At 69.1% G+C, this 56233-nt stretch carries 56 protein-coding genes (2 of these 56 only partly in view); 16 read left to right on the top strand and 40 right to left on the bottom strand.

The window, feature by feature from the left end:
• Positions 1 to 496, bottom strand: partial view of a long-chain fatty acid--CoA ligase gene (locus AB0N03_RS09345; protein WP_364367854.1) — the start only. 1019 nt of this gene lie to the left of the window's left edge; only the first 496 of its 1515 coding nucleotides appear in the window; the start codon lies at positions 494 to 496; the stop codon falls past the left edge of the window.
• 215 nt (positions 497 to 711) lie between these two features.
• On the opposite strand from AB0N03_RS09345, the gene AB0N03_RS09340 reads away from it, so the two are divergent.
• Entirely contained in the window at positions 712 to 1407 is a 696-nt protein-coding gene (locus AB0N03_RS09340) for a TetR/AcrR family transcriptional regulator (RefSeq protein WP_364367851.1), read from the top strand.
• Between the two features lies 1 nt (position 1408).
• Here AB0N03_RS09340 and AB0N03_RS09335 read toward each other — a convergent pair whose 3' ends face one another.
• Complete coding sequence (locus AB0N03_RS09335) at positions 1409 to 3349, bottom strand: dehydrogenase E1 component subunit alpha/beta (RefSeq protein WP_364367848.1); 1941 nt, start codon at positions 3347 to 3349, stop codon at positions 1409 to 1411.
• A gap of 86 nt (positions 3350 to 3435) precedes the next feature.
• Here AB0N03_RS09335 and AB0N03_RS09330 point away from each other — a divergent pair, with 86 nt between their 5' ends.
• Complete coding sequence (locus AB0N03_RS09330; protein WP_364367845.1) at positions 3436 to 4494, top strand: 2,3-butanediol dehydrogenase; 1059 nt, start codon at positions 3436 to 3438, stop codon at positions 4492 to 4494.
• Complete coding sequence (locus AB0N03_RS09325; protein ID WP_364367842.1) at positions 4494 to 5651, top strand: acyl-CoA dehydrogenase family protein; 1158 nt, start codon at positions 4494 to 4496, stop codon at positions 5649 to 5651. The genes AB0N03_RS09330 and AB0N03_RS09325 overlap by 1 nt, the downstream gene beginning before the upstream one ends.
• Before the next feature lie 25 nt (positions 5652 to 5676).
• On the opposite strand, the gene AB0N03_RS09320 is transcribed toward AB0N03_RS09325, so the two are convergent.
• Genes AB0N03_RS09320 through AB0N03_RS09300 form a run of 5 tightly spaced genes read right to left on the bottom strand, consistent with a single transcriptional unit; the run spans position 5677 to position 9888 of the window.
• Complete coding sequence (locus tag AB0N03_RS09320) at positions 5677 to 6885, bottom strand: cytochrome P450 (protein WP_364367839.1); 1209 nt, start codon at positions 6883 to 6885, stop codon at positions 5677 to 5679.
• A 30-nt stretch (positions 6886 to 6915) separates the two neighbouring features.
• Positions 6916 to 8100, bottom strand: a complete 1185-nt coding sequence (locus AB0N03_RS09315; protein ID WP_364367836.1) for an FAD-dependent oxidoreductase — start codon at positions 8098 to 8100, stop codon at positions 6916 to 6918.
• Positions 8097 to 8297 carry a ferredoxin gene (locus AB0N03_RS09310; RefSeq protein WP_364367833.1) on the bottom strand — a complete coding sequence of 67 codons (201 nt, stop codon included), beginning with the start codon at positions 8295 to 8297 and terminating at the stop codon, positions 8097 to 8099. The genes AB0N03_RS09315 and AB0N03_RS09310 overlap by 4 nt, the downstream gene beginning before the upstream one ends.
• A gap of 17 nt (positions 8298 to 8314) precedes the next feature.
• Positions 8315 to 9331, bottom strand: coding sequence for a zinc-binding dehydrogenase (locus tag AB0N03_RS09305; protein ID WP_364367830.1), 1017 nt, complete (start codon positions 9329 to 9331; stop codon positions 8315 to 8317).
• Positions 9332 to 9366: 35 nt separating this feature from the next.
• Positions 9367 to 9888 carry a hypothetical protein gene (locus AB0N03_RS09300; RefSeq protein ID WP_364367827.1) on the bottom strand — a complete coding sequence of 174 codons (522 nt, stop codon included), beginning with the start codon at positions 9886 to 9888 and terminating at the stop codon, positions 9367 to 9369.
• A gap of 108 nt (positions 9889 to 9996) precedes the next feature.
• On the opposite strand from AB0N03_RS09300, the gene AB0N03_RS09295 reads away from it, so the two are divergent.
• Positions 9997 to 11154: a histidine kinase gene (locus AB0N03_RS09295; RefSeq protein WP_364367825.1), complete on the top strand. Its 1158-nt coding sequence runs from the start codon at positions 9997 to 9999 to the stop codon at positions 11152 to 11154.
• Positions 11151 to 11816, top strand: a complete 666-nt coding sequence (locus AB0N03_RS09290) for a response regulator transcription factor (protein WP_364367822.1) — start codon at positions 11151 to 11153, stop codon at positions 11814 to 11816. Before AB0N03_RS09295 ends, AB0N03_RS09290 begins: the two co-directional genes overlap by 4 nt.
• 90 nt (positions 11817 to 11906) lie before the next feature.
• Here AB0N03_RS09290 and AB0N03_RS09285 read toward each other — a convergent pair whose 3' ends face one another.
• From AB0N03_RS09285 to AB0N03_RS09235, 11 genes are all read right to left on the bottom strand, one after another.
• On the bottom strand, positions 11907 to 13220 hold the full coding sequence (locus tag AB0N03_RS09285) for a HupE/UreJ family protein (protein WP_364367819.1): 1314 nt from the start codon (positions 13218 to 13220) through the stop codon (positions 11907 to 11909).
• 1 nt (position 13221) lies between these two features.
• The gene (locus tag AB0N03_RS09280) at positions 13222 to 14202 is read right to left on the bottom strand and encodes a DUF3500 domain-containing protein (RefSeq protein WP_364367816.1); all 981 of its coding nucleotides are present in this window, start codon (positions 14200 to 14202) and stop codon (positions 13222 to 13224) included.
• Between the two features lie 312 nt (positions 14203 to 14514).
• The gene (locus AB0N03_RS09275; RefSeq protein ID WP_364367813.1) at positions 14515 to 14736 is read right to left on the bottom strand and encodes a beta-propeller fold lactonase family protein; all 222 of its coding nucleotides are present in this window, start codon (positions 14734 to 14736) and stop codon (positions 14515 to 14517) included.
• Positions 14736 to 16007: an MFS transporter gene (locus AB0N03_RS09270; RefSeq protein WP_364367811.1), complete on the bottom strand. Its 1272-nt coding sequence runs from the start codon at positions 16005 to 16007 to the stop codon at positions 14736 to 14738. Before AB0N03_RS09270 ends, AB0N03_RS09275 begins: the two co-directional genes overlap by 1 nt.
• Entirely contained in the window at positions 16004 to 17590 is a 1587-nt protein-coding gene (locus AB0N03_RS09265; protein ID WP_364367808.1) for a carboxylesterase family protein, read from the bottom strand. The genes AB0N03_RS09270 and AB0N03_RS09265 overlap by 4 nt, the downstream gene beginning before the upstream one ends.
• A 99-nt stretch (positions 17591 to 17689) precedes the next feature.
• The gene (locus AB0N03_RS09260; protein ID WP_364367805.1) at positions 17690 to 19234 is read right to left on the bottom strand and encodes a carboxylesterase family protein; all 1545 of its coding nucleotides are present in this window, start codon (positions 19232 to 19234) and stop codon (positions 17690 to 17692) included.
• Between the two features lie 219 nt (positions 19235 to 19453).
• The gene (locus AB0N03_RS09255; RefSeq protein WP_364367802.1) at positions 19454 to 21091 is read right to left on the bottom strand and encodes a thiamine pyrophosphate-binding protein; all 1638 of its coding nucleotides are present in this window, start codon (positions 21089 to 21091) and stop codon (positions 19454 to 19456) included.
• Positions 21088 to 21837, bottom strand: a complete 750-nt coding sequence (locus tag AB0N03_RS09250) for an SDR family oxidoreductase (protein WP_364367799.1) — start codon at positions 21835 to 21837, stop codon at positions 21088 to 21090. The genes AB0N03_RS09255 and AB0N03_RS09250 overlap by 4 nt, the downstream gene beginning before the upstream one ends.
• A gap of 14 nt (positions 21838 to 21851) precedes the next feature.
• Positions 21852 to 23024 carry an ABC transporter ATP-binding protein gene (locus AB0N03_RS09245; RefSeq protein ID WP_364367796.1) on the bottom strand — a complete coding sequence of 391 codons (1173 nt, stop codon included), beginning with the start codon at positions 23022 to 23024 and terminating at the stop codon, positions 21852 to 21854.
• Entirely contained in the window at positions 23021 to 24766 is a 1746-nt protein-coding gene (locus AB0N03_RS09240) for an iron ABC transporter permease (protein WP_364367793.1), read from the bottom strand. Before AB0N03_RS09240 ends, AB0N03_RS09245 begins: the two co-directional genes overlap by 4 nt.
• A complete protein-coding gene (locus AB0N03_RS09235; protein ID WP_364367790.1) occupies positions 24763 to 25887 on the bottom strand; it encodes an extracellular solute-binding protein in 1125 nt (374 codons plus the stop codon). Before AB0N03_RS09235 ends, AB0N03_RS09240 begins: the two co-directional genes overlap by 4 nt.
• 264 nt (positions 25888 to 26151) lie before the next feature.
• Here AB0N03_RS09235 and AB0N03_RS09230 point away from each other — a divergent pair, with 264 nt between their 5' ends.
• Together AB0N03_RS09230 and AB0N03_RS09225 are read left to right on the top strand one after the other, a co-directional pair.
• Positions 26152 to 27525, top strand: coding sequence for a CapA family protein (locus AB0N03_RS09230; protein ID WP_364367787.1), 1374 nt, complete (start codon positions 26152 to 26154; stop codon positions 27523 to 27525).
• 105 nt (positions 27526 to 27630) lie between these two features.
• Complete coding sequence (locus AB0N03_RS09225) at positions 27631 to 28638, top strand: LysR family transcriptional regulator (RefSeq protein ID WP_364367784.1); 1008 nt, start codon at positions 27631 to 27633, stop codon at positions 28636 to 28638.
• Between the two features lie 169 nt (positions 28639 to 28807).
• On the opposite strand, the gene AB0N03_RS09220 is transcribed toward AB0N03_RS09225, so the two are convergent.
• The 17 genes from AB0N03_RS09220 to AB0N03_RS09140 form a co-directional block, all read right to left on the bottom strand.
• Positions 28808 to 30472, bottom strand: coding sequence for a carboxylesterase family protein (locus tag AB0N03_RS09220; RefSeq protein ID WP_364367781.1), 1665 nt, complete (start codon positions 30470 to 30472; stop codon positions 28808 to 28810).
• 34 nt (positions 30473 to 30506) lie between these two features.
• Complete coding sequence (locus AB0N03_RS09215; RefSeq protein WP_364367778.1) at positions 30507 to 32084, bottom strand: carboxylesterase family protein; 1578 nt, start codon at positions 32082 to 32084, stop codon at positions 30507 to 30509.
• 282 nt (positions 32085 to 32366) lie between these two features.
• Entirely contained in the window at positions 32367 to 33512 is a 1146-nt protein-coding gene (locus tag AB0N03_RS09210) for an ROK family protein (RefSeq protein WP_364367775.1), read from the bottom strand.
• A gap of 173 nt (positions 33513 to 33685) precedes the next feature.
• Positions 33686 to 34231 (bottom strand): hypothetical protein, encoded by a 546-nt coding sequence (locus AB0N03_RS09205; protein WP_364367772.1) that lies wholly within the window; start codon positions 34229 to 34231, stop codon positions 33686 to 33688.
• 134 nt (positions 34232 to 34365) lie between these two features.
• The gene (locus tag AB0N03_RS09200) at positions 34366 to 35433 is read right to left on the bottom strand and encodes a site-specific integrase (protein ID WP_364367769.1); all 1068 of its coding nucleotides are present in this window, start codon (positions 35431 to 35433) and stop codon (positions 34366 to 34368) included.
• The gene (locus AB0N03_RS09195) at positions 35433 to 35912 is read right to left on the bottom strand and encodes a hypothetical protein (protein ID WP_364367766.1); all 480 of its coding nucleotides are present in this window, start codon (positions 35910 to 35912) and stop codon (positions 35433 to 35435) included. The genes AB0N03_RS09200 and AB0N03_RS09195 overlap by 1 nt, the downstream gene beginning before the upstream one ends.
• A 145-nt stretch (positions 35913 to 36057) precedes the next feature.
• Positions 36058 to 38544 carry a BTAD domain-containing putative transcriptional regulator gene (locus AB0N03_RS09190; protein WP_364367763.1) on the bottom strand — a complete coding sequence of 829 codons (2487 nt, stop codon included), beginning with the start codon at positions 38542 to 38544 and terminating at the stop codon, positions 36058 to 36060.
• A gap of 17 nt (positions 38545 to 38561) precedes the next feature.
• Positions 38562 to 38966 carry a pilus assembly protein TadG-related protein gene (locus AB0N03_RS09185; RefSeq protein WP_364367760.1) on the bottom strand — a complete coding sequence of 135 codons (405 nt, stop codon included), beginning with the start codon at positions 38964 to 38966 and terminating at the stop codon, positions 38562 to 38564.
• On the bottom strand, positions 38963 to 39385 hold the full coding sequence (locus AB0N03_RS09180; RefSeq protein ID WP_364367757.1) for a hypothetical protein: 423 nt from the start codon (positions 39383 to 39385) through the stop codon (positions 38963 to 38965). Before AB0N03_RS09180 ends, AB0N03_RS09185 begins: the two co-directional genes overlap by 4 nt.
• On the bottom strand, positions 39382 to 39750 hold the full coding sequence (locus AB0N03_RS09175; protein ID WP_364367754.1) for a hypothetical protein: 369 nt from the start codon (positions 39748 to 39750) through the stop codon (positions 39382 to 39384). The genes AB0N03_RS09180 and AB0N03_RS09175 overlap by 4 nt, the downstream gene beginning before the upstream one ends.
• Entirely contained in the window at positions 39750 to 39947 is a 198-nt protein-coding gene (locus AB0N03_RS09170) for a hypothetical protein (protein ID WP_364367751.1), read from the bottom strand. Before AB0N03_RS09170 ends, AB0N03_RS09175 begins: the two co-directional genes overlap by 1 nt.
• 13 nt (positions 39948 to 39960) lie before the next feature.
• On the bottom strand, positions 39961 to 42228 hold the full coding sequence (locus tag AB0N03_RS09165; protein WP_364367748.1) for a CpaF/VirB11 family protein: 2268 nt from the start codon (positions 42226 to 42228) through the stop codon (positions 39961 to 39963).
• Entirely contained in the window at positions 42218 to 42979 is a 762-nt protein-coding gene (locus tag AB0N03_RS09160; RefSeq protein WP_364368115.1) for a hypothetical protein, read from the bottom strand. The genes AB0N03_RS09165 and AB0N03_RS09160 overlap by 11 nt, the downstream gene beginning before the upstream one ends.
• Positions 42980 to 42984: 5 nt before the next feature.
• Positions 42985 to 43548 carry a flagellar biosynthesis protein FlgA gene (locus tag AB0N03_RS09155; protein ID WP_364367745.1) on the bottom strand — a complete coding sequence of 188 codons (564 nt, stop codon included), beginning with the start codon at positions 43546 to 43548 and terminating at the stop codon, positions 42985 to 42987.
• An 86-nt stretch (positions 43549 to 43634) separates the two neighbouring features.
• A complete protein-coding gene (locus AB0N03_RS09150; RefSeq protein ID WP_364367742.1) occupies positions 43635 to 44522 on the bottom strand; it encodes a hypothetical protein in 888 nt (295 codons plus the stop codon).
• Positions 44516 to 45091: a hypothetical protein gene (locus AB0N03_RS09145; protein ID WP_364367739.1), complete on the bottom strand. Its 576-nt coding sequence runs from the start codon at positions 45089 to 45091 to the stop codon at positions 44516 to 44518. Before AB0N03_RS09145 ends, AB0N03_RS09150 begins: the two co-directional genes overlap by 7 nt.
• Before the next feature lie 41 nt (positions 45092 to 45132).
• On the bottom strand, positions 45133 to 45468 hold the full coding sequence (locus AB0N03_RS09140) for a DUF6355 family natural product biosynthesis protein (RefSeq protein WP_364367736.1): 336 nt from the start codon (positions 45466 to 45468) through the stop codon (positions 45133 to 45135).
• 389 nt (positions 45469 to 45857) lie between these two features.
• Here AB0N03_RS09140 and AB0N03_RS09135 point away from each other — a divergent pair, with 389 nt between their 5' ends.
• Together AB0N03_RS09135 and AB0N03_RS09130 are read left to right on the top strand one after the other, a co-directional pair.
• A complete protein-coding gene (locus AB0N03_RS09135; protein ID WP_364367733.1) occupies positions 45858 to 48107 on the top strand; it encodes a tetratricopeptide repeat protein in 2250 nt (749 codons plus the stop codon).
• A complete protein-coding gene (locus AB0N03_RS09130) occupies positions 48104 to 49441 on the top strand; it encodes an FAD-binding protein (protein ID WP_364367731.1) in 1338 nt (445 codons plus the stop codon). Before AB0N03_RS09135 ends, AB0N03_RS09130 begins: the two co-directional genes overlap by 4 nt.
• 75 nt (positions 49442 to 49516) lie before the next feature.
• Here the strand turns inward: AB0N03_RS09130 and AB0N03_RS09125 are convergent, their stop codons facing one another.
• The 3 genes from AB0N03_RS09125 to AB0N03_RS09115 form a co-directional block, all read right to left on the bottom strand.
• Positions 49517 to 49699: a hypothetical protein gene (locus AB0N03_RS09125; protein ID WP_364367728.1), complete on the bottom strand. Its 183-nt coding sequence runs from the start codon at positions 49697 to 49699 to the stop codon at positions 49517 to 49519.
• Positions 49700 to 49828: 129 nt separating this feature from the next.
• On the bottom strand, positions 49829 to 50014 hold the full coding sequence (locus AB0N03_RS09120; RefSeq protein WP_364367725.1) for a DUF397 domain-containing protein: 186 nt from the start codon (positions 50012 to 50014) through the stop codon (positions 49829 to 49831).
• Between the two features lie 21 nt (positions 50015 to 50035).
• Positions 50036 to 50902 carry a helix-turn-helix transcriptional regulator gene (locus AB0N03_RS09115; protein ID WP_364367722.1) on the bottom strand — a complete coding sequence of 289 codons (867 nt, stop codon included), beginning with the start codon at positions 50900 to 50902 and terminating at the stop codon, positions 50036 to 50038.
• 253 nt (positions 50903 to 51155) lie between these two features.
• On the opposite strand from AB0N03_RS09115, the gene AB0N03_RS09110 reads away from it, so the two are divergent.
• The 5 genes from AB0N03_RS09110 to AB0N03_RS09090 all read left to right on the top strand — a co-directional run bounded on the left by AB0N03_RS09110 (position 51156) and on the right by AB0N03_RS09090 (position 53656).
• A complete protein-coding gene (locus AB0N03_RS09110) occupies positions 51156 to 51488 on the top strand; it encodes a hypothetical protein (protein ID WP_364367719.1) in 333 nt (110 codons plus the stop codon).
• Positions 51485 to 52027, top strand: a complete 543-nt coding sequence (locus tag AB0N03_RS09105; protein WP_364367717.1) for a helix-turn-helix domain-containing protein — start codon at positions 51485 to 51487, stop codon at positions 52025 to 52027. Before AB0N03_RS09110 ends, AB0N03_RS09105 begins: the two co-directional genes overlap by 4 nt.
• A gap of 198 nt (positions 52028 to 52225) precedes the next feature.
• Positions 52226 to 52588, top strand: coding sequence for a hypothetical protein (locus AB0N03_RS09100; RefSeq protein ID WP_364367714.1), 363 nt, complete (start codon positions 52226 to 52228; stop codon positions 52586 to 52588).
• Between the two features lie 7 nt (positions 52589 to 52595).
• Positions 52596 to 53348, top strand: a complete 753-nt coding sequence (locus AB0N03_RS09095; protein WP_364367711.1) for a Scr1 family TA system antitoxin-like transcriptional regulator — start codon at positions 52596 to 52598, stop codon at positions 53346 to 53348.
• Between the two features lie 5 nt (positions 53349 to 53353).
• Positions 53354 to 53656 (top strand): hypothetical protein, encoded by a 303-nt coding sequence (locus tag AB0N03_RS09090; protein WP_364367708.1) that lies wholly within the window; start codon positions 53354 to 53356, stop codon positions 53654 to 53656.
• Here the strand turns inward: AB0N03_RS09090 and AB0N03_RS09085 are convergent.
• Positions 53598 to 54719, bottom strand: coding sequence for a helix-turn-helix domain-containing protein (locus AB0N03_RS09085; RefSeq protein WP_364367705.1), 1122 nt, complete (start codon positions 54717 to 54719; stop codon positions 53598 to 53600). The genes AB0N03_RS09090 and AB0N03_RS09085 overlap by 59 nt on opposite strands.
• 131 nt (positions 54720 to 54850) lie before the next feature.
• Complete coding sequence (locus AB0N03_RS09080) at positions 54851 to 55267, bottom strand: NUDIX hydrolase (RefSeq protein ID WP_364367702.1); 417 nt, start codon at positions 55265 to 55267, stop codon at positions 54851 to 54853.
• Positions 55268 to 55441: 174 nt separating this feature from the next.
• Between AB0N03_RS09080 and AB0N03_RS09075 the strand changes: the two genes are divergently transcribed.
• Positions 55442 to 56200: a TauD/TfdA family dioxygenase gene (locus AB0N03_RS09075; protein ID WP_364367699.1), complete on the top strand. Its 759-nt coding sequence runs from the start codon at positions 55442 to 55444 to the stop codon at positions 56198 to 56200.
• Positions 56197 to 56233: the beginning of a hypothetical protein gene (locus AB0N03_RS09070; protein WP_364367696.1), read on the top strand. It continues 287 nt past the right edge of the window; only the first 37 of its 324 coding nucleotides appear in the window; the start codon lies at positions 56197 to 56199; its stop codon lies beyond the right edge, outside the window. The genes AB0N03_RS09075 and AB0N03_RS09070 overlap by 4 nt, the downstream gene beginning before the upstream one ends.

Here is a 56233-nt window from a genome sequence, read left to right as displayed (position 1 = left end):
TCGTGCCGGAGGTGTACATCAGCCGCTGCAGGTGATCCGGCCCGACCGGCTCGACCGGCACGTGCTCGCCGCGGTGGCGCGTCAGGATGTCCTCATAGGACAGCCAGCCGGACCGCCGCGGCCCGAGCAGGATGCGGTGGCGCGGCCCCTCCCCCGGGACCGCGTCGGCGAACTCGGGTTCGGTGAACAACGCGACCGCCTCGGAATGACCGAGGATGAACTTCCACTCGACGGGCGAGAGCCGGTAGTTCAGCGGCAGGAAAGCGGCGCCGATCCGGTTCAGCGCGAAGATCATCTCGAGGAACTCGAGGTGGTTGTAGAGCAGCAGAGCGACGATGTCTCCGCGGCCGATGCCCAGCTCACGCAGCCCGGCGGCCAGCGCGCCGACGCGGGCGTGGAACTCACGGTTGGTCAACCGCCGTTCGCCCTGGGAGAGCACCACCTTGTCCGGCTGACGGCTCGCGTTGTGATCGACCACGCTGGCGAAGTTGTACATCGGCCCTCCTCGGTGAGCGGCGTCGCGCGCACCGTCGCCGAGTGCCGTTCCCGAGTTTCGTGTACCGGTTGGTCTAGGAAACGGTGCCGCAAGCACTGTAAAGCCGTCCGCGCAGGCTGACAAGCCCCGGACCGCGACTCGGCCGAGGGTGGGATTGATCCCTTTTCCCGGGTGAACACGGCACCGCGCGCGAGGTGCGCATAAGCTCCTGAGCCATGCCAAGACCACCGGGGCACGGGCCGGGCTACGAGATCAAACGCCAGGAGATCATCGACCAGGCCGCGGCGCTGTTCGCCAAGCAGGGCTACGCGGCCACCGGCATCGCCGAGATCGGGCAGGTCGCCGGGCTGGCCAAGGGCGCGCTGTACTACTACATCGGCTCGAAGGAGAACCTGCTCGTCGAGATCCAGGACCGGGTGCTGCGCCCGCTGCTGACCTCGGCGCGCCGGATCGCGGCCTTGGACGAGGACCCCGTGCTGCGGCTGCGGCTGCTGTCGCAGGCACTGCTGGAGAACATCCTGGCCCGGCTGGACCACGTGTGGGTGTACGAGCACGACTACCGCAACCTGCGCGGCACGAACCGCGCGCGGCTGCTGCGCCAGCGCCGCGAGTTCGAAAAGATCGTCCAGGATCTGCTGACCACCGCGATGGACGACGGTTCGTTCCGCAAACTGGACCCGCGCCTGGCCATGCTCCAGTTCCTGAACATGCACAACCACACCTACCAGTGGGTCAAGCCGGGCGGCGAGTGGGACGCGGAAACCCTGGCCCGGGAGTACTGCACCACCCTCATCGTGGGTTTCCGCAGCTCCGGCTACCAGGTCGACGACCTCGAAGACCGCGTTCGCGAGTTTCTCGCCCAACGGCAGACACCCGCGGCAGAGCTTCCCCCTTCTCCCCCGGACGAGTGATTCACGAGCGCACCGACCGGCGGACCGCCGCGGCGATCCGCTCCTGATCGGGTAGCCACGCCCGCTCGAGCGACGGCGCGTAGGGCGCCGGGGTCGCGGCCGCGCCCACCCGGATCACCGGGGCGTCGAGGGTCCAGAAGCCCTCCTGCGCGGCGACGGCGGCCAGCTCGGCCCCCACCCCGAACTGCTCGACCGCCTGGTGCGCGACAACTAGCCGGCCGGTCTTGGCCAGCGAACGCAGCACCGTCTCGGTGTCGAGCGGCGCGATCGTCCGCAGGTCGATCACCTCGACGCTGATCCCCTCGCCCGCCAGCTGCTCGGCGACCGCGGCACAGTCGTGCACGAGCTTCGAATACGACACCAGCGTGACGTCGGTGCCCTCCCGGCGGATCGCCGCCCGCCCGAGCGGGATCAGGTGGCCCGGGTCCGGCCGCGGCCCCTTGCGTCCATAGAGCAGGCGGTTCTCGACGAAGACCACGGGGTTGGGGTCCCGGATCGCCGCGCGCAGCAGGCCGTAGGTGTCGGCCGGGGTCGAGGGCATCACCACGGTCAGCCCGGGGATGTGGGCGAGCAGGGCCTCCAGGCTCTGCGAGTGCTGGCTGCCCGACGACTTGCCCGCGCCGAACTGCGTGCGCACGACCAGCGGGAGGCTCACCGCGCCCCCGGTCATGAACCGCAGCTTGGCGGCCTGGTTCATCAGCTGGTCCAGGCACACGCCGATGAAGTCGAAGTACATCAGCTCCACCACCGGGCGCAGCCCGGCCATCGCGGCGCCGACCCCCACCCCGACCACCGCGCTCTCGGAGATCGGGGTGTCCCGCACCCGGCCCGGGTACTTCGCGGCGAGGCCGCGCGTCAAGCCGAAGACGTTGCCGCCGGCCCCGACGTCGATGCCGGCCAGGAACACCCCGTCGTCGGCGGCCAGCTCGTGGTCGAGGGCCTCGTGGATCGCGTCCATCGTCCGGAAGACCTCGCCGGCCGCGTCCGGCGGTTCCGGCACCGGTTCGCGGGGCACGCCGACGTAGTGGTGCAGCGTCTCCGGGGCCGGCTCGGCGGCCGCCCGCGCCTCGGCGACGGCCTGCTCGATCACCGCGTCGACCTCGCGGTCGATCTCGGCGACCCGGTCGGCGTCGAGGCGCTCCACCAGCCGGATCAGGGGATCCCGGGTCTTCCACTCGGCCAGCTCGGCCGGGTCGCGGTAGCTTTCCGGGTCGCCTTCGTAGTGTCCGTGCCAGCGGTAGGTCTCTGCCTCCAGGAGGACCGGGCCACCGCCGGAGCGAAGCTTCGCCACCAGGTCGGTCACGGTCTCGGCGACGGCGACGACGTCGTTGCCGTCGACGTGCGCGTAGTCCACGCCGTAGCCGCGGGCGCGGTCGGCCAGCGTCGCGCGGTGCTGGTCGGCCGCCGGGGAGAACTCGGCGTAGTGGTTGTTCTCGCAGCAGAAGACCACCGGCAGCTGCCACACCGCGGCGAGGTTGACGGCCTCGTGGAACATGCCCTGCGCGACCGCGCCGTCCCCGAAGAACGCCAGCACGACCCCGCCCCGGTCCCGCAATTGCGCGGCCGTGGCCGCGCCCACGGCGATCGGCAGGCCCGCGGCCACGATCCCGTTGGCGCCGAAGATGCCCTTGCGCGGATCGGCGATGTGCATGGAGCCGCCGCGCCCCTGACAGGTCCCGGTCTCCCGGCCCATCAGCTCGGCGAACATGCCCGTGACGTCGAGGCCCTTGGCGATGCAGTGGCCGTGCCCGCGATGGGTCGAGGTCACGACGTCGCGCTCGTCCAGCGGCCAGCACGCGCCGACCGCGGAGGCCTCCTGTCCGATGGACAAGTGCAGGAAGCCGGGAATCTCGTTGGTGCGGTACAGCCGGGACGCGCGGTCCTCGAACTGCCGGATCAGCCGCATCCTCCGGTACATCTCACAGAGCGCTTCGGCGGTCATCGCGTTCCTACCCCTGCCTTCCTCTTGACATTCGGCGAGGAACCACGATTCTTGTACCGACTGGTCGAAAAAACAAGGTGGTCGGCATGCGAGCCCTGCGGTGGCACGGAAGAGGAGATCTGCGGCTGGACGACGTGCCGCGACCGGGACAGCCCGGACCGCGCGAAGCCGTCGTCGAAGTCGCCTACAGCGGCGTTTGCGGCACAGACCTGCACGAATACCTGCACGGCCCGAACCTCATCCGGACCGGTCCGCACCCCTTGACCGGACACGCCCCGCCCGTCACCCTCGGACACGAGTTCAGCGGCCGGGTGACCGCGTTGGGCAGCCCGGTGCCCGGGATCGACGTCGGCACGCGGGTGGTCGTCGACCCGTGCCTGCGCTGCGGAACCTGCCGCTGGTGTCGGCACGGCGAGTATCACATCTGCGCGAAGGGCGGTTCGGTCGGTCTCGCCTCCGACGGGGCCTTCGCCCCGTTCGTCACCGTGCCACTGGAGGGACTCGTCAAGGTCCCGGACGGAGTTTCCGACGAGATCGCCGCGCTGGCCGAGCCGCTCGCTGTCGGGCTGCACGCGGTCCGCCGGGCGGCGATCCAGCCGGGCGACAATGTGCTCGTCCTCGGCGCCGGCCCCATCGGCGTCGCCGTCCTGATGGCGGTGAAGCTGGCCGGCGCCGCGGGCATCTACGTCAGCGAGCCGGTGCCCGAACGCGCCGAGCGCGCCGCCGCCCTCGGCGCGACGGAGGTCTTCGACCCCACGGCGGCCGACGTGCGGCGCGAAGTATTCCTGCGCACCGGCCGGATCGGCCCGGACGTCGTGGTCGAGGCCACCGGCCGGCCGGAGCTCGTCGAACTCGCCGTCACCACGGTCCGCCGCGGCGGCCGGGTCGTCCTCGCCGGGATCAGCGGCGGCTCGGCGTCCCTGCCGATCACGCAGATCGTCCCGTTCGAGCGGACCGTGCTCGGCTCGCTCGGCTACAACTTCGACATCCCCCGGGTCCTGGACCTGATCGCCGACGCCCGCTTCGACCCGGCTCCGTTGCTCACCGGCGTGTACCCGCTGTCGAAGGGCCTCGACGCGTTCGCGGAACTCGACGGCGACCGCGGCCGGCACCTGAAGATCCTGCTGAACCCGAAGGAGCACTGATGGATTTCGACCTGCCCGAGGAGACCCTCGCGGTGCAGCGCCTCTGCCGGGACTTCGCCGCGAAAGAGATCGCGCCGTACGCCGCGGACTGGTCCGAGCGCGCGTACTTCCCCGCCGAGGTGTTCCGCAAGCTCGGCGGGCTGGGCCTGATGGGCATGCTCGTCGACGAGGCCTACGGCGGCGCGAACGCCGGGTTCGTGTCCTACGTGGCCGCGATGGAGGCGCTCGGGGCGGCCGACCAGTCCGTGGCCTCCGCCTGGAACGCGCATTCGACGATCGCGTCGCTGCCGCTGGCCACCTTCGGCACCGAAGACCAGAAGCAGAAGTGGCTCGCCCCGCTGGCGGCGGGCCAGAACATCGGCGCGTTCGGGCTCACCGAACCGACGGCGGGCTCGGACGCCGCCGGGATCCGCACCCAGGCGCGTCGCGACGGCGACAGCTGGGTGCTGAACGGCACCAAGATGTTCATCAGCAACGCCGGCACGGAGATGAGTCTCGGCGTCACCGTCCTCGCGGTGACCGGTGACGGCGAAGGCGGCAAGAAGCGGTACGGCACGTTCTTCGTCCCCGACGGCACCCCCGGCTACGAGAAGGGACAGCCGCTGCGCAAGCTCGGCTGGCACGCGATGGACACGCGCGAGCTCGTGTTCACCGACTGCCGGGTCCCCGACGACCACCTCATCGGCGAAGAGGGCAACGGGCTGCGCCAGTTCCTCGAAGTGCTCGACGCGGGCCGGATCAGCGTCGCCGCGCTGGCATTGTCGCTCGCGCAGGCCGCGCTCGACCTCGCCATCCGGCACGCCGGCGACCGGCACCAGTTCGGCCGCCCGCTCAGCCGGTTCCAGGCGGTCGGGCACAAGCTCGCCGACATGGCCACCGAGATCGAAGCCGCCCGCGGACTCGTCTACCGCGCCGCCTGGCTCGGTGACCAGGGGCGGCCCTTCGGCAAGGAGGCGGCCATGGCCAAGCTGTACGCCTCGGAGGTGGCCAACCGCGCGGCCAGCGCGAGTGTCCAGATCCACGGCGGCTACGGCTACATCCGCGAGTCGGCCATCTCGCGCTTCTACGCCGACGCCAAGATCCTCGAGATCGGCGAGGGCACCAACGAGGTGCAGCGCAACGTCATCGCCAAGGCACTGACCGCGGGCGGGCGCTGACCGCGTCCGCCCGCGGGTGGCGACGTCACCAGGTGACCGGCAGTTCGAGGACGCCGTAGGCGAGGTAGTCGTCCTTGAACCGGAGGCTGTCGACGCCGGTCGCCGGTGCGAGGGTGGGAATGCGCTTGTAGAGCGTGCTGTAGACGACCTGGAGCTCGACCCGGGCCAACTGCTGCCCGACGCACTGGTGGATGCCGAACCCGAAGGCGTGGTGCTGCCGGGCCTGGCGGTGCAGGTCGAGCCGCTCGGGGTCGGGGAAGACGTCGCCGTCCCAGTTGGCCACCGGCAGCGGCACGATGATGCCCTCGCCCGCCCGGATGGTCTCGCCGCCGATCTCGATGTTCTCGGTGGCGACGCGCCGCAGCCCGTGATGGGCGATGGACAGGTAACGCAACATCTCCTCGACCGCCCCGGCGATGACCTTGGGGTCGTCGCCGGTCCGGAAGACGTCGAGCTGATCGGGGTTCTCCAGCAGCGCGAGAGTGCCGAGGGCGATCATGTTGGCGCTGGTTTCGTGTCCGGCGATGAGCAGCACCACACCCAGCTGCGCGGCACCGGCGACGTCGATCTCGCCGGTCTTGACCCGCTCGGCCAGCTCGGCGACCCAGCCTTCGCCGGGATTCTCCATCCGGGTTGTGATCAGCCGGGCGAGATACCCGACGAGTTCGGTGTTGGCACGGGTGTTGTCCTCGGCGGTGGCGTTGCGGTCGACCGCAACCGTGGCGTTGCGCTGGAACAGGTCGTGGTCTTCGTAGGGGACGCCGAGCAGCTCGCAGATCATCAGCGTCGGCAGCGGCAGGGCAACGGCCTGGACGAGATCGACCGGCTTCGGGCCGGCGAGCATCTTGTCGATGAGGTCGTCGGTGATCTGCTGGATGGCCGGGCGGAGCGCTTCGACACGCTTGGCGGTGAAGGGAAAGGTCATCAACCGCCGGAACCGGGTGTGCTCGGGGGCGTCGGTGTTGAAGATGGTTTGCGGGTGGTGGCGAACGTTCTCGGCGGTCGCAGCGTTCTGGTGGGGAAAACCGGGTCGTTTGTCGTCCATGCTGACCCGCGGATCGGACAGGATGGACCGCTGCTCGGCGTGCCCGGTGATCAGCCACGGGCTGCTGCCGTCCCACAAGCGCACCCGCGACAGCGGCCTTTCCGCCGCCACCTCACGCAACGCGGGCGGCGGCGCAAACGGGCAGCCGGCCGCCCGCGCCGCCGGGAACTCGGTGAAGGTCTCGGTCATGGCACTCCTCCAAAGGATGATGTTCAGTGGTCAAGCGGGAACGGGCTCGGTGAGCGCGTCGGCGACTTCCTGACGGCGCAACCGGGTCTGCTTGGGCATGTTCCAGCCGAGGACGCCAGTTGTGCGGCCGTCCTGCTCGTAGCGTGCGACGAACCGACCCGCGGTCACGTAACCGTCCACAATGGTCACCTCGGCGGCCGCCGGGAGCAGGCCGTGAACCTGCAGTTTGACGTCGAATTGATCGGTCCAGTAATACGGCACCGGCGTGTAGGGCCGGTCTTCGCCGAGGATGGCGGCGGCCACCGCGGCGGCTTGTTCGGTGGCGTTGGTCCGGTTCTCCAGCCGCATCGACGTCCCGTACCCTTCGTGGTGCCACCGCGCAACGTCACCGACCGCGTAGACGTCCGCCGCGGCACGGCACCGCGAGTCGCACACCACGCCGTTATCCAGGGTCAGGCCACTCCCGGCGAGCCAGCCGGTCACCGGGTCGGCGCCGACGGCCACGACGACGACGTCGGCCGGGAGCACCTCGCCCGTCATCAGGCACACGCCCGCGACGTGGTGCCGGCGGCTGGTGAAGCCGCTGACACCGGTGCCCAGCCGCAGTTGGACCCCGCCCGCGGTGTGCAGGTCCGCCAGCAGGCTGCTGACCAACGGGCCGACCTGGGCCGCCAGGGGCGCCGGCTGCGGGCCGACCATGGTGACGGCGAGTCCGAGGCCGGCCGCGGTGGCGGCGATCTCGGCCCCCAGCACGCCGTCGCCGACCACCACGAGCCGGGACGCGGCGAGCAGGTCCGCCCGCAGCGCCAGCGCGTCGTCGAGGGTGCGCAGCACGTGGATGCCCTCGAGGCCGTCCTGACCCGGCAGTGTCCGGGGCCGGACGCCGGTGGCGATCACGACGGTGTCGGCGCTCCATGCGTGCCCGGACTCCGTGTGGACGGTGCGGGTCGCCGGATCCAGGCTTGTAGCCGCGTCCCCGAGTACGAACTCGGCGTCCAGTGCGGACAGTTCCGCTTCTGTGCGCAGCTGCGTCCGGCCGGGTTCCCAGGCCCCGGCGAGCACCTGTTTGGACAGTGGCGGCCGATCGTAGGGCAGGTGGGCCTCGGCGCCGAGGACGGTCGCCGCACCGTGGTAACCCTTGCGCCGCAGTGACTCCACCGTAGAAAGACCGGCGACGGAGGCGCCGACCACCAGCACATTCCGTGGCGTGTTCACGCCTCCTCCTGCAACCGGATGGCCATCGCGGGGCATACACCAGCGGCTTCACGCACGCTTGCCTGCAGGTCCGCCGGCGGATCCGACAGGAGCAGGATGACGACGCCGTCCTCGTCCCGCTGGTCGAACACCTCGGGGGCGATCGTCACGCACGTTCCTGCGGCGCAACACTTTTCCTGGTCGATGGAAATCTTCATGACTGTCCTTTCGTACGTCAGTCGAAGGTCACGACGACCTTGTCGGCGGCACCCGGCGTCGAAGCGAGGTCGAGTGCGGCCAGCACGTCGGTGAAGGGGATGCGGTGGCTGATGATGCGGGCGTAGCGGTCCTGGTTGGCGACGATGTCGCCGGTCACCTGGTAGATCTCCTGCGGGTAACCCATCGCCGTGACGATCGTCGGCTCGACACCGAGCAGGGCGCCGAAGTCCACGGATACGGGCTTCTTGTGCAGAGCCACGACTCCCAGCGTCGCGTTCGCCTTCGCAGCCGCCAGCGCGGTCTCGATCACCGCCGGCACGCCGGCTGCGTCGAGGTAGATGTCGGTGCCGGCGCGGGGCGCCCCCAGCACGGTCGCGCCGGGGCCGTGCAGTTCGGTGAGCCGGGCGGCGACGTCCTCCTCGGCGGAGTGGATGACGGCGTCCGCCCCGACGGCGAGTGCCTTGTCCAGCCGGGCCGGCTGGACGTCGACGACGACTACGTGGCGGGCCCCGCTGGTCCGGTAGCCGAGCACCGCGCCGAGCCCGATCGGGCCCGCGCCGAAGACGACGACCGTGTCCCCCGGCTTCGGGGCCGTGCGGTTCACCGCGTGCCGGGCGACCGCCATCGGCTCGTTGATCGCCGCCACGTCGAACGGGAGGTCCCGCGGGATGATCTGGAGTTCACGGCCGGGTTCGGCGTCGTGGAAGAGCAGGTACTCGGTCAGCGCGCCCATGGGTCCGCCACTGCCGAGCAACTGGGAGCCGGGCGCCAGCGGATTCATCACAACGTGGTCGCCGGGCACGAACCCGGTGACCTCCGTACCGACCTCGACGACCTCACCCGCGCCCTCGTGCCCGAGCGGAGTGGCGCCTTCCCGCGGCGGGATGCCACCCCGGGCGATGTAGTAGCCGTCGGAACCGCAGAGGCCGCAGGCTCGCATCCGGACCAGGACGTCCTTCGGGCCGGCGGAAGGCTTCGGCACCTCCACCACTTCGACGCGGCCAGGGCCGGTGACCACAACGGACTTCATCATGAACCTCCAAAAATTCGGGAAACGACTGCGATGAATCAGTTCAGGAAGCGGGCGGCCTGCTCGAGGGATTGGTCGAGCACGGCGTGGTGACGCTCGATCAGCGGCGTCACCTTGGCGGTCCGCCGCGCACGCAACCGCTTGTAGAGGAAATACGGCGCGGCCCAGAGCACCACGCCGTGGAAACCGAGGAACAGGAACAACGGGATCAGCGCGACGTTGAAGCTGAAGACCGCGCCGGCGAAGAAGGCGGCACCGGCGAGCCCTGCCGCGTAGGCGGCGACGGACGCCCTGGCCGTCTTGGATCGTTCGAGCCGCTCGATCGAGGCGAGCGCATCTTGGGCTGTCCGCTGCAACTCGGCCACCACGGTCCGGTTCCGGATCCAGCGATCGCGCTTCAGGTTCAGGACGACGGTCTTGCCCGGCGGCCGGGCGTATCCGTCGAAGGTCCAGCCGAAGCCGGCGTAGATGTCGCGGTAAAGCGACTCGCTGTCCCGGTCCACCTGAACAGTCGTGTACTCGTGGGAAACAGACTGCCGTGCGTTCGCGGTGATCGTCATGTGACCATCGTGGACGGACGCGGGACGTCGCGAATCGTCCTGGTGAATCGCCTTCGTCTACTGCGTTCGCAGTATGCCGCCCGGATGGCCGCGTGCGAGGATCGGCGCATGCCAGCCGATGTGTGGGAGCGGAGCCCGATGGTGCTCCGCCGTCCCCGCGTGTTCGACATCGCCGCGCTCGTCGTGATCGGGCTCGGCGTGACCGTCGACGCCATCACGAGCCCGGCCCTGCCGCATCCGCTCGTGCGCTACACCGCGCTCGTCCTCGTCTGTCTCGGCGTCGCCGTGAGCAGGCGCTACCCGTGGCCCGGGCTGGGCCTCACGCTCGCCGGGCCACTCCTGGCCGCACTGCTCGGCGCCGATCCGCTGCCGAACTGGACGTTCGCGGTCTTCGCCACGTTCGTGGTCGCCGTGCGGGGAATCCCCGCGCTGCCGGCGGGGCTCGCCACCGGCGCGGTGAACTACCTGGCCATCACCATCCACGACGCCGCGGGCGGATGGGACAACATCGGGTCGATCGCCGTGGCGTTCTCGCTGGCCGCCGCGGCCACCGGGAGCGCCATCCGCGGCCACCACCGGTACTGGGACGAACTGCGCAAGCGGACGCAAGACGCGGTCACGACCCGCGAAGCAGAGGCCGAGCGCCGCGTGGCCGAGGAGCGGGTGCGGATCGCGCGCGACCTGCACGATGCCCTCGGCCACGAGGTCGCGCTGGTGAGCATGCACCTCGGCGCCGCCGAGGTGCACCTGCCGGACGGGGCGGACGTCGCTCGTGCGGACCTCGCGGCGGCGAGGAGTGGGGTGCAGTCCGTGCTCCGCGAGACGCAGCACGTGCTCAGTGCGCTGCGCGTCGACGGCGAGGAACCAGGCACCGCCCCGGCCGCGGACTACGGGCGCATCACCGAGCTCGTCGAGGCGTCCCGCGCCGCGGGCCTCGACGTCGACGCCACCGTCGACCCGCCGCCCGCGGACCTCCCGCACACCGTCGGCACGGCGGCCTACCGCATCGTCCAGGAAGCGCTGACCAACGCCCAGCGCCACGGCACCGGCACTCTCACCTTGCGCGTCACCGCTGACACCGATGTGCTGACGGTCGAAGCGGTCAACGTGCGCGCACCGCGCGAAGAGTCGTCCCGCCCGGGATACGGCCTCGTCGGCATGCGCGAACGTGCCGCGTCCGTCGGCGGCCGGCTCGAAGTCCGCGAGGAGGGGCAGCTGTTCTGGGTCCGTGCCGTCCTCGACCTCGACACGGAGGACAACCGATGATCCGGGTGATGCTCGTCGACGACCAGGAGATGATCCGCGTCGGCCTTCGCACGATGCTCGACGCACATCAGGACATCGAGGTGGCCGCCGAAGCCGGGGACGGCCTGCTCGCGCTGCGGCTGCTGGAGACGACGCCGGTCGACGTCGTGCTGATGGACATCCGGATGCCCGGCATCGACGGGGTGGAGACCACGCGCCGCATCCGCCGCGCCTACCCGCCCGGCCAGGTACGCATCATCGTGCTCACCACGTTCGACCACGACGAGAACGTGTTCGCCGCACTCCGGGCCGGCGCGAACGGCTTCCTCGGCAAGGGAGTCGGCCCGGCCGAGCTCACCGGCGCCATCCTCGAAGTCGCCGCTGGTGGTGGCGCGCTGACTCCGGCCGCGGCCGCCGCCCTCATCAGCCACGTGGCGAGCGACCCCGGCTTCCGGGCCGAGCCGGAGATCGTCCGGTTGTTCGAGGCGCTCACGCCGCGGGAGCGTGAGATCGTCGAAGCCATCGTGTCCGGCTTGGACAACACACAGATCGCCGAACAGATGTACGTCTCGCCGTTCACGGTCAAAACCCACGCGAACCGGGCGATGACCAAGGTCGGCGCCCGCGACCGTGCCCAACTCGTCACCCTCGCCTTCCGCGCCGGAATCCGGCCGCCCCAGTAACAACGAGCAGGAGCACTGCGCCGCGGACGAACGCGACCGGCTTTGGTGATCCGCCGGCCGGAATCGAATATCCGCGGACGATCGATGGCCTCAGCCGGAGGGGCGGGCCGATGCGCGGATGCGTTGGGTGGTGACGGCGGTCAGAGCCAGTGCCGCGAACCCCGCGGCGAGGACCAGGGGGTGGTCGACGAGCACGTCGCTGACCGGCTCGACCGGATTGGTCGACGTGATGCCGGTGCGTTCGGCGAGCCAGGCAGCGGCGAGGAGCGCTCCGAGGGCGGCGACCCCGATGCGCCAGTACGGGTAGATGACGGTGCGGCTGAGCATGATGAGCGACGGCATCACCAGCGCGACCACGAGAAGCTGGGTGAGTTCGATACCGGCATTGAACCCGAGGAGGGTGACCACGAGGTTGGCTCGGCTGAGGTCGAGTTCGCCGAGGAGCGCGGCGAACGCGAGACCGTGGAGCAGACCGAACGTACCCGCGATCAGCACCTCGCCCCGGCGCACGAGTGGCCGGATCGCGTGGATGGCCGACACCAGGACCGACAGGGCGATGCCGCTCTCCACCAGCCGGGTCGGGAGGTGGACCAGGCCGAGGGCGCCGAGAGCGAGGGTGATGGAGTGTCCGATGGCGAACGCGGTGACCACGTGCACCACGCGCCATCCGGCACGTCGCGGATCGGTGCGAGGTACCCACCGGTGGCGTTTCGCCAGCAGTGGTGCAGGAAGCAGCAGCATGATGAGGAACAGCAGGTGGTCGCTGCCGCCGCTGATGTGCTCGACGCCCAACTGGACCGCCGAGAGGAACCCGTCGGTCGACGCGGGTGCGGCGGCGGAGACGACGGGAACACTCTGACGCTGCCACGAAAGCATGACCAGCGTGGTGTAGTCGCCCGAGTGGCCCCAGCGCGCGGAGACGAAAACCCGGTGCGAGGCGAGCCGGTCGATGACGGCGTCGTAGTCGAGTGTGAAGTCGCCGACCGTGCCCGTGGACGGCGTGAGGGTGGCGTCGAGGACGAGGTGGTCGATGCCGTCGATGTTCTCGACCATGCCGCCGGTGACGGTGGTCACCCACGTCCGGTCACCCGGGTCAGTGGCTGACATGTGGGCTCGCACGTAGGAACGCAGGCCGGTGATCGTCGCGGGGTCGAGAACGTTCGACGGGGTGTAGGTCCGGCCGAAGGCGCTGCCGAGCTCGTCGAGGGGCAGTTCGATCTTGGCGGTGACCTCGTCTGCGCCGAGGTCGAGCAGCACCGCGCTGGTGCTAATGGGGTGCGCGGACGCCGGTGGCGCGCCGCCCAGCACCAGGGTGATCAGGACGCCGAGCACGGCCAGGAACCGGCGGCCCGGCCGCGGTGTGCCGCGCCCACCGGCTCCTGGCGAGTCCGTCGCCGAGCGCATGTCAGGCACTCGGGTTGGTACTGCCGTAGTCGTCGTTCTTGTCGCGGATCACGCCGTGGTAGTGCACGTTGGGGGTGCTCCTGCTGCGCGTGTTGATCAGCTCGATCCACACGTGTGGGCCGTCGATCCGCAAATAGGTGTTTTCTCCGTCGACGGTTTTGCTGCCGGCGTAGGCGATGCGTGTCTGGTCCAGTTGCGACTTGTAGGTTTCCAGCAGCGAGGCGGCCGCGTCGGGTGCGGCGTCGTTCACCCACTCGGCGATCGCGCTGAGCACCAGCTGCTTCTGCTGCTCGGACAGTTCACTGACGAGCAAGCCCTCGGAGGCGGGGAACTTGCCACTGTCGACCCCCGGCCCCATGAGGATGTCGGTGAGGTTGGCCGACAACTTGGCCTTTGCGTCCTGGTCGCTGCTGAGCGAGTTGAACACCGCGAACGCGGTACCGGCCTTTTCTTTCAAGGGTTCCACGGTGGTGTTGCCGACGGTGAACGACTTCGGCTCGGTGCCGGTGAACGCCGGGGTGAAGCTGGCGGTGGCGCCCTTGTAGGTGTAGTTGCGAGCGAGGTGGTGGCCGCCGAACTGCACCATGAACGGATCGGTCGTCGACGGTGTGCCGTAGACCGCGAGGTAGTAGTTCTCGTCGCCGAAGTCGCTGTTGCCGCCGTCGCTGTTGGCCTTCAACCAGTCATCGGCACTCTGAATGGCTTCGACCTGGGAATATCCCTCCGCGGACAGCATCGTCTTGACCACGGCAAGCGCCGCCGTCTTGGACTCGTCGCCAAGGTCGCTGAGCGCGATGCCCTTGCGGGGAACCGTGGCCGCCGGGTAGTTCGACCACGTCTGGCGGGACTGGTTGTCGGTGAAGTCGAAGGTGGCCGTGGACTTCTGGTCGGCACTGAGCGTTTTGAGAAACGCTTCGACGGTAGCGACCACCTCAGGCGTGTTGGCGCCCGACGCGTTCTCGCCATCGGTGTTCAGATCCACCGCGGTGAACGTCTGAAGCCCACCGGGCCGGCCGCCACCGGGACCGGCTTGCGCGCTGGACGATGCCGACGACGAGGTGGATCCGGCGGAGTTCCCGGCCCCGCACCCAGCGACCAAGCTCGTGACGACAACCGCTGCCACGGTGGTCGTGAGGACCGCCCCACGCCTGCCACGCGAGATCGGCCGGCTAGCCGATCTCGCCCCTTTCCCGGGCATTGGCTCGTGCACATCGGTTTCCGTCCGTCGAATGGACACGGTGTTCTCCCTGGCGAGGTGAGCGTTCGGGCGCTCCCTCTATCGGCTTTCTCGAACCTAAGGACGAAACCTTTGATCCCGCTGTGCGTCTCCTGGGCTGTTCCTCTGTTTCGTCCACGGTAGGCCGCTGGGCACCGCGATGTACTTGCCCGTGTCCGTCAGTTCTCCCGAGAGCTCGTCGACCCTGAAGACGTTGACGGTGCTGCTCGCCTCGTTGGCGACGAGCACCCACCGGCCGTTCGGGTGCACCCGAGCCAACCGCGCACCGGTGTTTCCCATCAACCGAGCGGTGCCGGCCCCTCAGCTTCCCTCCGGTCGATCGCGCGCAGCCGCGGGTACGCGGCGACGCTGATCGCCAGCGTCGCGATTCCGCCGAGCAGCAGGCCCCAGCGGGCGCCGAGGTGTTCTCCCGCCGCACCGACGATCGGGCCGCCGATCGGCGTCGAACCCAGCCACGCGATCGCCCACAGCGCCATCACGCGACCCCGCATCGCCGGGTCCGCCCGCAGCTGCAACGTCGTCTTCGCCAGCGAACTGAACGTGATGCTGCCGTAGCCCACCCCGACCAGGACGAGGTACTCCACCGCCAGATTGGGGGCCAGGGCCGCCGCGGTGATGGCGCTGCCCCACCCCAGGCCGGCCAGGGCCAGCGACGTGAGGGTGTTCCGGGTGCGGGACGCGCTCACCAGCCCGCCGAGCAGAGCGCCGGCGCCCATTGTGGCCATCATTGCCCCGTAGGTCGCCGTGTTCCCGTGGAAAGCCTCCCGGGCCAGCAGCGGCATGCTCACCGGGAACTCCCAGGCGAGCGTTCCGGTGACCGCCACCATGACGATCGGGAGCAGCAGATCCGCCGTACCCGTGACATAGCGGATCGCCTCCCGGACCTGGCCACGCTGCCGGGACGGGCGCGCTCCCCGGGCGATCTCCCGGGAATTCATCATGAGCAGCGATCCCACCACGACGCCGAAGGACAGCGCGTTCAAGCCGAAGCACAGCGCGAGGCCGAGAGCGGCGGCGATCACCCCGCCGAAGGCGGCGCCCACACCCCGGGCGACGTGCACCGTGATCGAGTTCAGCGTCACCGCGTTGAGCAGCAGCTCCCGCGGCACCAGATCCGGCACCAGCGACTCCCGCGCCGGATTGTCGAAGACGTTGACCACGCCGAGCCCCAGCGCAAGCACGTACACGACCGGCATCGCGACCAGGTGGGTGGCGACGAGCGCGCCGAAGGTCGCCGATATCCCGCCGGCGAGAGTCTGCGTCACCAGCAGCACGCGCCGCTTGTCGAGCCGGTCGGCGAGCAGGCCGCCCCACGGGCCGAACAGGAACATCGGGCCGAACCGGACTGCGGTCACCAATCCCAGCTGCGTGCCCGAGCCGGTGAGCTGCAGTACGAGGAAGGACTGGGCCACCGATTCCATCCAGGTGCCGATCACCGACACCGTCTGTCCGACGAAGAAGCGCCGGTAGTTGCGGTTGCCGAGCGCGTCGAACCGCAACCGGCTCAGCACCGCGCGCCCCGGCGACCGTTTTCCGGCCCGCGAGGTCAACTCACCGTCCCGAGACCACTCCAGAAGCCGCACTGGTGCTCGGTGGCGAACAGGGTGGAGGACACCGTGTTCCCGGACGGCCGGAAGTCGAGTACCGGGTGGGCGGACGCGGTCACCGCCGGCCAGGCGGTGAGCCCGGGCGCCGCGGGACGGCCGGACCGGGCGAAGGCGCCCCAGTAGCGGTCCATCTGCCTGCCGAGCGTGAGCTGCACACCGGTCAGCGGACGCTCGCCCAGGGCGAAGTTCCAGAGGTAGGCCAGCTCTGCGCTGTGGGCGCTGGACATGTCGATGCCCGGCGGCTGGAACCCGAACAGCGTCGGAGAGGTCGGGTCGTCGAACTCCTCCTGCCAGGTCGGCACCTGCGTGCCGAGCCGGCCGGCGAGCGAGTAGGCCGGGCACGCCTTACCGGAGTCGGTCCCCAGCGCGGCGTAGGCGTAGAAGGGTGCCGGATAGTTCGCGAGGGGATAGTGGGCCAGCACGGCCGCCGCGTCGGCGCCGAATTGGTCCCGGATCGCCGCGGTGTACTGCTCCGGCGTCATGTCGGCGTCGTCGACGTCCTGCAGCTTGTATTCCCATCGGGTGCTGCCGACGATGACCGGGACCTTGTTCCACTTGCCCTGCTGGATCGCGTCCTTCGGCACCAGGGGCAGCAGCGGAGTACCGTAGGCGAGCCCGCCGGGGCGATACTTCTGTTGCACGGCGACCAGATCGGGCGTCCACGCGGCGCGCAGGCAGCTCACGATCGTGGCGGCGTCGGTGCAGCCGGCCGCAGCCGCGAACTGCCGACCCTGCGCCTGGGCGGCAGCGAGTGTCGCGGTGCCGAGGTTGCACGGCGTGCTCTCCAGGACCGCGCGCTGGAACAACCCGGCCGCTTGGGGCGAGGCCAGCATGTCGCAGACGGCCATGGAGCCGGCGGACTGGCCGTCCACGGTCACGTTGCCGGGGTCTCCCCCGAACTCGGCGATGTTCTGCGTGACCCACTTCAGGGCCGCGAGCTGGTCGAGGAACGCGAAGTCGCCGGATCCGTCGAGCTGCGGCAGCGCGAGCTGGCCGAAAGCCCCGAGGCGGTAGTTGACGGACACGAAGATCGCGTTTGTCAGAGACGTGAAGCGCTCGCCGCCGTAGAGCACTCCGCTGCCTTGCGTGCCGCCACCGCCGTGGACGAAGAACAACACGGGCAGCATGCTCTTCGGCTGGACTCCGGGCGGCGTGTAGATGTCGAGGTAGAGGCAGTCTTCGCTGGTGGCCTGCTCGTTGCGCACGCCCTTCGGCTGGAACTGGACGCAGGCCGGTGCCTGCACGGTCGCCGGGCGCACGCCATCCCACGAGGCGACGGGCTGGGGTGGCGCGAACCGCCGGTCGTTCACCGGCGGCGCCGCGTAGGGCACGCCGAGGAACTGCCGCGCGCCACCGGACACCACGCCCTGCACCCACCCGTCCTGCGTGTGCACTGTGGACTGCTTTGTGACCGGCGCGAGGCCCGCGGTGGTTCCGGCCGACGAGGCCGGCATGGACATCGCGGACAAGGCGATGACGGCCGTGGTGGCCCACCACAGCCGCTTGATCACTGTCGAACGAGGCACCTGGTCAACTCCTGCGCTTGTCTCTTGACGTCGTCCGACGCCGGAGTGGTGACGCACGGACCCGGGCTGTCGAAGTGCGGTCCGGGCCCGTGCGCCTGCTCAGAATCCGAAGTGGAACGGCCACCCGTCCGGGTAGACCTGACCCCAGTACGAGCACTGGTGGTCAGCGGCCTCGTCGTGCACGATCACCGGGGCCGCACCGGTGAAGGCGACCTCGTGCGGCGCCGACGCCGAGTAACGCGGTACCGACGGCAGTCCCCGCACCTTGAGCCCGCCCGTCCGGGCGAACTCGGCCCAATACGCGATCATGGCCTGCGACAGCTGCTGCTGCGTGCGGGTCAGCGAAGCGGTGCCGCTCGTGCCCCAGAGGTACGGCAGTTCCGCGGCGTGCTGAGGAGCGCCGTAGCTGTTCCCGGCGGCTGTCGGGTCCCGGAACTCGTAGACGTACGTGGGCACAGCGGCGGCGAGCAAAGCGGCGTTGGACAGAGTCGCGCAACTGAACCCGACGTCGGTCTTGATCGCGGCTTCGGCGGCGCCGGGCACGGGGTAGGCGTCCAGCGGGTAGCGCGCGAAGACCTCGTCGGCGCGGTCACCGAAGGCACCCTGCACGTCGGCCCGGTAGTCGGCCTCGGTCACGTTCGGGTTCGCGCTGTGGATGAAGGACGCGCCTTCCGCGCTGGTACTGCCGATCAGGACGGGAACGTGGTTGAAGCGGCCGGTCGCGAAGGCGGTCGGTGGTTGCACGGGCAGGGATCTCGTGCCGACGACCGGGTACCAGACATTCCCGGCCGCCTGTTGCGCGGCGAGGACGTCGACGGGTGTTTTCCCTCGCAAGCAGGCCATGACGGCGCGAGAGTTCATGCCACCGCAGCCGAGGGAGGCGACGAAGGCGGCGTCGTCGCTCTGCTGCCGAGGAATCGTGTTCTGACCGCAGGTCAGACCGCTTTCGACGACGGCGGAGCTGAACAGCCCGGCCGCGAGCGGTGACGCCAGGAGCATGCACACCGACTCGCCGCCGGCCGACTGCCCGGCGACCATCACCCGTCCCGGGTCACCGCCGAAGCGGGCGATGTTGTCCTTCACCCAGCGCAGCGCCTGGATCTGGTCCAGCTGTCCGTAGTCCCCGGACGCGGTCCCGTTGTCGGCGTCGAGCTGGGGCAGGGTCAGGAAGCCCACGGCGCCGACGCGGTAGTTGAGGGTGACGACGAGCATGCCGCCCTGGTTCACCATTTCGACCGGCTGGTAGCCACGGGCCGCGCCGCTGCGGAAGGCACCGCCGTAGATCCAGACGGCGACCGGCAGCCGTGACGCCGGATTGGCGTCGCGCGGAGTCCACACGTTGAGGTGCAGGCAGTCCTCGCTCGTGTTCGCGCTGCCGGACTGCAGGCAGTCCGGACCGGGATCGGTCGCGTCGAGCACACCGGACCACGGCTTGGCCGGCTGCGGTGCCCGCCAGCGCAACGAGCCGACCGGAGGCTGCGCGTACGGGATTCCGCTGAACACCCGGTGGTTTTCGGCGACGGTCCCGCGGACCGCGCCGTCGGCGGTGTGCACGATCGACGAGCCGGCCGCGGCCGCCACGCCGGTGCCCAGGGTGAGGAGTGCCGTGACGGCGACGGCCGCGCGGCTGAGGATTCTGTGCATGGAACGCCTTTCGTTGCCTGATCTGCCGGAAGCGCGAAGGACCCCCTTTTCGAGAACAGGACGGGAAGACACCGGCGGCGGCCCGCCCGGTGATGCGGTCGGTCCCGCTATCCGTGCCGGGTCGGACGCAGTCCGGCCGGCCCACGCCCGCCCGCTCGATCGGTTCGCGGGCGTGCGCCGGCGGGTGTGCGGGCGAGGCGCAGGGCGCGTCGCCCTCGGTTACTGCTTCTTTCCGGGCAACCGCATGTGCCGGCTCAGCACGGCCCGCGAGGTGCGCACGTCGACGACGGCCAGTCCCGGCTCCAGCGCGGCCGCGGCGGCCGCCTGCGCGTTCGGCCGGTCGATCACCGCGGAGCGGGCGCCCAGCGCGGCGGCGAGCGCGGCGAGGTCGGGCGAGGGCACGACGGCCGCCTCGGCGTCGTCGGACGTGGTCAGCAGGCGGTGGTATTCGGTGCCGAGCGCCTGGTCGTTGAGCACGAACACGGTCAGATCGGCGCCGGCCCGGGCCGCGGTGTCGAGGTCTTGCGCGTGCATCATGAACGCCGCGTCCCCTTCGAAGACGACCGTTTTGCGTCCGGGTGCGCCGAGGGCGACACCGACGGCAGTCGTCAGGGCCTGCCCGATCGATCCGAAGCCCTGCGCCGCGAAGAACCTGCCGTGCCGGGGAGCGGTGAGGAACGCGGACGCGAAACCGGAGCAATGCCCGTTGCTCACCACGACCTGCGCGTCGCCGGGGATATGGGCGTCGATCTCCGCGACCGCGTGGCGGGGGTCGACCACGCCCGGTGTGATCGGTGGCGCGTAGTCGCGCAGGTCCTCCCGCCAGCAGTCTGTCGCCCGGCCCACCGGGACGAACCACGGTGCACGGGCACCGTTGCGGGCGCGGACGAGCGCGAGCAGCTGCGTCAGCGTGCCCTTGGCTCCGGCGCGCAGCGTTTCCGTCATCTTGCCTTCCCGCGGGTCGTCGACGAGCTTGACGACGCGGGCGCCGGCGAACAGGCGCCCGGACTGGGTGGTGCTGCGGCCCATACTCGCCCCGACCGCCACCACGAGGTCCGCCGAGCGCAGGACCCGTTCGGCCGCCGGGTGCGCCAGGCCACCGGCGATGCCGAGGTCGAGCGCGTGCCCGTCGAACAGGCCCTTGGCCGGCAAGGTCGTCGCCAGGCCGGTGCCCAGCTCGTCGGCGAGGGCCCGCACCAGATCCCCGCAGCCGAGTGCGCCGCGTCCGGCGATCATGACGGGCCGCTCCGCGGCCGTAAGCAGCTCGTGCAGGCGCCGGGCGGCGGCGAGCTCATCCGCTTCGGACGGTTCCGGTGGATGGTGCCCGTCCGATGCCACGGTGCCCGCGGGCACCGGCGACAGCAGGAGGTCGGCGGCAACGGCGAGCACGACGGGTCCGGAGGTGGCCTCGGCCAGCGCGATCGCTTCTCCCAGCGCGGCCGCCGGGTGCTCCCCCGGGGCGAGCCGCCGGTAGCGCGCCTCGCACGAGGTGACGAAGGATTCCTGGTCGAACGTCTGCGCCCCCTGGTACCCCGCCGGGGTCTCGGCGGCGATGAGGACCAGCGGGGAGTGGTTGCGGGCGGCCACGACCAACGAGGTCGCCACGTGAGTCAGCCCGGGCCCGTGGGTCACCGAACAGATGCCGGTGCGCCCCGACGACCAGCCGTACCCCTCGGCCATGGCCACGGCGGCGGACTCGTGCCGGACCTCCACGATCTCGACGCCGCGTTCACGAAGCGCGAGGAACAGGTGCATGTTGCCGTCGCCCATGAGCCCGAAGACGTGGGTGCACCCGGTGCGCGCCACCACGTCGGCGAGGACCCGGGCGCAGGTGGGGGTTTCGGTGACGGCGCTCAAAACTGGTACCTCCGCAGTCCGCCGTCGACGGGGATCACCGTGCCGGTGATGTAGCCGGCCAGGGGTGAGGACAGGAAGGTGACGAGCCTGCCGATGTCCTCGGGTTCGCCGTAGCTGCCGACCGGGATCTCCTTCACGTGCTCGGCCCGGTCGGCTTCGGTGTAGTTGCGCAGCATCTGCTCGCTCAGGATGCGGCCCGGGGCGATCGAGTTGACGGTGACGCCGTCCGGCCCGACCTCGCGGGACAGTCCCTTCGCCCACGCGTGCATGGCGGCCTTGGCGCAGAACTCGCCGCTCACCCGCGGCGGTTCGGACTTGCCGGTGACGGAGACGACGCGCCCCCAGCCGCGCTCCCGCATGGAGGGCAGGAACCGTTTGGTCAGCCGGCGTTGCGACTCGAAGTTCAGGGTCATGGCGATCGCCCACTCCTCGTCGGTGGCGGTCAGGCCGGACCGGCGCCGCCCGCCCGCGCTGTTGACGAGGATGTCGACCGGTCCGAGGGCCTCCTCGGCCTTCGCCAGCACGGTCTCCTGGTCGGCGTCGTCGGCGATGTCGGCCGCGATCACGGCCGGTCGGGCGAGTCCTTCGGCGCTCAGCTCGTCGGCGAGCTCGTTCAGCAACGCCTCCCGCCGGGCCACGACGGCCAGCCGGACCCCTTCCCTGGCCAGGCAGGTCGCGATGCCGCGCCCGATCCCCGCGCTCGCACCGGTGACGACGGCGCTTCGGTCCTTCAGGTGCAGATCCATGAGTCTTTCCGTCCTCAACGGGTTTCGGTGCGCTGCCACGCCGCTCCGGCCGATTCCGCCCCCGCGTGCCACCCGGCGACGAGCCGGTCACCGGCTTCGACGCCGCCGGGCCGCCGGGCGAGCTCGATCTTGATGGTTTCCGCTCCGCTGCGGCAGGTGAACTCCGTGCGGTTGCCCAGGTACTCGACAAGCGTCACCTCGACGTCGATGCCGTCGTGGGCGCCGTCGCCGGGATGCAGCACCAGCGACTCGGGCCGCACGAGCAGCTCGATCGGCTCTCCCACCACGGGCGGAGAACCGGCGGACTGCGCGGCGATGGGCAGCACCGGGCCACCGTCCACTGTGGTCAGCCGGGCGGCGGGCCGGGAGCCGCCCTCGACGACCTCGGCCGGCAGCACGTTGACCGGGCCGAGCGCTTCGGCGACGAACCGGTTGACCGGGCGGTCGTACAGCTCGTCCGGCGGGCCGACCTGCTGGGCGATGCCGTCCCGCAGGACCACTACCTTGTCCGAAAGGGACAGTGCTTCCGCGCGGTCGTGCGTGACGTAGAGCATCGTCAGGTTCAGCCGGCGCTGCAGGGCGTGGATTTCGGTGCGCATCCGGGTGCGCAGCTCGGTGTCCAGGTTGCTGAGCGGCTCGTCCAGCAGCAGCAAGGTCGGCCGGGTCACCAGGCCGCGGGCCAGCACCACCCGCTGCTGCTGGCCGCCGCTCAGGCTCGACACCGGGCGCGGCCCGTAGCCGGCCAGCCCGACCAGGTCGAGCATCTCCTCGACCCGCGCGGTGATCTCCGCGCGCGGCAGGTGCTGCGCCTTGAGGCCGTAGGCGACGTTGCCGAACACCGTCATGTGCGGCCACAAGGCGAAGGACTGGAAGACCATGTTCACCGAACGGCGCTCCGGCCGCACGTGGGTGGCCGCGTCGGCCACGGTACGCCCGCTGATCGAGATCGTCCCGCCGGTGACCTGGTGCAGGCCCGCGACGCAGCGCAGCGTCGTGGTCTTGCCACAGCCGCTCGGGCCCAGCAGTGTGACGAACTCGCCCTCGCCGATGGTGAGGTCCACTCCCTTGACGACGGGGGTGGTGCCGTAGTGCGCGACGAGATCACGGACTTCGAGCACCGGTGCCGGCGCCTGGTCTTCCTGGGCCACCGGCACGCCGTTCCGCTCCTCGTATCCGATACTGGTCATGACTTCCTCCTGCCTGCGCCGAACACGGCACGCAGCACGACCGAGCCGACGAGGATGACGACGAGCTGCAGGACACCCACCGCAGCAGCCTTGTTCAGAGCACTGGCGGCGTAGTTCCACGCCGACACCGACAACAGCGGGGTGCCCGAGGTGGACAAAACGACGGCGACGCTGAGCTCCCGGAGCGTGAGCACGAACAGCAGCACGAACGCGCTGGCCACCGAGGGCCGGATCAGCGGGACGAGCACGGACCACACCGTCTTCAGCCGGGACACGCCGCACAGCTGGGACGCCTCCTCCAGCGACCCGTCGATCTGGTGCACGCCGTTGCCCACGATCCGCACGGCGTGCGTGATCGAGATCGACACGAGCCCGATCCCGATCAGCGCCAACGTCCCGTACAGGGGCGTGCGGATCAGCAGGAGCAGGAGCCCGGCGCCCATCACCAGGCCCGGGACGGCGAGCGGCATGGTGGCGACGTAGGTCAGCGCCCTCGCGGTCCGCAGCTTCGCCCGGTCCGCGAGGTACACCACCGCGATGCTGATCGCGATCGCCACGGCCGGCACGGCCACCGCCAGCCCGATCGAGTTCCCGGCCGCCGAGAGCACCTCCGACGTGGTGATCGCGTCCCACAGGGTGGACAGCGACAGGTGCATGCCCGCCAGCGTCGGCGCCAGGTAGTCCGACATCGCCATCAGCACCATCGCGGCGAGCGGGACGAGGAACGTGATCGTGCTGTACACCAGGGTGGCGATCCAGACGACGACGGCCGCGGCCCGCGACGGCTTGACCTTGGCCTGGGAGTGGCCGCGGCCGCCGACCGACACCAGGCGGTTCGCGTTGCGCAACGCGCGGCCGTACAGGAACAAGCCGACCAGACAGACGAGCATGAGCTCGGTGCTGACCGCCGAGGCGAGCGTCAGGTCCTGGTTCTCGGTGTAGAGCGAGTTGTAGACGGTCACCGACAGCGGCTTGAAGGCGCCCTTCTGACCGAGAATCACCGGCACGGAGAACTCGCCGAGGGCGAGGATCCCGACGAACAACACCGACGACAGCAGCGACGCCCGCAGCAGCGGCACCACGACGCGCAGCGTGGTGAAGGTCATCCCGCGCCCGCATAGCAACGATGCCTCCTCCATCCTGCTGTCGACCCCGCGCAGCGCGCCGGAAACGACCAGGTAGGAGTAGGGGACGTAGTGGGCGACGAGCACGAACACCATGCCGGGCGTGGAAAGGATGTCCGGCTGCAGCCAGCTTGGGAGGCCCACGCTCTGCATCATCCGGTTGATGACCCCGGTCTCCGGGGTCGCGAGCCACACCCAGCCGACGGCGGTGACGAACGGCGAGATGTACAGCGCGCCCAGAACCAGCGTCTCGCGCAACCGGCCGCCGCGCAGGTCCAGCCGCACCGTCGTCCAGGCCAGCGCGGTGGCCAGCACCGTGGACAGCAGCCCGATGACGAGCGCGAAGCCGATCGACTGGACCAGCTTCCCCAGCATCGGGGCGGTGGTGAAGACCCGCTGCACCGCGTCGAGCGTGAACCCGGCTCCCAGGTCGATCGCGTCCTCCGCGAACCCGGCCACGACGACGTACACGATCGGGCCGGCGACGAGCGCGAGCACCACCAGCCACGTCAGGATCAGCAGCACCACATCCTGGGGGGACCGCCCACCCCGGACCCGCCGCCGGGGCGCGGCCGAGGTGGCGTCCGGGGCGGGGGCGGCGTCTTGGAGCAGGGTCATGACGCCACGTGGAACGTCGTGTTCCACTTCTCCACGAAGGACTTGAGCTGGTCGCCGGCGAACCGCGGATCGGTCTGCCAATCGAGCCAGATCTCGTCCGGGACGCGATACCAGGGCAGCTTGGCCACGAACGGCCGGTTCTCCTGCCAGCCCTTCATCGTCGAGCGGCCACCGGTGGCCACCGACATCGCCTGCTGACCTTCCAGGCTCTGCGACCACTCCGAGAACAGCCGCGCGGTGGCCGGGTGCGGGGCGTCGCTCGGGATCTCCTGGTAGAACAAGCTCGAGTTCATCGGGGAGATCGAGGAGAACCGCAGCGGAGCACCCCCGGCCGCGAGCGGGCCGAAGACCGCGTCGTCACCGAAGATGGTCACGCTGTAGGTGCCGGCCGAGACCTGCTGGGCCATGGTGGAGATGCTCGTGTTGATCGCCGGTTCCTGCGCGGCGAGCTTCTCCAGGTAGGGCCAGCCGTACTTGTCGGCGTGGTTGGCCACCAGGTTCGCGTAGTAGGCCATGCCGGAACCGCCGTGGCCGGGATCGATCAGCACGATCTTGCCCTTCAGCGCCGGATCGAGCATGCCCTCGTAGGGGTCCGCTTCGAGCTTGGCCTGCACCTCCGGTGGCACCGTCTTGGTGTTCCACGCGATGTTGCCGATCGTCTCGTAGAGCGGGTACGCGTGGCCGGGGATCGTGGTGTCCGCGGGGTACTGGGCGGCGGTCTGCGGGGTGTAGTTCGCGAACCAGCCGTTGTCGACGAACTCCTGGACCTGGCCCCGGTTGCTCGTCTGGAAGACGTCGGCCTCCACCTTGTGCGCCCGCACCTGCGTGCTGAACGTCGTCCCCAGCGTGGAGCTGGACTGGCGCTGGATGGCGACCTTGATGCCGTACTTCTTGCCGAACGCCGCCGTCCATTCCTCCACTTCGGACTGGACGATCGGGGTGAACACCGTCAGCGTTCCCTCGGCCTTGGCCGCGGTCACGAGCTGGTCGAGCGACCCTGTCGTCGCCGTCTTCGTCGACCACGGACTGGCTTCGCCACCGCCGCCACAGGCGGTGAGCGTCGTGGTCAGCAGGGCCAGCGCGACCACGCCGCACCGCGCCTCCCTCGAGATCATCGTCATCTTTGACTGCCTTTCCTCCTGAGAGCGCGCCAGGTAACTGAAACAGCCACCGGAACCCGTCGTCAACGCAGAGTCGCTGGGGGTGGTGAAAAGCAGCGCTAATCACCACGCGGCGGCGATAACCCCGAGCCGCCGCGCCCATAACGAGATCTCGTTTGACGGTTGCGGCCCGCGCTCGCTTCAGTGGAAGAGGCCCTTCGCGATGTTCTTGCCGTGGAGGAAAAACCTGACCGGGAGAGAGTGACCATGTCATCGGAACGCCCCATGTCCATCACCCTGGCCGGCGAGTGCATGGTCACCCGCCCGTTCTCGGTCCACAGTGAACCGGACTTCGTCCAGGTGCTGGACCGGCTGCGGTCGGCGGAACTGACCTACGCGCACGTCGAGACCAATTTCGGCCACTTCTCCGAGGTCGCCGCTCCCGCCCGCGGGGACCAGGTCGGCAGCTACTTCCTCACCGACCCGCAGGTCGCGACCGACCTGCGGCAGGCGGGAGTCGACATCGTCTCCCTGGCCAACAACCACAGTGTGGACTTCGGCGCCGCCGGCATTTCCTCCACCGTCAGGCACTGCGACGCGGCCGGCATGGCGCACGCGGGCACCGGCCGCGATCTCGAGGAAGCTCGCGAGCCCGCCTACCTGGAAACCCGCCAGGGCCGGGTCGCTCTCGTGTCGGTGAGTTCCGGCAACAAGTCCCACGAGTGGGCCAGCCAGCCCAAGGCCGGCCTCCCCGGCCGCGCCGGCGTCAACCCGCTCAGGCCGGAGATGCGCTTCCTCGTCGAGCAGGAGGCGGCCGAGCAGCTCAAGCGTATCGGGAGCGCCCTCGGCATCCTGCGCGAGACGAAGGCCGGCGCCGAGGGCAGCAGCGGGCTGCTCATGCACGCCGAGCAGGGCGAGTTCAGCCTCGCCATGGCGAACGACCAGTCCACGACCGGGTCCAACCTGTGGCGCCAGTCGGACCACTTCGAAATTCTGTCCAGTTCGAACAAGTGGGACTTCTCCGGCAACCTGCGGTCCGTCGCCGAGGCGGCCACGATGGCCGACCTCGTCCTCGTGGCGCACCACTTCAGCGTGTCCGAAGGGCCACGCGGAAACCAGCCGCCGCGGTTCGTCCGCGAGTTCGCCCACGCGTGCATCGACGAGGGTGCCGACATCTTCATCGGGCACGGCTGGCACAAGACGCTGGGCATCGAGATCTACCGGGGTAAGCCGATCGTCTACGGCCTCGGGAACTTCTTCGCCCAGTCCGAGTTCGTCCGCCGCGTGCCGTACGACGCCTACGAGACCTGGGGGCACGACATCGAGCGCCTGTCGACCCTCACCCCGGCGGCGCACCCGCTGCACCCCGGCCTCGACCAGGGCAGTGAGACGTGGTGGAGCTCGGCGGTCCTCGACCTCGAACTGGACGGCGGCGAACTGCAGTCGATCCGCCTGAACCCGGTGGAGCTCGGCCGTCCCGTCGGCCGGAAAGCGGTGCGCCGGCCGGTCGGGCACGGGGAGCGGCCGCTGACCGACGGCCGGCCCTTCACCGCGTACGGCGAGGACGCCGAGGCCATCCTGGACCGCTACAAGCGCCTCTCCGCCGATTTCGGCACGTCGATGGTCATCGAGGGCGAGACCGGCGTCATCAAGGTCTGACGCACCGACGGCCCGGCCTGCCCACGCGCGTCGCGTGGGCAGGCCGGGCCGGCTCCGGGGTACGGTGAGACACAACCGCTTCGTGCGCTGGAGGCGAGGAGCCCTGTGACCGCACCCGGACCTGGTCTCGACCCCCACCGGCTCCTGCACGGCCTCACCTTCGACCAGCTGCACGCGATCCGGACGATCGCGGCGACGGGATCGTTCCGCGAGGCCGGCAAGATCCTCTGCCTCACGCAGCCGGCGATCTCGCAGCGCGTCCGCCAGCTCGAGCGCATCCTCGGTTCCCCCATCTTCGAACGGCATTCCGGCGTCGGAGTGAGCTTGACCCCGCTCGGCGAAACCGTCCTCGAGTTCTGCGAGCGCGCGATCCGCAGCCTGGACGAGCTCACCGCGGACCTGGAGTCGGCTCGCTCCCCGGCCGACACGAAGGAACTGCGCATCATCGCGCCCTCCGACCTGATCCAGTACGTGCTCATCCCCATGCTCCCGGCGTTCGGCGAGCGGCACCCGAACGTGCCGGTGCGCGTCCGCCAGTCGGTCGACCGCGCCGAGATCGTCAGCATGCTGACCTCCGGCAAGGTCGACCTGGCCTTCGACCGCTCTCCCACGCACCCCTCGCTCACCACGCTGGCGCGGATGAACGAGCACCTCTACCTGGTGGCCCCGAAAGGGCACGAGCTGCTTTCCCTGCCCCCGAAGGATCGCCCGGCCGCGATCGCGAAGTACCCCTTCGCGACCTACCCGCCGGGGATGCGCACCCGCAACCTCATCCAGCGCTGGGCCGCCAAGGTCGGTGCCGTCGTCGCGCCCACCATCGAAACCCGCAACGTGGCGGTCATGAAGGAAGCCGTCACTCATCTCGGCGCGCTCGCGATCCTCCCCGCGGTCACCGTGTCCCAGGAGATCCGCGCCGGCAGCCTCGTGGCCGCGGAAGTCGCCGACATGCCCCTCAGCCGGAGCACCGCCGTGGCGGCCAGCCCCGGCGACGAACGTTCTCCCGGCCTCCGCAACTTCGTGGAGGAGCTCGTCGCCGCCTACGCACAGCGGTCGGACGACATGGCCGCGGAAATCCGTTGGGTGGCGCCGCCGGTCGAACCGCCCGGGAGCTGACGTCTCGCTCAGGGATCCGTCGCTTTCCGCACGCCTGGTCACGCGCCGCTGGTCTGGGCGATCGCCGGGCGCACACCGCCCACCCCCGGAGCGGCGCACGGAATCCCATGGCACACCCGGTGGCCGCCGCACGGCACGCGTGCGACGGCCCCGGCTGTAGTCCGGAATGTCAAGCCGCCAGGCCTCGCCAGAACGCGGTGTTGTGTTCGGCGCCGAAGCGGTCCGTCGCCGCGGAACACGCGGCCGGCGGCTGGTCGCTCGCCGGCGCGGTGTCGCAAGCGGACAGGGACATGACCTGACCGGCCGCCGGGTGGTAGGCCGGCCATTGTGGAGCGCCGGATCCGTTGGGGTTGCCCGTGGCGCTGAAGCGTCCCCAGTACCGGATCATCTGGTCGGACAGCTCGAGCTGATCGTCGCTGTAGGGCAGCGTCTGCCCGAGGTACTCCCAAAGGTAGCCGAGGTCGTCGACGTGGGTGGCCCCGAGGAACGGGAAGTCCCGCGCGGTCTGGCTCTTCTGCTGGATCAGGTAGATCGAGACGAAGTGCGGAGTGTCACTCTCGGCGAATTCGTAAGCGTAGGTCGGAACGAACCCCGACAACTGTCCGAAGAGGACCTGCCGGGTGTAGGAGGTGGAGTCGTTCTGCACCGTGGTCCAGGCGATACCCGGGGTGGCGAACTTGGTCACCGGGTACTCGGCGAGCACCTCGTCCGCGTCGTCGCCGTAGGTCGACCGCACCAGAGCGTCGTACTGTGCCCCGGTGATCGGCTTGCCCGCGTAGTCGTAGTTTTGGAAAGTCGTCAGCGCACGTTCGCTGTTGACCTGGCCCAGCAGGACCGGGAACCGATTGAACTTGCCGGTGGCGACCGCGGTGGCCGGGTCGGCCGGGAACGCGCGACCCCCGATCGAGGGCCGGACACCAGCCCGCTGCTGGGCCGCGACGATCTCGGCCGCAGGTTTGGCCCGCAAGCACCCGAGCAAGTCCGTGGCGTTCGCGCAACCGAGCTCACCGACGAACGCCTGGCTCGCCTGCTCGCCGGCCTCGGCGGACTGCAGGCCGCAGCCACCGCTCATGATGATCGCCCGGGAGAACAGGCCCTTGGCGGCCGGTGAGGCCAGCTGCGCGCACACCGACGTGCCTCCGGCCGACTGACCGGCGATGGTCACGTTGCGCGAGTCACCGCCGAAGCGCGCGATGTTGGCCTGCACCCAGCGCAGGCCCGCCTGCTGGTCCAGCAGACCGAAGTTGCCGGGGCCATCGGCACTCTCCTGCCGCAGCTGGGGCAGGTTCAGGAAGCCGAGCGCGCCCAGCCGGTAGTTGACCGTCACCACGACCGCGTTCGCCTGCTCGGCGAACTTGCGCGGGTCGGTGTCTTGACCGGCGCCTCCGGTGAAGCCACCACCGTGGATCCACACGAGCACGGGGAGCTTTCCCTTGGCCCCCTGGGGACGGTAGACGTTCAGCGACAGGCAGTCCTCCGTCAGCGTCGGCTTCTCGTAGCCGGGATCCCACCCGCTGCCCTGGGCGCAGCGGTGACTGAACCGGGTGGCGTCGCGCACCCCGGACCACCGGGCGGCCGACTGCGGGGCGGTCCAACGCAGGTCACCCGTCGGATCGGCGGCGTAGGGAATGCCGACCCATTCGTCGTAGCCAGTCTGGGCGCGGCCCCGCACTGTGCCGTTCGTCGTCTCGACGATCGTCGACGTGGGCCGGGCGGAGTCCTCGGCGGCGGTGCCGCCGGGAGCGGCGGCTACCGAGGACGCCACGCCGGAGGTCGCCAGCCCGGCGAGGGCGATGACGGCGGCCACGGCGCGAACCACACTGTTCCTTCGCATGTCGTCTCCTGTCGCTGGTGCCCGAGGATGGTCGTCAGCCGAGCCAGAACCCACAGTTGTGCTCGGCCGAGAACGAGGTGATCATCCGGCTCGCACCGCCGGTGCGCAGCTGCATCACGTTCTGGGCCGCGCCGTAGACCGTCCACCCGGGAGCGCCGCGGAAGTTCGGATTTCCGTTGTGCGCGAAGGCGCCCCAGTAGCGCATCATCTGATCGGAGAGCCGCTCCTGCTGCGCGGTGAGCGGCCGCTCCCCCAGGGTGAAGTCGAACAGGTAGGCCAGCTCCGCGCTGTGCCCGTTGGACATGTCCTCGCCGGGGACGCGGAAGCCGTACAGCGTGGGCGAAGTCGGGTCGTCGAACTCGTAGCGGTAGGTGGGTACCCGCGTTGTCGTGGCCCGGGCAGTCAGCTCGGTCCGGCACGCGTTGCCCGCGTCGGTCTGTACCTGGGTGATGGCGTCGTAGGGGCTGGAGAACTTGTTCAGCGGGTACAGCGCCAGCACCTGGTCGGCCCGGTCGCCGTAGGTCTGCCGCACGATATCGACGTATCCCTGCGCCGTGATGCCGGCGAGCGAGGTGGACAGGAGGCGGTTCTCCGACCGCGTGCTGCCGGTCATCAAGGGCACCGCGTTCCAGGAGCCGTCCGCGAACGCGTCCTTGAAGGACTTGGGGAGCAGTCCGCTGCTCACCTTCGAGCCGCCGACGGCGGACGTCTGCTTGGCCACGAGCGTGCCCGGCCAGGCCTTGCGCAGACAGGCCACTACCGTCGCCGCGTCGGTGCACCCCACGGACTCGGCGTAGCCGACGCCGGCCTGCTCCCCCGCGGTCAGCGTGGCCTGGTTGCCGCTCATACAGCCGGAGCTCTGCACGATCGCCTTGGCGAACAGGCCTCGTGCCGCTGGCATGGCCAGCATGTCGCAGACGGCACCGCCGCCCGCGGACTGCCCGTAGATCGTCACGTTGCCCGGGTCACCGCCGAAGGCCGTGATGTTGTCGCGGACCCACTTCAACGAGGCCAGCTGGTCCATCCTCGCGTAGTTGCCGGACCCGCCCGGGGTGACGGCGGACAGCGCCGGGTGCGCGAGGAAGCCCAGTGCGCCGAGGCGGTAATTGATGGAGATGACGACCGTGCCGGTCTTGTCCGCCATCGTGCCGCCGCCGTAGATGACCCCGGTCCCCTGGGTGTTGCCGCCACCGTGGAACCACACCATCACGGGCAGTTTCGCGTTCTTCGGTGCGGTGGCGGGCCGGTAGACGTCCAGGTAGAGGCAGTCCTCGCTGACGGCCTGTTCCTCACGGACCCCGCTGGGCGCGAACTGCAGGCAAGCCGGTGACTGGCGGTCGGCCACCCGGACGCCGCGCCACGAGGCCGGCGCTGCGGGCGGGGCAAACCGCTGGTCACGCAGAGGCGGGGCGGCGTAGGGCAGACCCAGGAACTGGTCGAACCCCGGCTCCTGCACGCCCCGGACGGTTCCGCTGCGGGTCTGCACGACGGGATCGCCCCCGCGTGCGCCCGGTGCGCCGGACGCCGGCGCCCCGAAACCGACCGCCACCAGCACGATCGCGGCGAGCGCCGCTGCGGGGGCGGCCAGATGTCGTTTGACCAGGCTTCTCACGGTGGGCTCCTCGGCAACGGGCCGCGTCGGCTGGCGAGAGTCCGGAGGACGGCCTGGTGCGGAAACCCGTCCGGCGGACGATGCGAGGCGTGCGGCGGAGTTTGGGGACTCGGAGTGCTGCCGCCGGCTCAGGTGCACCACAGGCGGCGGAGTGCGCGGTATCAGGTCAATCGTCCCGTGGTGAGTGGGTCACCAACCGGTCGGACTGAGTCTACGAACACCATTTCGGTGAAGTCAACAACAAATAGCCGCCCAGCTTGCCGACATTTATGTCAACAAGCTTCACCTATATGTGACTGAGCCGAACTGATCCACGAGCCGGAGAGTCACGGCGATCCCGCCCAGTGCTTCGGCCCGTTCGCCGCACTCGGCAGTGATCACGGCGAGGTCTTGCAGGGCCGCCGGCTGGCTGTACCGCTCCAGCGCTTCGCGGATACCCCGCAGCAGCGCCCCGCCGAGGCTGCCGAGTGCGCCGCCGACCACGATCGCATCCGGATTCAGGGTCGTGACGAGCATGGACAACGCCCGGCCGATGATTCTCCCGGTGTCGGACAGCAGCGCCTGCGTCCCGCGGTCGGCGGCGTCGGCCATGCGCACCAGATCGGCGAAGCCGAGCGGTACCCCGGGATGCGCCGGCTGCAAGGCCCGGAGCAGAGCGTTGCTCGAAGCCACCGTCTCCAGACAGCCGCGGTTCCCGCAGAGGCAGACCTCACCGTCGTCCGCCACCCGCAGATGACCGATGTTGCCGGCGTAGCCCCGGCCGCGGTACAGCTTCCGGTCCAGGATCAAACCCGCGCCGAGACCGTGCGAGATCTTGACGTAGATGAAGGTGTTGAAGCGGCTCCCAGCACCGAAAGCGGCCTCCCCCGCAGCCCCCAGATCGGCATCGTTGTGCACGCCGATCCGGTCGGGGTACGCGCCCGGCGGGAGGACGGCCAGCGGGTCGAGACCGCGGAAACGGGCCGCCGTCGGCCGGCCGGCCGGGTCCACCGGCGAAGGAAGCCCGATCGCGGCCCCGACGACATCGTCGGCCGCGGCTTCACCCACCAGCCGCGCGGCCTCACCCAGTGCGTCCGCCGGTGCCAGGCGTTGCCCGAAGTTCACGACCCGTTCCCACCTAGCCCGGCCGGACGCGTCGGCCACCAGGGCGCGGACGTGCGTGTGCCCGACGTCCACGCTCAAGGCATGCCCCGGCGGCGGTACCGGTGCGAACAACCGGGATGGCCGCCCCTTCGCACCCGTCGCGTCCGTACCGACCTCTTGGATGGCGTCGGCAGCCAGCAGGTCCGCGACGATCCCGGCAACCGTGGGCCGTGACAGACCTGTCGCGCGCACCAGAGCCGCCCGGCTGGCGGCCCCGTGTTCCCGCAACAGGTCGAGAACACGCACTCGATGGAGCTCGCGCACGCTTTCGACACCAGGAGTCATCGGCCTATTATGTCATGGATACTTACCAAAATGTTTCGGAGCACGATGACGGCTCGCCGGCTGCGTAGCGCAGCCTGCAGATCAGCAGATCCGATCGTGGGCCAACGTCGCCGCCGCCACGGGCGCCGGCCGCAAGACGCGGGAGCGAACCCGTACCCGCCATCCCTACGTCCTCAACGGCCTGCTGCATTGCGGGGTCTGCAGCCGGCGGATGCAAGGCCAGCGCAACCACGATCGGCCGTTCTTCCGCTGCCGCTACCCCTCCGAGTACGGCCTGGCGAAGAAGACCGAGCACCCGCAACGTCTACCTCGCCGAACGCGACCTCATCGGCCCACTCGACGGCTGGCTCAGCACCTGCTTCGCACCCCACCGGGTCCACGACGCCATCGACGCCCTTCACGAAGCCCAGCCCAACCTCGACATCGACCCTGGCGCAGCAGCCGCCGCCAAGACCGTCGAGGAATGCGACCGGGCACTCGGACGCCATCGCGCAGCCCTCGAAGCCGGCGCCGACGCCGCCCTGGTCGCCGGATGGATCACCGAAACCCAAGCCCGCCGAGCCGAAGCCAAGGCACGCATCGTCACCCGCCCCACGCAGCAGCGGCTGAGCAAAGAGCAGATCCACGACCTGGCCGAGCGGCTCGGTGACATCCGGAAGGTGCTGACTGCCGCGGAACCCGACCGCAAAGCGGAGGTCTACCGGCAGCTGCAACTGCACGCCACCTACCACCCCGGAAAACGACTAGTGCGGATCGAGGCTAATCTCGATCCGCACATGTGGGGTTATGGTAAGTGTCCGAGGGGGACTCGATCACGGTTTGTGGTGAACTTTCCCTTCTGTCGGGGACAGTTTCATGGATTCACTGTATCAGTCAAACTTGACCTATCAAGGTCGGGCGTCGTCACGCGGACGAGTGGATGTTGCTCTCCGGTCAATGCGGCGAGGGCGGTCGCGACCTCGCACAGTGTGGCCTTCACGTAAGTTGCCGTACTCGTTGCGTGCGGCACGGTAGCGCGGGGTGTATGGCCTGCGTACGCTTCGGCAATCGCGTAACCGAAGTTGCGCTCTACCCACGTCAGTGTCGTATGCCTGATCCAATGCGTGCTGATACCTTGCCTCGTCACCCAGGGATGGACACGGCCGATCCGTGACCAGAGGGAGTCGTAGCGTCGGCGCGTGATTGGCCGACCGTTGCGGTATCGCAGTAGCTGGGCGGCAGGCCCCGCGGGACCACGTTGCCGTTCAAGCACGATCATCGCCTGCATCAGTGTCGGTGACACCGGCTGCCATCGGCTTGTTCCGGCTTTCTCGCGGAGAAAAACCAGGCATTGGTCTGGATCCAGATCCTGCGAACGAATTCCGAGTGCTCCCCCACGCCGACACGCTGTCTCGGCGTGCAGCCGCAGCAGCAGACTGTCCAGCTGCGGGTCGGTTCCTCCACTCGCCGCAGCCGCGGTCACCGCGGCGAGCTGGCCCGGCGTGAGCGCCCTTCGCAATGATGGAAGGCGGACCGGCTTGGCGACGTCGCGAGCCACGTTCTGTTCGCCGCTGATGATGCGATCGATTTCGGCGTGCCGGTAGAGGCATCGGGTCGCGGCGATGAAATGTTCTGCGGCACTTCTCCCGCCACGCGAGCCACGACGGACCAGCGCAGCTGACTGCACATGGTTGGCCAGCTCCTTGATCTCTGTCGGAGTCGGATCAGTCAGCCGTCGGCCCGACCACACGCGCTCAAGTAGACGCCAATACGGCTGATAGGTGCGCCGCGCGCCAGGGGACACGGCTCGTTCGACCTTCGCGATGTACTCCGCGAAAGTCGGTGCAGATCCTGCTAGAGATGGCTCCAGAAGATCCGCCGGCGCGACGCCAAGGCTGGCAACCACCAGTCGCGCAGCTGTGATTCGGTCCGCCCCGTCCATCAGCGCCCCGGACCACGGCGGACTTGCTCGAGGACCATGCTCTCGAGCACACGCTGCGAATGCACAATGATCAAGTCATGTTGCGGAACCGCAGAAATCAATACGAGCTCGCCGACTTCGATACCTGCAGCCGTCCGAACGCTCACCGGAATGACGACAAATCTGCTGCTCCGGACATGCTCCGGACCTGAACACGACCGAACGAACAGGACCCGCCCGCGACTGGAACGTACGGTCAGCACCTCGCCCGTCCGCCAGCCCATCAAGGCCAATAGAGAACGTGCGGAGACTCGGCCGGACCGATCGAGCCGGCCGAGGATGTGACTCACCGAACAATCGACCGTTTCTGTCCACAGTGAGCCCAGGCAGAGTGGTTCGATCTCTTGGGTTCGTTGGGCCGGTCCGAATTCGAGCGCAGCGACTATCTGCTCGCCGAGAGCAGAATCAGACGTCGACTCTGGAGAATTCTGCGGGTTCATGGTGCCGTCCTTCGAGGACGTCAGTGTCGGGGCCAGCATCGTCGCCGGCAAGGTTCGTACCGAGTCACGCAGTCGAGGACACGCTGTGATTCACATGGCGAACGTGTAGGCCGTTATACATTGACCCGGTCCGTCATACACCGAGTCAACGGGCCAGGGAGTCAACGAGTTCGACAGTTTCATCCTCAAGTGCGATGGCCAGCGCCCTGGCTTGCGAACTCAACCTGTCTGCGATCTCCCGGACAGCGGCGGTGTTGCCGGTGCGGTACTCGACTCGGAGAAGATCACGGTGGAGCAGCTCACTGACCGGGTCCACCTGAAGACCGCGGACGGTGGCTCGGCGGGCGGCGGAGAGGTCGCCGGATTTCAGGCGAGCGGCCCCCAGAGCATGGGCGACCTCAACGATTGAGTCGATCATCTCCCGCTGTATCCACGAACTCCACGCGTACCGCCCCTGCGGCACGTTGCTCAGCGGAGGACCCGTGACCAGCGCCATCGCCTGCTGCAGCTCTTCGGTCGAGGTCTCGGGGTTGACGAGACCGCGGTGAGACAGGTCTCGGAACTGGTCCCAGTCGGTCTCAAAGGAGTCCGAGAGGCGGTAGCCGCCTCGTCCCGCGTCGACGTTCGGCAAGTACAGCTCGCCGTCGGCGTCTCGGCCGAGCCAGGTTCGGAGGCGCGAGATGTAGCCCTGGCGGGTCGCGGCGGACCACGGGTTGGTGTCCGTGCCGAGCTGGCGGGAGATCTCGTCAGCCGTCACCCCGGGGTGGAGGCTGAGGAAGGCCGCCAGTTCGGTCAGCCGGTTGATCTTCTTCGCTTCGACAGCTTCCGGGTCGACTCCGACGAGGGTGACCGGGCCGAGCAGCCTGATGGCCGGACTCGGAGCGACGTCGGCCTGGAGCCGCATCGGCTCGGGCTCGGGAAGATCGGCTGCGGATTCCAAGTCGTCGTGTTCCACAGCGAGCTGAGAAGGCTGCTCAGGTGTGAACCGCTGCAGCTCGATGTCCAAGCCGAGCTCGTCGACGAAGGTGTGGCCGGCGCTCGCGTCGAGCGTCCATGCCCCCGGGATTGTTTCGTTGTCGGCGACGGCCGTCACGATGGCGGCAACTTGCTCTTCCAGCTTCCCGAGGTCGCCGAGCTGGTCGTAGTCGAGGGGGCAAGCCGAGAGGATCGCGGAGCGGCGTGGGTCTGCCGCGACCGCCCCGGCTGCCTCGCTCCAGCTCTCAGTAAATCGGACGCGATCGCCGTCGCAGTCGGCGGTGTGCTTGCCCGTTCCCACGAGGACAACCACGAGGTCTCCGGTCCAGCTGGCGGTGATGAGGTCCCGGGTCATCGCCGCCAGGACGCTGTGGACGTCCTCGGAGTCGCCCCGGATCGTGATCAGGCCGGCCTGCTCCAGGTTGGCCAGCACGAGGTCGCGGTCGGCTGTGTGGCCGAGGGCAACCATGGCTGAGTATGGAGCTGGACTCTCGTCGGTCCCGCCCGGCTGCTCGGCCAGCAGCCACTCGGTACCCGATTCGGCGGTGAAGGGACGGATGGCTTCAGCGGGGCGCGCGAGACGTAGACGGATCTCCTTCGCGCCGATGCTTACCCCGACGACCGCAGGCAGAGCAACCCCAGCTCGACGGGCGTTCCGGGCCATCGTCCGGAGTGCGTGGTCGAGCTGCGTCACGGTTGGCGGCTCAAGAACGTCCGGCCGCCCTGCTCGCCCGCGCCGCGCAGACATCAGCAACAGCAGCGACGCCACAACCACTCCCCCGGCGCCGGCGAGAAGTGCGGGTGGCACGCCGCCGTACTCTGCCGCAGGCGCGGCCTCGGTCGGCGCTGACGCTACCGGCGGAACGGCGGCTGCCGGGCGTGGCGCGGCTGGGGTGTGCGGCGGAACCGCCGGTTCGCTGGGTCGCGGCTTCGGTTCGCGGTTCGGTAGGCGGAGGACGTCGCCGGGGTGCAGGCGGTCCGGGCTGGTCAGTGGGTGTCCGAACGACTGTGGGCGATCTCGGTTGAGGTCGAAGATCTCCTGGTAGCGGTGAGCGTCGCCGAGCCGGTCACGAGCAATTTCGGAAAGAGTCTGGCCGTCCCGGACGGTGACCTCGTCCTCGGCGGCTGCGCCAGGCAGCTTGAGCACCCAACCGGGTTTCACCAGTCCGGGCTCGCGGAGCGCACGACCGTCGGGTTGCTGGACACCGCGGTTGAGCTCGTAGATCTCACGGTAGCGGGCCGGACTGCCGAGTTCGGCTGCAGCGATCGACGAGAGATTGTCGCCCGGTACGACGACGTGCGGGGGCGCCTCGGCCGCCTCGGCCGTCGCCGTGCCGGTGAGAACGAGGAGCAGCACGCCGGCGGCGAGACGCTGCGCCCAGCCGAAGCCGGGCAGCCGGAGGGCTCGTGCTCCGCGCAGGTTCGCGGCGACCTCCACTCCGAATGCAACGACCAGCTGAAGCCATGCGACAACGCCGACGCTCGTCAGCAACATGAGGAAAAGGCTGCCGTCGTCGCGGGTGGTCAGCCAACCGGCGACGTCCGCGAGCTGGTCAGGCAGGTACGCCGTTCGGAATTTCCACAACGCGGCAGGCGGCCCGGCGAGCAGGACGCTGATCGCGGCGAAGCCGGCGAGGATTCGGAGTGCGGTGCGCATGGTGTGCTCCTCCCGGCTCAATCCGCCGAGACGAGGACGGCGGCACCGTGGCCGTGGACGGTGAACTCGGCGATCCCGACGGAGCCGAGGAAGATCGTGGTGCGGGTGACGACCGTGTCGACGATGACTTGGCGATCATCGGCTCGTACAGTTCCGGCGACGCCAGCTGTCGCGATGTATCGCCGCGCCTCAGCTTCGGCGATCGCCGGCTCGACGACGGCTTCGGTGCCGTCGGCGAGGGAGCGGGCCTGCAAGGCTTGCGCGCCGGCGCGAGCGGCCTCTTCGGCGATCGCCGTCGCTTGCGAGTACGCCAGGCCCTTCCGCGTCCCGTCGACGGCGAACCCGACCGCGATGAGCAGGGCCACGCTGAGTCCGAGGATCAGCACCGACGCTGAGCCGCGCTCGTCGCGAAGGGGGTTCATGATCGCGCCCCGTAGCGGTCGATCGGTGAGCGGAACTGCGCCCGCAGCGTCTTGGATCCGCTGATGCCGGGGATGGCCAGCTCGTCGAGCGGGACGTCGCAGGTGATCGTCGCGACGACGTAGCCGGTTTCGCCGAGGGACTTCGCGAAGTCGGCGGCGTCGACGGCGACGTCGAGGCTGCTGCAGGCGAGGTGCTGCTCGGCCAGGACAGCGCGAGCTCGGCGGTCGGCAGCCGCGGACGCTGTCTGGCCGTCGCGGGCGATGGATGCGGCTCGGGCGGCTGAGCGGGCGGCTTCGTCGATCGCCGCGTCCGCGACCAGGACGCGCACGCCGACGAGGCCCAGGCCGAGGAGCAGGAACAGCGCGGTCACGCCGATCGCTGTCTCGACGGTGATGTCCCCGCGTTCGTCGCCGGTCATGGTCGGAGCCGTTCGATCGGGCCGGATGCCGTCTGGCTGATCGGAAACCGGGCGAAGGGCACCAGCGAGGTCGCCTCGCCGGTGACGGTCACGCTCACGCGATCCTCGTCGACGCTGGCGTGCGCGTGGGCGTCGGACAACCAAGAGCCGGTGACGTCGCGCGTGTACGCCTCCGCGGCCGATGCCGCTGACGCCGGGTCTACGGGTGGAAGCCGAGCGGAGCGCACGCCGTCCCGCGCAGCCTCGAGCGCGACGCCGCGGCCGAGCAGGACGACCGCGACCTGGATGACCGCCCAGGCGACGAGCAGCACCGCGCTGTAGAGCACGGCGGCGGCGACGTTGTCGTCGCCGCGTTCGCCGTGCATCAGTGGCCTCCGATCAGCGGGAGCTTGCCGTTGACGAACGCGGTGATGCCAGCGCCGATCAGCGTGGCGACGGTGATTCCGAGCGCGGCGTAGAAGGCTTTGGTGATGTTTTCGTCGCCGCGTTCGCTTTCACGAGCGAACTGTGCGGCTCGGTCCCGGACGGTGAGCCAGAGCTTCAGCGCGATGGTGTTGATCATGTTCTCTTTCCTTTCAGACGTGGAGCATCAGGTAGATCCCGGGGAAGGCCAGGAAGCCGATGAAGGCCAGGCCCAGGAGGGCGAGGGGCATGTCCATGCGATCGGATCGCACGGAGGCGCCGGTCTTGCGAGTGGCCAGCTGGTGCTGGGCCAGCGATGTCGCCTTGGCGCGGAGCGTGTCGGCGATACCGGCACCGTCCTGACCGGCGCTGGCGATGATTTGGCCGAGGTCCTTCAGCTCGCGAACGCCGGTCGTCTCGGCGAGGTCGACGAGGCCATCCCAGGGCATCCGGCTCCGCAGCACGGCCTCGTCGATGGCGACCCTGATGCGCTGAAACGCCCAGCCGGACCCGAGCGTCGCCGGGTATTGGAGTGCTTCGGCGGGGCCGCGGTCCCCGAGCCTGCTCAGCGCGACCAGCCGGCAATACGCGGCCAGCGCGATCGTGAATGCCGTCCGGGCGCGCTGGACCTTGGCCTTCAGCAGTACCGCAGGCAACAGCCAGCCGAGCAGAGCCGCGCCCAGGGAAGCTGCACCGGACAGAAGCATCGGCGGCGCCACGCCGACCACGGCCAGCAGTGTCGTCAGCAGCGGAATCCAGAGAGCGCCACCGAGCAGGAAGGCGAATCGCTGCACCACGAACGTCTCAGGCGACTGCCCGACCAGTTCCAGGTCGGCCGGCCTCGCGGCGAGCTGCCACCGGTCCGCCCACTGCAGCATCAAGTCGATCAGAGTGCGACTGCCAGGTTCGGCCGGTGCTGCGACGCGGTCGTGGAGGACGTCCGCCAGCTTCGGCCGGGTCGGAGCGAACGCGGCGACGACGAGCGTCACGCCGATCGAGGTACCGATCGCCGCGAGGATGAGGATGGCCTGGGCGGTCATGTCCGGTCCTCCGGTGTGAGGAACCGCGACGCTCGTGGTTCGAGCCCGAGGCGACGCAGCCACACCACGGCGAGCCCGACGACGCCCAAGACGACGGCCAGGACGATCTGGCCGCCGACGCTGTCGTAGACCGCGGTGTAGCTGGAGCTGCCGAAGGCCGCGAAGCTGACGATTGCCGGTGGGCTGGCCTCGGCCGCCGTCGTCACCGGGCTTGAACACGTGGGTCCGCGCGGGCTTTCCGTACTCTCCCGGCTCGATCGAGACGATCTCGGCGACGTGGCGGTCCATTCGGTTCTCACGCTCGACCAGGTCGACGTGCACGATGAGGTCGATCGTGTTGGACACGAGCTCGTACGCGAACTCCGGCGTCCACGCTGTGTTCGCTTCCAGGCACAGCAGGACCATCCGGTGCACGGCCTGCGCGGCGCTCCGTGCGTGCACAGTGGACAGAGAGCCGGCACCGCCCGACGAAAGGGCGTTGAGCATCGGGACGATCTCGTTGCCGCGGACCTCCCCCATGACGGTCCGCGCGGTGTGCATGCGCAGCGACTGCCAGACCAGGCGTGAAAGGTCGACGCCGCCGACCGCTGTGCCGTTCTCCAGCCGTTCGGAGTTTCCTTCGCGTTCCTCGAACGCGATCACGGCCGGGAACCGGTCACGGTGGCGGTGCAGGCCGAGCTCGAACTCGGTCTCGAGCGTCGCGAAGCGTTCCGTCGGCGGGATCTCCCAGCAGAGCGCGCGCAGCAGCGTCGTCTTGCCGGCTTTCTGCCGGCCGCAGATGACGACGTTCTTCTCCGCGCGGACGGCGGCGCGCAGCAACATGAGCTGCGCCGCCGAAATCATGCCTCGCCGTCGCAAGTCGTCGAGGCCGGCGGTCGGCAACCGGTGGCGGCGGATCGAGATGTGCGGCCGGTCCGTGACGCCGATGGCCGCGGCCAACCGCTCGCCTCCGGGGAGTTCCATGTTCAGCAGCGGCCGGGCGTCGTTGATGGTGTGCTCGGTGCGACCCATGCGGGTGGCGATGCGTTGCAGCCATTGGACGACGTCATGGTCGGTGGCCGCGAGGCGCGGTCCGCGCGTGACCCGGCCGTCGTGGTGGGACAGCCAGGCCGGCTCGTTGCCGATGAAGTCGATGTTCTCGACGCCGTCGTCAGCCAAGAGCGAGTCGAGGCTGCCGAGGCCGAACATCTCCGCCAGGACCGCCCGCCGGACCGCCAACTCTTCGCGGTCGTCCAGGAACCGCCGACCCGAGCTGGCCCAGTCCTTGCCCACCGCCGCCAGCACACCGTCGACCAGCTCCTCGGCCACGTCACGCTCCGGCCGGGCCTGCCGGGCGGCCTCCTGCTGGACAAGCGGTGCGAGCTGCTGCTGCGCTCGCTTGACGAGCTCGTCAACGGACATGACACACCGCCCGTCGGGCAATCTCATCCGCGACCTTGCGAGCCGTAGTCAGAAGCGGCGAGCTCTCGAAGCGCCGGCTTGGCCGGTGCAGGTTCGTGAACTGCGCCGCGCCGGCCGGGTCCCACGGGAGCCAGCCGACCATCGGGAGACCTTCGGCGGCGAACTGCTCGGCGATCTCCCGGTGTGAGAACCGCTGGTGGGTGCGCGGATCGGGATCGACGACCAGCAGGCCCATGGTGTCCCCGGTCCGGCCGGTTTCCTCGCGAAGGACATCCAGCGTGGACACGAGCTTGCGAAGTGAGTTGCGGGAATTGGCGACCACCAGCACCAGGAGAGCGGCGCCGGTGATCACCGCATACGGTGCTCCTCCGGCTCGGACGCGGCCGCAGTCGGCGAGTACGTCGACGGTGTCCAGCTCGACGAACAAATCGGTGAGCCGTCGCCAGTCCAGACTCTCCGCTTCCCGCGGCGATCGGGCGCCCGGCAGCAGGTGGTGCCGCCCGGTGCCGTCCGGCAGCACGACCATCTGGCTGGACATCGCCCGGTGCAGAGGCAGCGAGCGTGCCTGTGCCAGGACCTCGAAGACACTGGGCCGGCCGTGACTGCCGTCGGGATCGTAGACGTCCATGGCCTGCGCGCCCGTGGGGTCGCACTCGGCCATGACGGCGTGGCGGGGCCAAGTCCAGGTCAGGGCGGAGACGGCCGCGGACACGCCAGGGCTGCCCTGTAGGGAGGTGAACGCGATCAGCATCTCGATCACCCGCCCTTCGGCAGGGCGATGATGGCCATCCCGCCGGTCGACGCTCGGCTGGCGACCTCCGGGCCGTCGCTCTCGAGCACGACGACGTCGACCACCTGGACCGACGAGCTGTCGCGGGAGCCGACCCGGATCACTGAGCCGCGGACCGGTGCCGAAGTGCCGTCCGTCGAGCCAACCGGAACCAGGAGCACGGGTTGCCGGGGTTCGAGTGGCGTCGCCGGTAGCTGTCCCGGTTTGACCGCGACCCCGATCAGCTGTTGCCCTGGCGCGGGCACCGCGACGCTCTCGATCGCCAGATCCGGAGTAACGATCGCGCCGGGTCGCAGGTCGGTCGGCGACGGCTTGCCGATGATTTGGGACCGCTGTTCCCAGGCCAGCGCGTGCACGCCGGGATCCGGCCGCAAACGGACCTCGAGCAGCGCTTCGGCGGTGATGACCTCGCCGTACCGCACCGGAGCCGCGACGCCGACGGCGGCGAACGAGTCCTCGGCGGCTCGAAACACCCAGACGGCGCCCGTCGCCGAGACGGCGGACAGGACGAGGCCGAGCAGGATGAGCACCTTCGAGCGTCGGCGTCGAGGCGGTCGAAGGGGCACCGGGTCGGGCGGTGCGGTGTCCTGGACAGTCCGGAGTGGACCTCGCGTCGTCATCGCGGGCCTCCGGTGGTCAGCGTCCGGACCTCGCGAACCGGCAGCCGCGCCGATGACGTCAGGCTCAGCGTCCGGAACGCGCTTTGACCGCCACCGGACCAGGTGATCTCCCACCTGCTCGTCGCGCTGATCTCGGCCACGCCACCGGGTACGAGCCGCTCGTAGGTGTGGCCGCAGGTCGGTGAGGGCTTCCCTACTTGGTCATCGGTGAACGGCGTTCCCGGCCCGGCGCACCGTGCCGTTGCGCCATCGCCCGTCGACCAGTCGATGCGCGCGAGGGTCGCCGTGGCGGTCACGCTGATCGGGCCCGCGGTCGCCGTCCGGGTCACCGGTCCGGTTGTCGCCTCACGGCGCGCGGTCCACATCCAGACCGGGAACCCGATCGTCGCGCCGCGGGGTGAGGACGCGGGGGGTGCCAGCCGGATGTCCGGAGCCGCCAGCCCCATCTCCGAGATGGCCCGGTCAGCCAGTTCGGCCGGCGACACTTGCGGAACCACGACCGGCTGCCCGTTCGGCGTGAACACCACTCGCGGCCACCCCTGCAGGGCTCCACCGCCTTGGCAGATCACCAGCTTCAGCGACCCCTCGGCCGGCGAGTGCCCGCCCCAAAGCGGGTCACCGGCGGGCGGCGGCGTCCACGGGTGATCGGCACACGAGTATCGCGGCTGCTGTGCGTTCTGTCCGCCCGGTCGCCGGGCTGGGCCGGCATCTGCTTGCTGAGCGCCGGTCTCTCCGCCGGAGCGGCCCGGGTCGGCGGCCGCTACCCAGCACATCCCGCGAGTCCCGGTCGACTCGCACCCGCCGGAACCGGTCTGCCCGTACGCCGACGCCGGAGCCGTCAGCGCGACGAGTCCCACGGCGAGCAGGCAACTGCGTTTCAACATGGCTTCTCCAGACGTGGTTGGACCTGCTGCACAAGCCAGCGGTCGAGATCCGGGTACCGGACGATCTGGGCTTCGAACTCGTAGCGGCGCGGCTGGTCCGGGTGGTCGAGGTTGCGGCCGAGTTCGCCGGCCTTGTCGCTCACCAAGTGCTCGTCGGTGGCGTCGAGGCAGTCGGTGATGACCACGCGCGGCGGCTGGGCCGCGGAAACCGACGTCACCTTCGGGGAGCGTCCGTACCGGCCCTCGGTGTGGGCCGGTACGGACGCGAGATTGCCGATCTCGTCGAGGTAACCGGTCAGCGCCGGATCAGCCATCGCCTTCGACAGTTCGGGTCGCCAGTCCTTCTCGCGCGGCAGGCGGCCGGCTTGTTCGCTGATCTGCCAGTAAAGCTCGTACGCGGTCAGCGCCGCGCCTGGTGCTCCGGCCTCGGGCTGAACAGTTTTCGGGCCTGAGGGCAGCGATACCGGCAACGACTCGGTGACCGTCGGCGCCTCGCTATCACCGGCGCATCCCTCCAGACTGACGGAGAGAAGCACCAGCGATGCAACCGAAAACCAATTCTTGTTCATTATCAGCCCCTACCACCAATGGCCCGCCGAGCGACGCTCCGTCACGCCGGCCCGTAGTACCCGGGGTCACACCCCACGCCGCCGTTCCACCAAGCACCGACCACACGCCAGCGGATCACCGGCTGGAGGTTCGTGGTCCCCGGCCCGACGCAGTAGTGGTACAAGTTGAAGAAAATGTCCTCGACATCGAGCATCACGGTTGACCCGGAGCCGTTGTCACAGTGGGTGTACTCACCCCAACCGAGGTACCCACAACCGGCGACCTCGACTTTCTCCGACGTCGGCTGCGCGGAGGCGTCCATCGCCACAGAGCAGCCGAACGACATAACAATCGAAAGAACAATGGAAGCGCGCTGCAGAAACCCTGAAATTGACACGTGATTCTCCAAACTAAATTGGAAGTAAATAATTGACACTCGCGGTGATCGCGACATACCACGGCCACTCGGCTCCGCGGCACCTTGGAATACAGGTGTCAGCCCGACCAGACAGGCGGCCTCACGGAGCAGTGGTGCCAGATAGTTACGAATCGTTACCAGCTCGCCTATTCGGACATCACCCGTTCGGCGCCACGGACGAGTTACCCGTCACTCCTAGTGCTTGGTCTTCAACCTCATGGACGATCTTGCTCGCGGCGTCCCGCTACTTGCCTGACTCGAAGCTCGTGCGGCGCTAACCTCTTTGCGAGGGGTGCGTATCCGTCGCTCGGTGCTTCCATCCCAGGATCAACCGGAGCGACCGCGATTACCAGGGGGTTTCTGTTTTCATGTACAGGAAACATGAAACACGGGGAACGGAAGTCGAGAGGCGAAAGACTTTCGCAACCGAGCTTCGAGATGTGCGCATCGCCCGCGGTCTGTCACTGGCAGAGCTGGCCGCTCGCACTCACTACAGCCGAGCCCACCTCGCCAACGTCGAACACGGCCGTCGCGCTGCCACCACGGAGCTGGCACAAGCCTGCGACAACGCGCTCGAGGCCGAGGGTGAACTGTTGGCCCTGATCCCCCATCCACGTCAGGGCGATTCGGAAGCAGTGACACGTCCGGCGCAGCTCCCGGCAGCTCCTGGCCGGTTTGTCGGTCGAACCGTTCAGCTCTCGGCTCTCGATACGGTCTCCGCGCAAGCAGACAGGCTGTCGATCGCGACCGTTCACGGACCGCCCGGGGTCGGGAAAACGACGCTGGCCCTGTACTGGGCCCACCATGAAATCGGCCGCTTCCCCGACGGCCAGCTGTTCGCCGATCTCCGAGGTCACTCAGGACACCAATCACCGGCCAGTCCCACCGAAATTCTCGAAGACTTCTTGATTTCTCTGGGTCTGACACCCGCAGACGTACCGTCCAGCGAGGAAAAACGAGCAGCGCTGTTTCGCACGATGACGCACAATCGTCGCATCCTGGTCGTGCTAGACAACGCAGTCTCTTCGGACCAAGTACGCCTGTTGCTCCCCGGCGCGGCCGGCAGCACCGTACTGCTGACGAGCCGGGTCATGCTCACCGGATTGGCCGTGCGCGCAGGCGCGACGCAGCTGGCCCTCGCTCCCTTCGAGGCCGATGATTCGCTGCGGCTCCTACGTGAAGTGGTAGGCCCGCGGGTCGACGACGAGCCAGAGGCCGCGCGAGCGGTCCTCGATCGGTGTGGTCACCTACCGCTCGCGGTCGCTATCGCGGCGGAACGCATCGCCGCCCACCCCATCCGTCTTTCCGAGCTCGCCGAAGACCTCGCCGAAGAGCGTCAGCGACTCGCCGCATTGGCGTCGGACGAAGACGCCGACGTCCGTGCCGTCTTCTCTTGGTCCTACCGGGCTTTGACGACGACGGCTGCACGGATGTTCCGCTTGCTCGGGCTGCACCCCGGTAAGGAGATCAGCGTCGCAGCAGCCGCGGCGCTCGCCGACATACGATCCGACCAGGCATTGAACCTTCTTCGCACACTGGCCATGTGTCACTTGGTCGAGGAAGCCGGCCGAGACCGTTTTTGGCTACATGATCTGCTACGTGTCTACGCATCCGAGCAAGCCCTCGCCGTAGACACGCCCCACGACATCGAGCAAGCTCAGGTCCGCGAGCTGTCGTGGTACCTCTGCACCGCCGCCGCAGCCGGGCATGCTCTCGAACCGTTTCGGCCTCTGGCTACCGACTCCTCGACACCTGGCTACGCCGATGCCTTCACTTGGTGCGAACAGGAGCTGGCCAGCTTTCCGTCCGTGGTCGGGCTCGCTCTCAAGATCGGACATCTTGATCTTGCATGCCGCATCTCGCAAGCTCTCTTTTCTTACTTCCACCTTCGCAAACCTTGGACGATCTGGAAGCACACCTACCACCTCGGCCTGGACGCCGCTTCGGCGCTCGGTGATCCCAGCCTTCAAGCTGACATGCTGACCGGCCTCGGTCTCGTCGAACTCGGACTGGGAAACCCGGCGGGTGGTCGTGACGCGTTTCGCCGGGGATTGGAACTGCTGGAGAACGAAGAGGAGCCTTCCAGGTCAGCGTGGTGTCACATAGGCATCGGCCTCGCACATGCCGACATGGAGGACATCAGCTTGGCCAGAAGCGCACTCGAGCGCGGCATGGTGATCCACCGCAACCAGAACGACCAGCACGCCGAGTCGGTGGCACTGGTACACCTGGCCGACCTTTGCCGAGAAGAGAAGCACACCGACGACGCACTCCAGTACGCCGGCCGCGCCTTGTCCCTCTGCAGGTCGATCGACGACAAATACGGCGAAGGGCTCTCGCTCTATCAAATGGGGATGACCTACCACGCAGCGAGCCTGTTCGACGACGCGCTTCCCCGCCTCGAAGAAGCCTTGTCCGCACAGCGGGCCGCGCATGACGACAAAGGCCAAGCCGACACCCTGTGGGCTCTCGCCCGAACGTTGATTGCTCGCGGCGACAGCTCCACGGCACGCTGCCGGCTCGAAGAGGCCGCGAACATCTTCGAACGGCGAGGCGACCCCGCCGAGGCTGCTGTACGCGCTGGCATTGCCAATCTGAAAGACGGGGGAACCCAGTGACTTCAAGCGTTTTTTCCCATCTGAACGTCGACGGCGCGGTGGTCACCGACCCCACCGCGACGGCCTTCGCCGCAGCCGACTTCGGCGGCATCATCAACCGTGCGCCACTCGCCGTTCTCCGCGCCGGATCCATTGCCGATATCCAGGCAGCCTTGCACGTCGCTGCGGCCAACAACATCCCCGTGGTGCCCCGAGGATGCGGCCACACCAGCCTGGGGCAGGCTCAAGTACTCAACGGCTTGGTCATCGACCTCACAGCCATGGATGAGATTCGTGATCTCGCCGAAGACCAAGTGACTGTCGACGCCGGAGCGACGTGGAACGCACTTCTCGCACGCACGCTCCAGCACGGCCTTACTCCACGCGTCCTCACCGACTACTTGGGAACGTCCGTGGGAGGCACCCTTTCAGCCGGCGGAATCGGCGGCACCAGCCATCGGTACGGAGTCCAAACGGACAACGTGCTTTCCCTGGACGTTGTCACGGCCGACGGGATGCTCCGCCACTGCTCCCCCGCAGAGCTACCCGATCTCTTCTACGCCGTGCTCGGTGGATTCGGCCAGTGTGGCGTCATCGTGCGAGCCACGCTGCCGCTGATCGCAGCACCCGAGCGGGTGCGACGCATCAAGGTCTACTACCCCACCATCGACGATCTGATCACCAGCCAGCGCAGCCTGCTCGCCGTCGGCCGGTTCGACTTCCTCCAAGGAGAGATCCTGCCGACCCAGGACGGCTGGGTCTACATGCTGGACGCCGCCTCGTACTACACACGACCTGACGAGCCCGACGAGGAACTGCTCCTCTCGGGGATTGGCTTTGTAGCTTCCCGCGACAAGATCGAGGACTCGAGCTACTGGGAGTTCGCCACGCGCCTCGACGAGACCGTGACGTACCTCGAGGGCACCGGCGAATGGCACGCTCCCCACCCTTGGCCCAACTTGCTGTTCCCCGATGCGCAGATCGAGTCGTTCACCAGCGGAATCATGGCGGCCCTCGAGCAGACCGATATGGGCGCGTCCGGGTTGATCCTCATCTACCCGATGACCACCGCGGCCTTCGACACCCCTCTCTTCCGGCTGCCCGACGGAGACACGGTGTACCTCGTCGCCGGGCTCCGCTTCGCCTCGGACGCGGCGAAGGCCAGGGACATGGTTGCGGCGAACCGGCGTTGGTACGACACCGCCATCAGCTTGGGCGGCACGAGTTACCCCACCGGAGCCATCCCGTTCACCAGCACCGACTGGACACGGCACCTCGGTGCGGCACAGGTGACGCTCGCCGAAGCGAAAGATCGGTATGACCCGCTGAATTTGTTCCCGCGGCGCTTCGCTTGAGCCGATCTGCTTCACGCTGGCCAGCGCTCCTCGCGATGATTATCGCAGGCACCCAACCACCGGTCCGCCCGCGCTTCACCTTTCGCAGGCCGACGCCATCCGACTCGCGGGCAGGCCGTCGGGAGCACCACTCACGTCCTCGTCGAGGACGTGCAGCTCGAACCTGACGGTGTCGTAGCCGCCGGCCTCCCAGGCCAGGTCGCTGTCACCGATGCGCCACTCGCGACCGGTAGCTCGCTCCCTCAGCAACCACGACACAGCGACCTCCCGGCTCAGCGACTCCATCCTCGGCGCACCGAACCTAGCAGACGCATAGAACATGCGTTCGATCGCCTTAACGCAGCGCGGCGGGCTCCGGCCAGCCCCGGAACCCGCCAGCTCTGCTTGCTACTTGAGGACGGTCAGGAAAGCCGACCAGCCGGCGCCCGGCAGCTCGAAGAACCCGCCGCGCGGGTCCTTGGAGTCGCGGACGGCAGCACGGTCGACGAGGAGCGCCACCTCGACACACTCGTTCTCGGGCGCGCTGTAGCTACTCTTCTGCCAAGCAGTCTCCGGCACGTGGTTTTCGCGCATCGCCAGTCTCCAGTCTTTTGATCACGCCGCCGCCTCCTCGATGATCTCCATGAGAAGACCGCGAGACCCACTCGGATCCTCGGCGGAGGCCCACAGCTTCTCGAACAAGTCTACGTAGGGCTCGACCTCGCCCTCCTGCTCCAGGTAGACACCCGCACGAAGCAGCTCGATGTAGCCGATGTCAGGTTCACCGTCTTCGAACCGCAGGATGCTGAACGGACAGCCCATCGCGGGATACGCGCCGCTCTCGCTCCTCACGAACCTGAGGTCGACGTTCGGCAACTCCATGAGATCGGCTATCCGCCGAAGCTGTCCGAGCCACGTTTCGCGACCACCCACCTGAAGCCTGAGCACAGCTTCGGTCAATACGCACCGGACGCTGAGCGCCGACTCATCCTGCAGTCGAGCCTGACGGCGGATGCGCGCCTGGACACGATCCTCATGCCGCACATAGCCGACCGCGGAGCCCATCGACTCGACCGCGCGGGCGTAGTCCTCGGCCTGAAAGAGCCCTGGAACAACGTCGATCTTGAAGATCAGCAAGGCGGAGGCTTCGGCCTCGAGTGCCACGTACTCCCGCACGTCCGCGGCGAAGGCCTCAGCTGAGATCTGGTCCAGCCAGCGTGGACTCTGCGCCGCTTGCGCGTCACGGAATAGGGCGTCGCGCTCGTCGGTGGGCCGCCCGAAGTGCAACGCCAACGTCATGACGTCGGCCGGCGTGATCGGCAGCTTGGCCGTCTCCAACCGCGACTGCTTCGCCGTCGACCACCCGACCGCCTTCGCGACTTCGCCTTGGTCCTGCCCGCTGTCGATGCGCCAGGCCAGGATCGTGCGAGCAATCCGCCGCATGCGGACACCCGAGATCTTCACCTTGACCTCGTCGGCCACGGCCGCTCCTCTCGCTCGGTCGGCGTCGAGCCTACGGCAGCGTCGGAAAGTTGCACGGTACCCCGACTGAGTGAACGTGCAAATTTGCATGCCGCTTAACTTGCATGCCATGCAAATTTGCGTGATGGTGGTCTCACTGCTGGATCAGCGGGCGAACCGCCCGCCCCAGTCAGGCGGCGGAGACGCGAGGGCCTTCCCCGACACGGCCATATCCCGCGTCTCCGCCGCCGCACCACCACCTCGGGAGGGACCCATGAGCACCTCGGATGAATGGGATCCGATACCCCTGGCGTGGGAGCGGACCAGCGGGGCCATCGCCGTCTCGCGCGAGCGCGGCTGGCTGTGGGTGACCCGTCCGGCCGACTCGGCCGAACCGGAAGAGCTGGTCGGCCACTGTGCGGCCGGTACCCACGAAGACGTCGTGATCATCGAAGCGCTCAGGAACCCGATGCAGGCGATCGGCGCGAGGTTCGCGCCGGGTGACTGGGGGAAGCACGGCAGCGTCCCGGCTCGGGGACCGATCACCGGGGCGCCCGACGAGGTCCTGTTCGAGGTGCTGAGTTGGACCGATGAGGCCGCGCGATGAACCTGGCCGCGCGTCCCGAATTGTCCGCTCGGAAGCGGCAAGCCCTCGCCACCGCCGAGCGGGACGCCGACAGCGGGCGGCGCATCCGCGCCGAAGCCGTCCGGCGGTGGCACAACGGTGAGTCTCGGGCTGACGTCGCGGCACGCGCCAACGTGTCGCCGACGACGGTCCGTCGGTGGGTGACCCATTTCGAGAAAACCGGCACAGTCCCGGCGGGAACGAGGCGTCAGCACCAGCCGTCGACGATCCACGCACCGCGCGGGAACGTCGTCGCCGTCTCCACGGGTCAGTTCCTTGCCGTCCTCGGAACGAAATTGCAGGTAGCCCGGAGACTGCGGGGCTGGTCCAAGGCTCAACTCCTCGCGGTGAGCGGCGTCGGCTACAGCCAGGCCGTCCTCGGCCACTGGGAGCGCGGCAGCCGCGCAATGCCCATCGTCGCGTTCGCAATCCTCTGCCGCGCCTTGGCAATCGATCCCGGGGAGGTGATCCGGCAATGCTACGACGAGTCGTTCGCTCATGTGCGCGGGCTACCGCGGTGAGCGGCTTCCTCCCCGGCGCCGAGGTGACTGGAGGGAAACCACGCGCGAGGAGGAAGCCGCCGGTGCCGAGCGATGCTGGGCTCGACGACACGACCGTAGCGAATAGGCACTGCGTTTCGCCCGACTGTCGCCGACTCGGGGCAACCCGCAGAGTTACGTCCACTTTCGCCGATCCACGTTCCGAGGTGGTGAACGACGGTGCCGTCGAACAAAATCGCCTGGCCGTCCGAAGCGGACCTGTGGAGCGTCGAGTACTCCGATCTCATTCTGCTCTCCCGTGTCCTCGCCTGGCTGCGTCGACTGTCCGGTTCGGACGAACCACCAGCACGATCCGGAGTCGCCATGATCCGCGCCACGCGCACCCTCGTCGATGTCCTCTTGGCCGTCGAAGCCCGGGCAGCCGTCCTGAGGACCCAGCTGGCGGACGGCACGGCGACACCAGCTGAACAACGAGACTTCGCGGACCAGGCCGAAGAAGTGGTTGACCTGCTTCGCACCTACGCCGACGACATCGACGCTGGGATCGTCGCGGCACCGCGCCATCTCCTGCACACGGAATGAGAATCCCATGTCCGAACCCAAGTTCTATCCTGCACTGCTGCTCCTCGGCCACACTCTCCGAGAACTCCGCACCCAGCACGACGTGAGCCTGCGCACGATGGCACGGCGGCTGGGTTTTTCGCCCGCGTGCCTCTCGGCGTGGGAAACGGGGTTTCGCCGCCCGCCCGCCGAGGCACTGGGATTCATCCTGGGGAACCTGCGGGTGAGGCCGTCGCTTTACCAGAAGCTCATGCAGATCCATCGGCAGAGCGACCGCCCGAGCTGCGTCGAGGAACTCGCTACGGACACGGCCAGCCTGGAGCGTGCTTTCGAGGAGGTCGCGGTCCGCAAGTTCGAGTGGGCGCCACACTGCGTCCCAGGGTTCTTGCGGACACCGGAGTACATCAGGGCCGAGCTGGAGCGCCGGGACGTTGCGCCCGACGACGTCGATCAGGCGATCTTTGCGCAGCAGGTCCGGGAACTCGATCGGCCGAAGCGCTGCCCGAGCATCGTCCTCGTGAGCGAAGTCGCCTGGGCTTGCGAGACAGCTTTGCCGCAGCTGGAGAACGTCACGGCGGCGATCGTTCCGACCAGTGCCTCAAAGCCTGAGCCGATCGACGGATTCACCATCTACGAGACCGAGGCTGGCTTCTTCACCGTCGTTCTGCGGCACGAGCACGCCCGAATCTACCTCGGCGAAACCGAGATCGTGAAGGCCTACCGTTCTACATTCGCGCGGCTGCAACGCCAAGCGATCGACAGCGTCGGCGCGTTACGATGACCGCGGTGATCTACGTGGACCCGCAGGCCGTCCATCCAGTGATCAACGGCGAGTGGCACCGCCTCACGGACGTTCTGACGCCAGGACAGGCGTTCACCACGCTCTGCGGCATTTCCGACACCGCGACGTTCAAGCCGTTGAGCGAACGGCGGGCACGCGGCATCCCCCGACAGTGCGACAGCTGCGACGTGGTTTACCGGCGCGACAAAGGCATTCCGCTTCAGAAGGAACGGATCAGCACGGACGGAACTAGGCGGCAGGCGAAAGCAGGCCACGAAGACGATTCAGCGCGGAACGTCCGACGCTGACAACGGCGGGGAGGCGCCCATGTTCGGCAGCGCGGACGGCCCGCTGCAGCTGATGGGGAAGCCGACGTTGCTCGGCTGTGGCGACAGCCGCGGTGAGAGCCTCCTCAGCACCGGCGTTCTCGCCGGTGGCGGCGAGGACTTCACCGGTGGTTACGCGCTCGATGACCTGCCACTGCGGCGCTGCCGGCTCCCCCGCCGCGCTGTCCAGAACCTGGCGAGCCTCGTCGGGCCGGTTCAGGGCCAGCAGTCCGCGAGCGTGGATCTCCCGCAATGTGAACGGATTGAGCAGCACCTCGTACCCGGTCGCCTCGTCGAGCCGACGTCGGCATCCGTCGATGGCGTCCGCGAACCGGTCCGGCTGCCCGGCGTCGCCCGCGGCTCGGGCGAGCAGCGCAAGGGCGGCGCCGTGCCCCGCCGATGTCGTCGACGCCGCAGCAGCATGCTCGAGACGAGCGACAGCAGCTCGAAGGCGACCGGCCTTGCGCAGCTCGTTGCCGTGCATCCGCAGCGTGGTGGCCAGGAAGTCTTCGTCGTCGAGCTGGCGGGCCAGGACGAGCGCTTTGCCGGTCCAAGCCGCGGCGCCGCTGAGGCGTTCCTCGGGCAGAACGGTGCCGAGGGAAACACCAAGCGCCAGGCGCGCGGAAGCGAGCAAAAGCAGGGTGTCGCGCTCCAGACGACCTTCGGCGGCGCGAGCTTCGAGGCGGGCAGCGAGCGGCCACAGCTCGTTGACGGCTTCGACGACGCGGCCGGACTGGCGGGCGATCTCGGCGAGCCGGATCACGCTGTCGCCGAACTGCACGAGCGCGGCGAAGTCGGCGTCGTCCGGGTCAGTGACGCCGAGCAGGTGAAACGGCAGCCCGAGAGCGCGGGCGATGTGCCGGCGCCCGCCGACGTCACCGGGCGAGCGTCGGCGGGTTTCGATCATCGCAATGTAGGACTTGTCGTAGCCGAGCATGGCGGCCAGCGATTCCTGGCTGAGCCGGTTCGCCGCGCGGTAGGCGCGAAGGACGGCCGCGAGGTCGCCGGAAGTCAGCGCTGCCGCCGCGGCAGGGTCGGACCACATCCACACCGCGGGCGCGAGCCTCGGCGGCCGGGACGACAGTGCCGTGGTTCCCGCCTGGCAAGTGGGGCAGACCGGCGTGCGGCTGTAGCGACCCAACGCCGCGCCGCACCGCTCGCAACCCGCCATGATCGCTACCCCGCCGCGGCCGAGACGCGGAGCCGCTCGAACCAGGTCGCGATCGAGCGCTTGTACCCGTCGGGCATGGGCAAGCCGGGAACCTCGTGCTCGGCGAACTCGGATACCCGGCTGTGCTCGTGGCTCAGCACCGGTGCCGCCGTCGACGTCGTCGTACAGCCGTACGTCACGATGAAGACGTCCTTAGAAGCCACGGCGATGTGGTACATCCAAGAGTCGAGAATCTCGGCGACCTCGACCGGCAGCCCCGTTTCCTCGGAGATCTCCCGCGCGACGGTCTGCTCCGGTGTCTCGCCGGGTTCGATCCGGCCGCCCGGCAGCTCCCATTCGTCGCGGTCGTTGTGCACCAGCAGCACCCGGTCGTCCCGGATCAGCACGCCCTTGATCGACACCGGATATCCGGCCTCCGCCACCGACACCAGCCTCCCGCCATCCGTGCGCCTGCTGTCACCGACGGTAGCAGCGCGACCTGGGCAGCTGCGCTGCCGCGAGGTTGACGATCTGTCAGTGGACGCCATCCACTCCGGCCCGCTGTGCTGATCGAACCCGAACCCGAACCCGAAGCCGCGACCGAAGGAGGCCGCCCCGTGCCCGTGCCCGTGCTGCCGGACTGCCGCGTCGACGTCGGCGCGGTGGGCGGCGCTGGTGAACTGGCCGCTGTACTGGCCGGCGCCGGTGTCGCGCTGTTCGACGGCGTGCGCACCGAGCAGCAGCTACTGCAGCTAACGGCCCGGCTCGGCCACCTGGTCCCCCACCGCGACAGCACCGGCTCGGGCCTCACCGTGATCACCGACCGCACCGGCACTTACCCGCCGACAGGCCAGGCTGGGTTCAGCCGGCACCCGCTGGCCGCGCACACCGACTGTTCGGACCTGCCGCGGCCTCCGCTGCTGGTAGCCATGACATGCGCCCGTCCCGCCGAGCACGGCGGCGACTGGGTCCTGGTCGACGGCCGCGCAGTCCACCACCAGCTGGCCACGACTGCGCCGGAGGCACTGGCCGACCTGTCGGCCCGGCGGGGCGCCTACTTCGGCGGCGCGGCCGGAATCGTCGGCAATGTCTTCGAACCCGACCCACGCGGTCTGATCGGCATCCGACTCCGCCGCGACGCGCTGGCCCGGTTCGTCCCGCAGGCCCAGCGCTGGCTGCCGAGGCTCGCCCAGGTCATCGACCGCCACACGATCACGATCCCGGCAACGACCGGCGGCGGGTACATCGTCAACAACCGCCGCTGGCTGCACGGCCGCACCGCGTTCACCGGCCCGCGGACGGTGTACCGGGCCCTCATCGAACCGCGACCAGCGTGGCGCATTCCGGCCGGTTTCACCCCGGTGGTCACGCCATGACCGACGTCTCCGCGCCCTACTGGGTGTCCGAGT

It is taken from the genome of Amycolatopsis sp. NPDC051061 (assembly GCF_040682935.1).
Classification (GTDB): domain Bacteria; phylum Actinomycetota; class Actinomycetes; order Mycobacteriales; family Pseudonocardiaceae; genus Amycolatopsis.
Note: the sequence above shows the minus strand (reverse complement) of the source record. Positions and strands in the feature narration are given on the sequence as shown.

What these genes read in the sequence shown, in the direction of transcription:
- AB0N03_RS09340 (WP_364367851.1), top strand. Translation starts at nt 712, where the DNA reads ATGCCAAGACCACCGGGGCACGGGCCGGGCTACGAGATCAAACGCCAG.
- AB0N03_RS09335 (WP_364367848.1), bottom strand. Translation starts at nt 3,349, where the DNA reads ATGACCGCCGAAGCGCTCTGTGAGATGTACCGGAGGATGCGGCTGATC.
- AB0N03_RS09330 (WP_364367845.1), top strand. Translation starts at nt 3,436, where the DNA reads ATGCGAGCCCTGCGGTGGCACGGAAGAGGAGATCTGCGGCTGGACGAC.
- AB0N03_RS09325 (WP_364367842.1), top strand. Translation starts at nt 4,494, where the DNA reads ATGGATTTCGACCTGCCCGAGGAGACCCTCGCGGTGCAGCGCCTCTGC.
- AB0N03_RS09320 (WP_364367839.1), bottom strand. Translation starts at nt 6,885, where the DNA reads ATGACCGAGACCTTCACCGAGTTCCCGGCGGCGCGGGCGGCCGGCTGC.
- AB0N03_RS09310 (WP_364367833.1), bottom strand. Translation starts at nt 8,297, where the DNA reads ATGAAGATTTCCATCGACCAGGAAAAGTGTTGCGCCGCAGGAACGTGC.
- AB0N03_RS09305 (WP_364367830.1), bottom strand. Translation starts at nt 9,331, where the DNA reads ATGATGAAGTCCGTTGTGGTCACCGGCCCTGGCCGCGTCGAAGTGGTG.
- AB0N03_RS09300 (WP_364367827.1), bottom strand. Translation starts at nt 9,888, where the DNA reads ATGACGATCACCGCGAACGCACGGCAGTCTGTTTCCCACGAGTACACG.
- AB0N03_RS09295 (WP_364367825.1), top strand. Translation starts at nt 9,997, where the DNA reads ATGCCAGCCGATGTGTGGGAGCGGAGCCCGATGGTGCTCCGCCGTCCC.
- AB0N03_RS09290 (WP_364367822.1), top strand. Translation starts at nt 11,151, where the DNA reads ATGATCCGGGTGATGCTCGTCGACGACCAGGAGATGATCCGCGTCGGC.
- AB0N03_RS09285 (WP_364367819.1), bottom strand. Translation starts at nt 13,220, where the DNA reads ATGCGCTCGGCGACGGACTCGCCAGGAGCCGGTGGGCGCGGCACACCG.
- AB0N03_RS09275 (WP_364367813.1), bottom strand. Translation starts at nt 14,736, where the DNA reads ATGGGAAACACCGGTGCGCGGTTGGCTCGGGTGCACCCGAACGGCCGG.
- AB0N03_RS09260 (WP_364367805.1), bottom strand. Translation starts at nt 19,234, where the DNA reads ATGCACAGAATCCTCAGCCGCGCGGCCGTCGCCGTCACGGCACTCCTC.
- AB0N03_RS09250 (WP_364367799.1), bottom strand. Translation starts at nt 21,837, where the DNA reads ATGGATCTGCACCTGAAGGACCGAAGCGCCGTCGTCACCGGTGCGAGC.
- AB0N03_RS09245 (WP_364367796.1), bottom strand. Translation starts at nt 23,024, where the DNA reads ATGACCAGTATCGGATACGAGGAGCGGAACGGCGTGCCGGTGGCCCAG.
- AB0N03_RS09240 (WP_364367793.1), bottom strand. Translation starts at nt 24,766, where the DNA reads ATGACCCTGCTCCAAGACGCCGCCCCCGCCCCGGACGCCACCTCGGCC.
- AB0N03_RS09235 (WP_364367790.1), bottom strand. Translation starts at nt 25,887, where the DNA reads ATGACGATGATCTCGAGGGAGGCGCGGTGCGGCGTGGTCGCGCTGGCC.
- AB0N03_RS09230 (WP_364367787.1), top strand. Translation starts at nt 26,152, where the DNA reads ATGTCCATCACCCTGGCCGGCGAGTGCATGGTCACCCGCCCGTTCTCG.
- AB0N03_RS09220 (WP_364367781.1), bottom strand. Translation starts at nt 30,472, where the DNA reads ATGCGAAGGAACAGTGTGGTTCGCGCCGTGGCCGCCGTCATCGCCCTC.
- AB0N03_RS09210 (WP_364367775.1), bottom strand. Translation starts at nt 33,512, where the DNA reads ATGACTCCTGGTGTCGAAAGCGTGCGCGAGCTCCATCGAGTGCGTGTT.
- AB0N03_RS09200 (WP_364367769.1), bottom strand. Translation starts at nt 35,433, where the DNA reads ATGGACGGGGCGGACCGAATCACAGCTGCGCGACTGGTGGTTGCCAGC.
- AB0N03_RS09195 (WP_364367766.1), bottom strand. Translation starts at nt 35,912, where the DNA reads ATGAACCCGCAGAATTCTCCAGAGTCGACGTCTGATTCTGCTCTCGGC.
- AB0N03_RS09190 (WP_364367763.1), bottom strand. Translation starts at nt 38,544, where the DNA reads ATGCGCACCGCACTCCGAATCCTCGCCGGCTTCGCCGCGATCAGCGTC.
- AB0N03_RS09185 (WP_364367760.1), bottom strand. Translation starts at nt 38,966, where the DNA reads ATGAACCCCCTTCGCGACGAGCGCGGCTCAGCGTCGGTGCTGATCCTC.
- AB0N03_RS09180 (WP_364367757.1), bottom strand. Translation starts at nt 39,385, where the DNA reads ATGACCGGCGACGAACGCGGGGACATCACCGTCGAGACAGCGATCGGC.
- AB0N03_RS09175 (WP_364367754.1), bottom strand. Translation starts at nt 39,750, where the DNA reads ATGCACGGCGAACGCGGCGACGACAACGTCGCCGCCGCCGTGCTCTAC.
- AB0N03_RS09170 (WP_364367751.1), bottom strand. Translation starts at nt 39,947, where the DNA reads ATGATCAACACCATCGCGCTGAAGCTCTGGCTCACCGTCCGGGACCGA.
- AB0N03_RS09165 (WP_364367748.1), bottom strand. Translation starts at nt 42,228, where the DNA reads ATGTCCGTTGACGAGCTCGTCAAGCGAGCGCAGCAGCAGCTCGCACCG.
- AB0N03_RS09160 (WP_364368115.1), bottom strand. Translation starts at nt 42,979, where the DNA reads ATGCTGATCGCGTTCACCTCCCTACAGGGCAGCCCTGGCGTGTCCGCG.
- AB0N03_RS09150 (WP_364367742.1), bottom strand. Translation starts at nt 44,522, where the DNA reads ATGTTGAAACGCAGTTGCCTGCTCGCCGTGGGACTCGTCGCGCTGACG.
- AB0N03_RS09145 (WP_364367739.1), bottom strand. Translation starts at nt 45,091, where the DNA reads ATGAACAAGAATTGGTTTTCGGTTGCATCGCTGGTGCTTCTCTCCGTC.
- AB0N03_RS09135 (WP_364367733.1), top strand. Translation starts at nt 45,858, where the DNA reads ATGTACAGGAAACATGAAACACGGGGAACGGAAGTCGAGAGGCGAAAG.
- AB0N03_RS09120 (WP_364367725.1), bottom strand. Translation starts at nt 50,014, where the DNA reads ATGCGCGAAAACCACGTGCCGGAGACTGCTTGGCAGAAGAGTAGCTAC.
- AB0N03_RS09110 (WP_364367719.1), top strand. Translation starts at nt 51,156, where the DNA reads ATGAGCACCTCGGATGAATGGGATCCGATACCCCTGGCGTGGGAGCGG.
- AB0N03_RS09105 (WP_364367717.1), top strand. Translation starts at nt 51,485, where the DNA reads ATGAACCTGGCCGCGCGTCCCGAATTGTCCGCTCGGAAGCGGCAAGCC.
- AB0N03_RS09095 (WP_364367711.1), top strand. Translation starts at nt 52,596, where the DNA reads ATGTCCGAACCCAAGTTCTATCCTGCACTGCTGCTCCTCGGCCACACT.
- AB0N03_RS09085 (WP_364367705.1), bottom strand. Translation starts at nt 54,719, where the DNA reads ATGTGGTCCGACCCTGCCGCGGCGGCAGCGCTGACTTCCGGCGACCTC.